Annotated in this window: 44 protein-coding genes and 2 pseudogenes (2 of these 46 cut by a window edge); 37 read left to right on the top strand and 9 right to left on the bottom strand. The window is 53.0% G+C overall.

The genetic code is table 11. The annotated features are described in order from the left end of the window. Window positions 1-3,657, top strand: the 3' portion of a protein-coding gene (locus tag PUZ33_RS14575; protein ID WP_274205340.1) for an Ig-like domain-containing protein. The gene continues 3,192 nt to the left of window position 1, outside the view; the window shows 3,657 of its 6,849 coding nt (coding positions 3,193-6,849); the start codon falls outside the window, past its left edge; its stop codon occupies window positions 3,655-3,657. Between the two features lie 99 nt (window positions 3,658-3,756). Further along, complete coding sequence (locus tag PUZ33_RS14570; RefSeq protein ID WP_023622340.1) at window positions 3,757-4,698, top strand: OmpA family protein; 942 nt, start codon at window positions 3,757-3,759, stop codon at window positions 4,696-4,698. A 109-nt stretch (window positions 4,699-4,807) separates the two neighbouring features. Here PUZ33_RS14570 and PUZ33_RS14565 read toward each other — a convergent pair whose 3' ends face one another. Next, window positions 4,808-5,503 (bottom strand): helix-turn-helix transcriptional regulator, encoded by a 696-nt coding sequence (locus tag PUZ33_RS14565; protein WP_047023432.1) that lies wholly within the window; start codon window positions 5,501-5,503, stop codon window positions 4,808-4,810. A gap of 364 nt (window positions 5,504-5,867) precedes the next feature. Here PUZ33_RS14565 and PUZ33_RS14560 point away from each other — a divergent pair, with 364 nt between their 5' ends. From PUZ33_RS14560 to PUZ33_RS14465, 20 genes and pseudogenes are all read left to right on the top strand, one after another. Beyond that, window positions 5,868-7,007, top strand: coding sequence for a polysaccharide export protein (locus tag PUZ33_RS14560; protein ID WP_013095696.1), 1,140 nt, complete (start codon window positions 5,868-5,870; stop codon window positions 7,005-7,007). 1 nt (window position 7,008) lies between these two features. Further along, window positions 7,009-7,458, top strand: coding sequence for an arsenate reductase/protein-tyrosine-phosphatase family protein (locus tag PUZ33_RS14555; protein ID WP_062676539.1), 450 nt, complete (start codon window positions 7,009-7,011; stop codon window positions 7,456-7,458). 17 nt (window positions 7,459-7,475) lie between these two features. Then, the gene (locus PUZ33_RS14550) at window positions 7,476-9,623 is read left to right on the top strand and encodes a polysaccharide biosynthesis tyrosine autokinase (protein ID WP_062676540.1); all 2,148 of its coding nucleotides are present in this window, start codon (window positions 7,476-7,478) and stop codon (window positions 9,621-9,623) included. A gap of 296 nt (window positions 9,624-9,919) precedes the next feature. Beyond that, a pseudogene (locus PUZ33_RS14545) lies at window positions 9,920-13,790 on the top strand (two-partner secretion domain-containing protein). Between the two features lie 87 nt (window positions 13,791-13,877). Then, the gene (locus tag PUZ33_RS14540; protein WP_062676541.1) at window positions 13,878-15,497 is read left to right on the top strand and encodes a ShlB/FhaC/HecB family hemolysin secretion/activation protein; all 1,620 of its coding nucleotides are present in this window, start codon (window positions 13,878-13,880) and stop codon (window positions 15,495-15,497) included. Window positions 15,498-15,513: 16 nt separating this feature from the next. Continuing rightward, window positions 15,514-15,882, top strand: coding sequence for a holo-ACP synthase (acpS, locus tag PUZ33_RS14535; protein ID WP_014830751.1), 369 nt, complete (start codon window positions 15,514-15,516; stop codon window positions 15,880-15,882). Window positions 15,883-15,902: 20 nt separating this feature from the next. After that, window positions 15,903-16,658: an SDR family oxidoreductase gene (locus tag PUZ33_RS14530; protein WP_047023436.1), complete on the top strand. Its 756-nt coding sequence runs from the start codon at window positions 15,903-15,905 to the stop codon at window positions 16,656-16,658. Window positions 16,659-16,661: 3 nt separating this feature from the next. Then, window positions 16,662-17,210, top strand: coding sequence for a 3-hydroxyacyl-ACP dehydratase FabZ family protein (locus PUZ33_RS14525; RefSeq protein WP_013095700.1), 549 nt, complete (start codon window positions 16,662-16,664; stop codon window positions 17,208-17,210). 21 nt (window positions 17,211-17,231) lie between these two features. Next, window positions 17,232-17,513 carry an acyl carrier protein gene (locus tag PUZ33_RS14520; protein ID WP_013095701.1) on the top strand — a complete coding sequence of 94 codons (282 nt, stop codon included), beginning with the start codon at window positions 17,232-17,234 and terminating at the stop codon, window positions 17,511-17,513. Between the two features lie 29 nt (window positions 17,514-17,542). Further along, window positions 17,543-18,703 (top strand): annotated as a pseudogene (locus tag PUZ33_RS14515) (aminomethyltransferase family protein). Between the two features lie 93 nt (window positions 18,704-18,796). Next, window positions 18,797-21,355 (top strand): beta-ketoacyl-[acyl-carrier-protein] synthase family protein, encoded by a 2,559-nt coding sequence (locus tag PUZ33_RS14510; RefSeq protein WP_062676558.1) that lies wholly within the window; start codon window positions 18,797-18,799, stop codon window positions 21,353-21,355. Window positions 21,356-21,359: 4 nt separating this feature from the next. Further along, on the top strand, window positions 21,360-22,577 hold the full coding sequence (locus PUZ33_RS14505; RefSeq protein ID WP_047023438.1) for a beta-ketoacyl synthase: 1,218 nt from the start codon (window positions 21,360-21,362) through the stop codon (window positions 22,575-22,577). A gap of 18 nt (window positions 22,578-22,595) precedes the next feature. Continuing rightward, window positions 22,596-23,546, top strand: coding sequence for an ATP-binding protein (locus PUZ33_RS14500; RefSeq protein WP_065189100.1), 951 nt, complete (start codon window positions 22,596-22,598; stop codon window positions 23,544-23,546). Window positions 23,547-23,556: 10 nt separating this feature from the next. Beyond that, window positions 23,557-24,264 (top strand): ABC transporter ATP-binding protein, encoded by a 708-nt coding sequence (locus PUZ33_RS14495; RefSeq protein ID WP_062676544.1) that lies wholly within the window; start codon window positions 23,557-23,559, stop codon window positions 24,262-24,264. Continuing rightward, the gene (locus tag PUZ33_RS14490) at window positions 24,248-24,895 is read left to right on the top strand and encodes a hypothetical protein (protein WP_013095707.1); all 648 of its coding nucleotides are present in this window, start codon (window positions 24,248-24,250) and stop codon (window positions 24,893-24,895) included. Before PUZ33_RS14495 ends, PUZ33_RS14490 begins: the two co-directional genes overlap by 17 nt. Then, entirely contained in the window at window positions 24,896-26,206 is a 1,311-nt protein-coding gene (locus PUZ33_RS14485) for an ABC transporter permease (protein WP_252107808.1), read from the top strand. It abuts the gene before it with no gap. Window positions 26,207-26,215: 9 nt separating this feature from the next. Further along, the gene (locus tag PUZ33_RS14480) at window positions 26,216-27,004 is read left to right on the top strand and encodes an outer membrane lipoprotein-sorting protein (RefSeq protein WP_062676546.1); all 789 of its coding nucleotides are present in this window, start codon (window positions 26,216-26,218) and stop codon (window positions 27,002-27,004) included. Continuing rightward, complete coding sequence (locus PUZ33_RS14475) at window positions 27,001-28,389, top strand: hypothetical protein (RefSeq protein ID WP_062676547.1); 1,389 nt, start codon at window positions 27,001-27,003, stop codon at window positions 28,387-28,389. The genes PUZ33_RS14480 and PUZ33_RS14475 overlap by 4 nt, the downstream gene beginning before the upstream one ends. A 10-nt stretch (window positions 28,390-28,399) precedes the next feature. Further along, window positions 28,400-29,332, top strand: a complete 933-nt coding sequence (locus PUZ33_RS14470; protein WP_062676548.1) for an ACP S-malonyltransferase — start codon at window positions 28,400-28,402, stop codon at window positions 29,330-29,332. 10 nt (window positions 29,333-29,342) lie between these two features. Continuing rightward, window positions 29,343-30,344 carry a hypothetical protein gene (locus tag PUZ33_RS14465; RefSeq protein WP_062676549.1) on the top strand — a complete coding sequence of 334 codons (1,002 nt, stop codon included), beginning with the start codon at window positions 29,343-29,345 and terminating at the stop codon, window positions 30,342-30,344. A gap of 73 nt (window positions 30,345-30,417) precedes the next feature. Here PUZ33_RS14465 and PUZ33_RS14460 read toward each other — a convergent pair whose 3' ends face one another. The 5 genes from PUZ33_RS14460 to PUZ33_RS14440 all read right to left on the bottom strand — a co-directional run bounded on the left by PUZ33_RS14460 (window position 30,418) and on the right by PUZ33_RS14440 (window position 37,455). Then, entirely contained in the window at window positions 30,418-32,139 is a 1,722-nt protein-coding gene (locus tag PUZ33_RS14460) for a TolC family protein (RefSeq protein ID WP_252107810.1), read from the bottom strand. Window positions 32,140-32,143: 4 nt separating this feature from the next. After that, window positions 32,144-33,496, bottom strand: coding sequence for an HlyD family type I secretion periplasmic adaptor subunit (locus PUZ33_RS14455; protein ID WP_013095714.1), 1,353 nt, complete (start codon window positions 33,494-33,496; stop codon window positions 32,144-32,146). Beyond that, complete coding sequence (locus PUZ33_RS14450; protein ID WP_062676551.1) at window positions 33,493-35,742, bottom strand: type I secretion system permease/ATPase; 2,250 nt, start codon at window positions 35,740-35,742, stop codon at window positions 33,493-33,495. The genes PUZ33_RS14455 and PUZ33_RS14450 overlap by 4 nt, the downstream gene beginning before the upstream one ends. Window positions 35,743-36,001: 259 nt before the next feature. After that, entirely contained in the window at window positions 36,002-36,637 is a 636-nt protein-coding gene (locus PUZ33_RS14445) for a hypothetical protein (RefSeq protein WP_058661593.1), read from the bottom strand. Window positions 36,638-36,792: 155 nt separating this feature from the next. Next, window positions 36,793-37,455 (bottom strand): helix-turn-helix transcriptional regulator, encoded by a 663-nt coding sequence (locus PUZ33_RS14440; RefSeq protein WP_072203694.1) that lies wholly within the window; start codon window positions 37,453-37,455, stop codon window positions 36,793-36,795. Window positions 37,456-38,266: 811 nt separating this feature from the next. Between PUZ33_RS14440 and PUZ33_RS14435 the strand changes: the two genes are divergently transcribed. The 7 genes from PUZ33_RS14435 to PUZ33_RS14405 are packed head-to-tail and all read left to right on the top strand — an operon-like array spanning window position 38,267 to window position 46,041. Next, window positions 38,267-38,986, top strand: coding sequence for a FadR/GntR family transcriptional regulator (locus tag PUZ33_RS14435; protein ID WP_013095718.1), 720 nt, complete (start codon window positions 38,267-38,269; stop codon window positions 38,984-38,986). Continuing rightward, the gene (locus PUZ33_RS14430) at window positions 38,983-39,996 is read left to right on the top strand and encodes an ABC transporter ATP-binding protein (protein ID WP_038982951.1); all 1,014 of its coding nucleotides are present in this window, start codon (window positions 38,983-38,985) and stop codon (window positions 39,994-39,996) included. The genes PUZ33_RS14435 and PUZ33_RS14430 overlap by 4 nt, the downstream gene beginning before the upstream one ends. Next, a complete protein-coding gene (locus PUZ33_RS14425) occupies window positions 39,993-41,075 on the top strand; it encodes an ABC transporter ATP-binding protein (RefSeq protein ID WP_057072649.1) in 1,083 nt (360 codons plus the stop codon). The genes PUZ33_RS14430 and PUZ33_RS14425 overlap by 4 nt, the downstream gene beginning before the upstream one ends. Before the next feature lie 2 nt (window positions 41,076-41,077). Continuing rightward, the gene (locus tag PUZ33_RS14420) at window positions 41,078-42,592 is read left to right on the top strand and encodes an ABC transporter substrate-binding protein (RefSeq protein ID WP_072203695.1); all 1,515 of its coding nucleotides are present in this window, start codon (window positions 41,078-41,080) and stop codon (window positions 42,590-42,592) included. Between the two features lie 18 nt (window positions 42,593-42,610). Then, window positions 42,611-43,552 (top strand): ABC transporter permease, encoded by a 942-nt coding sequence (locus PUZ33_RS14415; RefSeq protein WP_058681413.1) that lies wholly within the window; start codon window positions 42,611-42,613, stop codon window positions 43,550-43,552. Window positions 43,553-43,554: 2 nt separating this feature from the next. Continuing rightward, complete coding sequence (locus PUZ33_RS14410) at window positions 43,555-44,430, top strand: ABC transporter permease (protein WP_013095723.1); 876 nt, start codon at window positions 43,555-43,557, stop codon at window positions 44,428-44,430. A gap of 9 nt (window positions 44,431-44,439) precedes the next feature. Beyond that, window positions 44,440-46,041: a gamma-glutamyltransferase family protein gene (locus tag PUZ33_RS14405; RefSeq protein WP_058681414.1), complete on the top strand. Its 1,602-nt coding sequence runs from the start codon at window positions 44,440-44,442 to the stop codon at window positions 46,039-46,041. A gap of 84 nt (window positions 46,042-46,125) precedes the next feature. On the opposite strand, the gene PUZ33_RS14400 is transcribed toward PUZ33_RS14405, so the two are convergent. Both PUZ33_RS14400 and fadE read right to left on the bottom strand, forming a co-directional pair. Further along, the gene (locus tag PUZ33_RS14400; protein ID WP_029882429.1) at window positions 46,126-46,896 is read right to left on the bottom strand and encodes an amidohydrolase; all 771 of its coding nucleotides are present in this window, start codon (window positions 46,894-46,896) and stop codon (window positions 46,126-46,128) included. A 108-nt stretch (window positions 46,897-47,004) separates the two neighbouring features. Further along, entirely contained in the window at window positions 47,005-49,449 is a 2,445-nt protein-coding gene (gene fadE / locus PUZ33_RS14395) for an acyl-CoA dehydrogenase FadE (RefSeq protein ID WP_029882430.1), read from the bottom strand. A 239-nt stretch (window positions 49,450-49,688) separates the two neighbouring features. Between fadE and lpcA the strand changes: the two genes are divergently transcribed. Both lpcA and PUZ33_RS14385 read left to right on the top strand, forming a co-directional pair. Beyond that, entirely contained in the window at window positions 49,689-50,267 is a 579-nt protein-coding gene (gene lpcA / locus PUZ33_RS14390; RefSeq protein WP_013095727.1) for a D-sedoheptulose 7-phosphate isomerase, read from the top strand. Window positions 50,268-50,320: 53 nt separating this feature from the next. Beyond that, window positions 50,321-51,088, top strand: a complete 768-nt coding sequence (locus PUZ33_RS14385; protein WP_013095728.1) for a class II glutamine amidotransferase — start codon at window positions 50,321-50,323, stop codon at window positions 51,086-51,088. Here the strand turns inward: PUZ33_RS14385 and dpaA are convergent. Then, entirely contained in the window at window positions 51,059-51,799 is a 741-nt protein-coding gene (dpaA, locus tag PUZ33_RS14380; RefSeq protein WP_013095729.1) for a peptidoglycan meso-diaminopimelic acid protein amidase, read from the bottom strand. The genes PUZ33_RS14385 and dpaA overlap by 30 nt on opposite strands. A gap of 298 nt (window positions 51,800-52,097) precedes the next feature. Here dpaA and PUZ33_RS14375 point away from each other — a divergent pair, with 298 nt between their 5' ends. The 6 genes in view from PUZ33_RS14375 to nqrF are tightly spaced (at most 10 nt apart) and all read left to right on the top strand, a layout consistent with a single transcriptional unit that may run on beyond the window. Then, window positions 52,098-53,441 (top strand): Na(+)-translocating NADH-quinone reductase subunit A, encoded by a 1,344-nt coding sequence (locus PUZ33_RS14375; protein ID WP_013095730.1) that lies wholly within the window; start codon window positions 52,098-52,100, stop codon window positions 53,439-53,441. Between the two features lie 2 nt (window positions 53,442-53,443). Continuing rightward, window positions 53,444-54,679 (top strand): NADH:ubiquinone reductase (Na(+)-transporting) subunit B, encoded by a 1,236-nt coding sequence (locus PUZ33_RS14370; protein WP_013095731.1) that lies wholly within the window; start codon window positions 53,444-53,446, stop codon window positions 54,677-54,679. Further along, entirely contained in the window at window positions 54,672-55,466 is a 795-nt protein-coding gene (locus PUZ33_RS14365; protein WP_013095732.1) for a Na(+)-translocating NADH-quinone reductase subunit C, read from the top strand. The genes PUZ33_RS14370 and PUZ33_RS14365 overlap by 8 nt, the downstream gene beginning before the upstream one ends. After that, a complete protein-coding gene (locus PUZ33_RS14360) occupies window positions 55,459-56,097 on the top strand; it encodes an NADH:ubiquinone reductase (Na(+)-transporting) subunit D (RefSeq protein ID WP_013095733.1) in 639 nt (212 codons plus the stop codon). The genes PUZ33_RS14365 and PUZ33_RS14360 overlap by 8 nt, the downstream gene beginning before the upstream one ends. 6 nt (window positions 56,098-56,103) lie before the next feature. Continuing rightward, window positions 56,104-56,700, top strand: a complete 597-nt coding sequence (nqrE, locus tag PUZ33_RS14355) for an NADH:ubiquinone reductase (Na(+)-transporting) subunit E (RefSeq protein ID WP_013095734.1) — start codon at window positions 56,104-56,106, stop codon at window positions 56,698-56,700. 10 nt (window positions 56,701-56,710) lie between these two features. Then, a protein-coding gene (gene nqrF / locus PUZ33_RS14350) for an NADH:ubiquinone reductase (Na(+)-transporting) subunit F (protein ID WP_013095735.1) crosses the window boundary here: on the top strand, window positions 56,711-57,671 show its 5' portion. It continues 263 nt past the right edge of the window; only the first 961 of its 1,224 coding nucleotides appear in the window; its start codon is at window positions 56,711-56,713; its stop codon lies beyond the right edge, outside the window.

The raw sequence follows: 57,671 nt of genomic DNA, 5'->3' as shown, positions 1-57,671 counted from the left end.
AAGCCTACCAACGACACCACGCCGGAAATTACCGGTACGGCGGAGAAGGGCAGCACGGTGAATGTGTACCATCAGGTGGATGCGACAACGCGCATTCTGCTGGGTACCGCCGTGGCCGATAGCACGACGGGCCAGTGGACGCTGCAGATCACTGACGCGAACAAGCTGACTGAAGGCACCTGGAATCTGGTGGCAACCTCCACGGATGCGGCGGGCAACATCAGTACGCCGAGCAACACCTGGACGATTGTTGTCGATACCACCGTGTCTGACGCGGTTATCAATATCAGCTCTATTTCAGAAGACCGGGGGTCATCAGATACTGACTTCGTCACCAGCGATAACACGCTGTTGATTAACGGTCAGCTGACGAAAGCCCTGCAGGCGGACGAATGGGTTGAGATTAGCCTCGACAACGGTGCAACCTGGACGCGTGACTCAACGGTGACCAGTACATCCTGGACTGTGGATATGCAGAACACGCCGCTGAATGATGGTGCTTACACCATTCAGGCTCGCGTGGTGGATAACGCCGGTAACGTTGGCAGCACTGATTCTCAGGCGCTGCAGGTGGCAACAGGCGGCAGTGACATGAATGGTCTGTCTACGACCACCAAAGTCACCACCGATACCAGCCATGGTCTGACGACAGGTGATCACTTCAGCCATGCTGCGACAGCAACCAACAGCGACATGGTCACGCGTGACCGTACGGTGACCATCAGCGGTAACCTGAGCGCGGCGCTACAGGCGGGTGAGCATCTGCAGATCTCCCTGGATAACGGCAAAACCTGGCAAACGCTGGCACTTAACGGCCAGAGCTGGAGCTATGTACTGCCGGAAGCGACAGCAAGCACCACTCACAGCTTCAAGCTGCAGGTCATTGACGTTGCGGGCAACCCAGGTACGAACACGAAGTTTGCGGATAGCTACAACGTGGTTATCGATCTGGATTCTCCGAACGGTATTACCGGGGCGCCAGATGTGCCGCAGCACACCACCACAGGAGATTCGTTCACCTTCTCCAGTGGTCAATACGGTCGTGTTGAAGCGGGGGCGATTGTCTCGCTGGTGAGTGACGTCAACAACAACGGGACATATCAGGAAGGTCTGGATCAGGTCATTGGCTTCGTGAAGGCTAACGCTGACGGCTCCTGGAGTCTGAATACGTCACTGCCTTCTGGCGCACATAACCTGGCCTTTGTGGTCTGGGATGAAGCGGGTAACCGCTCAAGCATGAGCGCCAGCACCAGTACAGGTGTCACCGAAGGTGGCGGCAGTACGCTGATTGAACAAACCTGGGGGGGAACGACCGATGCGGACAGCCGCGGTCTGAACGCCGCTGCGGTGACCATCAGTCAGGATGGTCTGTGGTCATTCTTCCAGAGTGCTCGTGGCACTTCTGGCACATCGACCGCTAACGCCGGACGTGTCTATGACTCCGTCACGCGTGAAGACTACGATTCAACGTACCTTGCCCAACCGTCAACTGAAAACGGTGCGGGTTACGACGTAGATAGCACGTCATACAGCCGTTATGTTAACTCCGCAGCCTTTGCGGACATTAACCGCGATGGCTATGCCGACGTCATGTCTCAGATCAGTAGTTATAGTAACGCGGGTCGTACCGCCTACTGGCTGCAGAATGCGGACGGTAGTTACTCCGCGAAGGCGCTGGATCAGGGCACCCTGAACCACCTCGGCGGCGTGATTTCCTATGACCGTGAAGGTGATGGCTATCTGGACTTTGTGCTGGGTGACTCCGAAGCAGACTCCATTTCGTTCATCAAAAATACGCAGGGCACGCTGAGTTACGAGGACAATTCCGGCTTCTCTGACGGACATCCTGGCGGGGCATTGCCAACGTCGTTGAGTGTGCTGCACGAAGTCGGGGCTGTGGATATCGATAACAACGGTACCGTAGATATTACGGCACATATCGACTACAACGGCGCTGGCAACCTCGTCGGCAACAACTCCCGCGGTCTGGGTATCTTGTATAACCAGACTACCGGGACGTCGAAGACCAACTTCGGTGAAGTTGGCTACTACGCGAACGTGTTCCGTGACGATGGCCATGAAGACTACGGTAACTTGTCTATCTCCATGACCTATGCGGATTACAACAACGATGGTTGGCTGGATCTGTTCCTGAGCCGTGGTTCGAAGGGGGGCAGTAACAGCGACGAGAGCCGTATCTATCTGAACGATGGTACCGGCAAGCTCAATGCAACGGACAGCCAGGCGCAGTGGTTTGGCGATAACGTTGATGGCGGCACGTCGCTGGCAGTGGACTGGAACCACGACGGTAAGATGGACATCATCGAAGTGCCACGCTCTGGCGTGACTGGCTCGCCGATGTTGTATACCAATACCGGTAGTAACAATTGGGGCGCCAATAAAGTCAGCCTGACAGGTAGCACGACGTTCAACAACATGACGGGTGCCGTCGCACTCGACTATGACTGGGACGGTTCGATGGACCTGGTGCTGTACCGCTCTGGCGCAGATGCTGATGTCGTGGCAAGAGACGACGCGGGACGCACGATGCTGGTGAAAAACACCAATATCGCGGCGGACGGCACGAGCCTGCAGATCCGTATTGTTGACGGCAACGGCATCAATACCTTCTACAGCAACACCGTGAAGTTATACAACTCAGCGGGCGAGCTTGTGGCAACCCAGTTGATTAACCCGCAGTCCTCTGGTTCCAGCAACAGTATGGGTCTGGTGAGCTTCTTCGGGCTGGATCCGAATGAAGTTTACTCCGTGCAGATGCTGCGCATTACCGACGGTAAAGCGGATCACGTTGGCGCAACGGGCAGCATTGGTGGTTACACCAACGGTACGGTAAATGAGAACTGGGGTGGCCTGACAACAGGTAAAGCCCATGACTCCTACGTACTGACGGCGGAAAGCAGCAATGCGGCGAACAACACCTCCAGAAACAACGGGATCATCGGGACGGGCTATAACGACACCTTCTTCGGTTCTGCAGGCAATGACACCTACAACGGTGGCGGCGGCTGGAACCAGATTGTGAGCGGTAAGCCAGTCTGGAGCGAAACTGCCGGTATGGACGTTGTTGACTATAGCCGTTCAACCACTGCGATCAACGCGAACCTGTGGACAGGCACTGCAACCGGTAACGGCACCGATAAGCTCCTCAACATCGAGGGTCTCGTAGGTTCCAGCCAGCAAGATACGTTTACGGATAACTCCGCGAATAACGTGTTTGAGGGACGTGGTGGCAACGACGCCTTCTACCTGGTCAACGGCGGTAACGATACGCTGATGTACAAGGTGTTGGCAGGTCTGAGCAACGACAGCACCGGTGGCAATGGTCATGACACGATCCACGGCTTTAAGGTGGGTAATCTGGTGAAAGACAGTGATGCAGATCTGCTCGATATGAGTGAACTGCTTGACTACAAAGGTTCTATCTCCTTCTTCGAAGACGAAGGAAAACTGGAGCTGGATTACTCCTCCCGCGGCGTACTTGACTACGTCAAGGTGGAAGTTGTGGGTAGTGATACCGTGATCAGTATCGACCGTGACGGTCAGGGCGGACAGCATGGATTTACGCAGGTTGTCACGCTGGCTGACGTGCAAACGGATTTGGTGACGCTGCTACAGAATAACCAAATCATGATGTAACCCAGTAAATACCCGCCATCTTCGGATGGCGGGCTTTCTGCACGCATCTACCAATCGTTGTTACACAGTCATTCACTGGGTTAATCGGGAATTTGATAAATGAAAGTAACCCTTAATAAGTTTAAAAAAATAAACCTGGCGTGTGCGATTACTGCCGCGCTCAGCGTATTGATATCCAGCACTGCATATTCAGCAGAACGAGTGAAGCACGTCATCGATATACCGGCAGACGTCAAAACCGCTTCCGGGAAGACGGCACCACAGCCCTACCGTCCGGTCGCGGATGTGACACCGGAACAGGCACAAATTGTGGTTTATTACCCTGAGGGGAGCGTACCCGCGACGATCTACGTCGACCGCGAGCTGCAGTCGGTACTGCTGCCGGGGCAATTTACCGTCCTGTGCGCCGCGCCTGGCGCGCATGCGGTGGAGTCCTGGTTCAACGATCACCCTGCTTATCAGGGGAAACAAAATCCTCTGCAACAGCTCAATGCCGAGAGTGCGCAAACCTATTTTATTCAGGTTAATCCAGGTACGTCAGGAAATACGGCGGCCCTGGAAGAGCGTTCCCGGGCTGAAGCCCTGTTGAGTAAGATGCATAAACAGACCAAAATTATTAACCGTGCATCGCAGGTAAAAACCTGTGATTACGTTAATAACAGCGGTGTGGTGCTTATTCAGGAGCAAGTCCTGTTCCGCTTTGCGGCAAGTAATGCGGCAGGGATTTTTGCTGAATCCCGCAATAAGCTGGACGAGGTGGTGAAATTTACCAAAAAGGCGAATAACGTCAGTGAGATCCAGATTGTGGGTTATACCGATGCAATTGGTAGCCGTGAGGCTAACCAGCGCCTGTCTGAAGCACGTGCCGATACCGTTCGTTCATTGCTGATCGAGAAAGGGATTAAACCGGAGCTGATCAATAACACGACGGGCAAGGGAATAGCACAAAGCGCTGAAGGCTGCGGTACCTCTGCCAGCCAGCAAGCGGCAGGATGTAACGTCAATAGCCGTCGCGTAGAAATTTTAGTGAAAAGCCACTAAGTCAGCATCGATACAAAAATACGGATTGCGGAGACGCTTTCCGTATTTTTTTGTGAATAATTTGACGGTGTTATGGAGACACGGGTGACGTGTTAGAGGCGGTGAGGGATTAAGCAGTTTGTGGTTCGTACATCTTAATGTGGGCAATGCTGTAGTACTTTTTCTTTTCTCTGATTATGTCATGGTCAATCGAGGATTTAATGATTTCGCCGCAGGAATAGATTTTCTTTAAAGAGTTAAACCCCAACTGTTTCATTATGCTGTTGCTGTAGGTATAGGTGGTTTTTGGCTTGATGTTATATAAGGTACTGATGTCGTCAATCGTGTAGCCTGAGATCATCAACTTCAGGACACAGAACTCCATGTGCGTCAGTTCGATATGTTTTTTGACGATCCCGCTTTTGCTGGGGTGACGCTGGGTATGCATTTTCCTGACGATTTCATCGTTGGTCAAATTATTGATATTCACGAGACGATGTTTGTAATGCGAGCAGATGCAGGCGAAAAGCTCCGGAAAGATATCCGAGTGGTAAGCGATGATGATCTCTTCAATGGCGTGGAGGTTTGTTTTCTGTTTTAGTGAGATAAGCCACTGAAAGTAGATGATGTTGCTATAAATAGAGTCAGGAAGCACCAGGTACAAGGTAAAAAAACTATCTTTTTTCATACCTTTTACCCAGTCGTGTAAATGGTGCTGATTATAAAAAGAGAGAATCTCTTCTTTTTTGAACGTATTGGAAAGTAAATGGCGCAATCCGATGTTGCTGAAATGACATCTTGATAATATGACCCGCGACGTATCCATTTTTATCCCTTTGGTTAATGTATTCTGCACGCCTCTTTTTGGTGTAAGATTTGCATGCTAACGATCTTATGATACGGTATGTATATATTTTCATTTTACACGATGTCTCAGGGTTAATATGTGAGAATAGTCTTCGCATAAATGGGAATTGTTTACGTGCCTGATGATTGGACGGCTTTCTATATTAATGATAAGAAAGAGATGTCAGGGGTTAGGATTACTCCACGTCTACAGGACATGCATACTTTTAAGGTTTATCATTTAATCAATTGTGGAATGCCACGCTTCATTCTCTCTGCACCACCATGGGTGATTGATTAATTATAAGGAAATGTCATTTCACCGAAATGGCATAAAGAAAAGTATGAGAAAATTGCCAGCTCTGTTTATTTTTACCACGCTATTTTTACTGGCAGGGTGTCAGATAACCCCCGGAAGCCATATTGATACCGACGGAAAAACGGTTGTCGAAACGCCCGACCCCGATAATATCAATGACGTCAAGGTGAATGTTTACCCCGTTACGCCGGCGCTAATTGAGAAATTACGTGAAAACGTCGTGGTCGCCCACGCCAATGCGGAGCTGAATAAACGACTCGAAGCGTATGAGTACCGTATTGGGGTTGGTGACATCATTATGGTCACGGTGTGGGAACATCCTGAGCTTACCACCCCGTCTGGCCAGTATCGTAGCGCCAGCGATACGGGAAATTGGGTCCACTCAGACGGCACTATTTTTTATCCGTACATCGGGAAAATCCATGTTAAGGATAAAACGGTCACTGAAGTCAGAGAGCTGATTACCGAACATCTGGCGAAATACATTGAGTCCCCACAGGTCGATGTGGGGATTGCCGCGTTTCGCTCTCAGAAAGTGTATGTCTCTGGTGAAGTTAATCAGTCCGGGCAGCAGCCCATCACTAACGTTCCATTGACCATCATTGATGCGGTTAATCTGGCGGGTGGACTGACTGAAAACGCAGACTGGGGGAATGCTGTTTTAACCCAGGGGGGGAAAAAATCAATCATCTCGCTGCAAGCGCTTATGCAGTATGGCGACCTGCAGCAGAACAGGCTGCTCTATTCAGGCGATATTCTGTATATCCCGCGTAATGATGATCTAAAAGTCTTTGTTATGGGCGATGTGGTGAAGCAAACCACCATGAAAATGGATCGCTCAGGCATGACGCTGACCGAAGCGTTGGGTAATGCGGAGGGCATGAATCAATTAACCAGTGATGCCAGCGGTATTTTTGTGATCCGTTCGGAAAACAAACCGGATGCGTCAAAGGGAAAACAGGCAAATATTTATCAGCTTGATGCCAGGGATGCGACGGCGCTGGTGCTTGGCACCGAATTCAGGCTTAAGCCGTACGATATTGTGTATGTGACGACCGCACCGATTGCGCGCTGGAACAGAGTCATTAATCAATTAATGCCAACCATTAGTGGTGTCTACAGCCTGACTGAAACGACGCGCTTCATCAGAAACTGGAGTAATTGATATGAATGGCAGGTATCAGTCCATTCTTGTCGTCTGCACAGGCAATATTTGTCGTTCCCCGGTGGGGGAACGCATTTTGCGTTCACGCTTGCCCAATATGATCGTAGATTCCGCCGGGATTGCTGCGTTAACGGGGGAAGCGGCAGATCCCGTAATGGTTAACACTGCACGTGAGAATGGCCTTTCGTTAGAGGGTCATTGTGCCAAACAACTTACACCGCTGATGTGTCGTGAATATGATTTGATTCTGGCCATGGAGCAAAACCATATTGAAGCCGTGACCCGCCTGGCAATGGAAGCCCGGGGAAAGACATTTTTATTCGGATATTGGCTCCAGCAAATGGAAATTCATGATCCTTATCGTCGGGGTCGAGATATCTCAGGTGTTATTTTTCAACAACTTTTTTCCGCTGCCGAAGAATGGGTCAAGGTTTTCCAGCAGGTTAAATAATCAGGGCTGATTAGAGCATGTTTGACAAACAGATTAGCAATTCGCAAACCGATAATGTTCCGCGGCAGGAGGATATTGACATCGTTCAACTCCTCAAAGTCTTATATTACAGTAAGGTCTGGATAGCGGCTACGACATTACTGTTTATCGCTTTCGGTATCGTTATTGCTTACACCTTAGCGCCGGTCTATAAAAGCGATGCGTTAATTCAGGTTGAGAGAAATGCATCTACGGGGCTGTTGAATAAGCTCTCTACGATGCTGCCTGAAGGTTCCGGGGTCGCTTCAGAATCTGAAATTTCGTTAATTAAATCGCGGATGGTGATCGGTAAAACCGTGCGCGATCTGGGGCTGGATATCTCCGTGACTGAAAAACGCTATCCGTTTGCGAATGGCCTGCTCCTGCGCCTGCTTGGTAAACCTACGGGTAACATTGAGGTTTCAACCTTAACTGTGCCCGAGGAGTTCCTGAACGAAGCGTTGATCCTGACGATAACTGCTGCGGGTGAGTACACCCTGCAGGTCGGCGAGGCCGTTTTACACGGTAAAGTGGGGGTTCCTCTTCACGCGCACGGCATTGATTTTATGATTGAACGTGCCGAACTGACCCAGGACACCGTGTTCATTTTACGTAAGCACAATGAATATTCGGTAATTGATGAGATCAAAAACAATATCGTCGTGGATGGAAAATCCGGTGGCAATGGGATGCTGCATCTGAGCATGACCGGCACCGATCCGGTCATGATCAGCAAAATCCTTGAAACGATCAGCCACAATTATCTTGCCCAGGACGTTGAGCGTAAGTCAGAAGAGGCCAGCAAGAGTCTGGCCTTTGTGAACGAACAATTACTGCAAATCAAAAACAATCTGGTGACGGCAGAAACGAAACTCAATGATTTCAGAAAGAATAATGAGTCGGTGGATTTATCCCTTGAAGCGAAATTCATTTTAGACAATGTAGTGTCCATTGATACCCAACTGAATGAATTAACCTTTAAAGAAGCTGAAATATCAAAGCTCTATAAACGTTCGCATCCGGCTTATAAAGCGCTGTCAGAAAAACGTGCGGTACTGCAGGAAGAGAAAGAGAAGCTCAATCAACGTATCAGTACGATGCCGCGGACTCAGCAAGAAATTTTGAGCATGACCCGTGATGTGCAGATGGGAAATGATATCTATATGGTGCTGTTGAATAAGCAGCATGAACTCAATATCAATAAGGCCAGCACGCTGGGCAATGTTCGCATTATTGACAATGCCGTCACGCAGCATAAGCCGATTAAACCGAAAAAAACGTTGATTGTCATCCTGTCGGCGCTGTTGGGCTTCCTGTTCGCCTCCGGTGTGATTCTGCTACGCAACATGTTAATTAAAGGGATCAAACAACCCGCGGAGCTGGAAAAACGGGGCATCCCTGTCCACGCCGTCGTACCGCTGGCACCTGAACTGACAAAGAGCAGACGCTGCCGGGCGATTACCACCTATCAGTCTGATGAGCTGTTAGTGAAATCGTCGCCAACCTCGCTGGCGGTCGAAGCGATAAGAGGGCTGCGGACCAGCCTTCATTTCGCCATGCTGAAGTCAGAAAATAAAATATTAATGATTTCAGGCACCTCTCCGGGAGTGGGTAAATCCTTCGTCAGTTCAAACCTGGCGGTGCTGATGGCGCAGGCCGGTTCACGGGTGCTGCTGGTTGATTGCGATCTGAGAAGGGGATATTTGCACAGCATCTTCTCGCAGGCGGAAGGCCATGCCGGGCTTGCTGATTATCTCTCAGCGAATGTGGCGGTGTCCCAGGTAATAGAAGAGACAGAGTACCAGGGCGTCGATTTTATTGGCCGGGGAAGAATGGTCAATAACCCCGCCGAGCTGTTTATGACGGAGAAATTCCAGACACTCGTTGACGCCTGTTCAGCGCAATACGATGTCATTATTCTCGATACGCCGCCTATTCTGAGCGTTACGGATGCCGCGATTATTGGCCGATTTGCCTCAACGTCTCTGATGGTCGTCAGGTTCGAACAGAACTCGGTCCAGGAGGTGGAAGCGGGGCTGCGTCGATTCAATCAAAACGGGATTGCCATCCAGGGGGTCATATTCAACGGCGTTGAAAAACGCGCTTCGGCCACCTATAGCTATGGCGATTACTCATACCAGGAGTAATTCATCTCTCTTCTTTTAAGGAATAAGTCTTGACAGGCCGGGAATGTCTAATATTCCTAATGCCTGTGGACTTGTTCCTGGTTAAAAGTTCCCGTTATGTAATGCAGTCTGAATGCCAATTCCAGATAAAAATGCCAGAATTAATACCAAGGAATGCTCTTAAAATCTAAATTAATGAACCATCAGGGAACCACAAGGGGGGATAAACAGTAATCAACGGATGTGAAGTAGTTATTTAGAGTGGTGATGTTATATTTTGAAAAAATGTAATGATTCCGAAATAAAGAGTCGATTAAATGAATAGTAATAAAAATAAAGTCTTTCAACTAGAGTTGAAGTGGCATCCTGTTGCCGCTTCTGTGCTACTCGCTCTGCCAATTGTTGCGCACTCAGCAGAGATCAACATCAAGAACGGCGTGGTTTATACTGCCGGGAATGTGCCTGTCATTAACATTAATAAAGCCAACGATAAGGGGCTTTCTCATAATGTGTATGACAACTTAAACGTTGATAAGAATGGCCTTATCTTCAATAACAGCATGACTGAATCAAATACCGTTCTGGCGGGTAAGATTCAGGGGAACAGCAACCTGACGTCCGGGACGGCGAAAGTCATCCTGAACGAAGTCACGTCTAAAAATGCCTCTGCGATTAACGGCATGATGGAAGTGGCCGGCGATAAAGCCGATTTAATTATTGCTAACCCGAACGGTATTACCGTTAACGGTGGCGGCGCCATTAACACCAGTAAACTGACCCTGACAACCGGTACGCCGGATATTCAGAACGATCAGTTAGCCGGTTATTCTGTTAACGGTGGCACCATTACGCTGGGTAAACTGAATAATGCCAGCCCGACGGAAATTCTGTCTCGCAATGTTGTCGTGACCGATAAAGTCACAGCTAACGAGCTGAACGTTGTCGCCGGTAATAACTACGTTAACGCTGCAGGTCAGGTGACTGGTTCAGTAACCGCAGCCGGAACGCGTAATGCCAACAGCATTGACGTTGCTGCGCTGGGCGGTATGTATGCCAATAAGATTAACCTCGTCAGCACCGAAAGCGGTGTCGGCGTGCGTAACCAGGGCATAATTGCGGGTGGCATCAACGGCGTAAATATTGACGCTAACGGTCAGTTGCTGAACAACACTGCGCGCATTGAGTCCTCTGGTCAGATCAATATTAAAACCAACGGCGCACTGAGCAACGTCACCGGGGATATTACCTCTGTGGGTACCATCGCGCTGGACACCAATAAAAACAGCCTCAACAACAGCCGTTCAGGCAACATTTCGACAATGGGAGACCTCTATGTCAATAGCGGCGCCATTGATAACACCAACGGCAAAATGGCGGCGGCAGGCATGCTGGCTGCGGATACCAACGGCAACACCTTAACCAACTACGGTAAAGGAAATACTGTCGGTATTGAAGCCGGTATCGTGGCGTTAAAAACCGGTACCCTGAATAACAGCAACGGCCAGATCAAGGGCGGGTATGTGGGTCTTGAATCTGCTGCTGTGAACAACAACAGCGGTTTAGTCGACTCCCTTGGCGATGTGAACGTGGTGAGCGGCGGTAACGTCGATAACAACCGGGGCATGATCCGTTCTGCGGGCGGTTTCACCAAGATTGCCGCGAAAGGTACGATTAACAACGGCGCGACCAAAACCGCCGACACGGCCAGCAATGACTCGTTAGGCATTATCGCTGAGAAGGGCGTGCAGATTGCCGCGAACAGCATCAATAACAACGGTGGGCAGATGGCGTCAAATGGCGATATCTCCCTTGAAAGTGCCGGCGCGATTGATAACTACTCGGGCAAACTGAACTCAAACAGCAAGGTTATTGCCAAAGCGGTCTATGCGTAACGACAACGGCGGTGTTGCGGGTCGTACCGGTGTGAGTGCCGCAGTGGGTGGAAATATCACCAACTACATCGGCGTCTTCAGCTCTGAAGAAGGGGATGTTGCCCTGGCATCGAATGCCCTGAACAACCGCGGTGGCTTCATTATGGGACAAAACGTCACCATTAATGCCAACGCAGGGGTGAACAACAATACCGCGTTCATCGTTGCCAGTAAGGTATTGAGCGTCACTGCAGGCGATAACATCGAAAACCGTTACGGTACCGATTTCGGATCCGCATTTGGTACCTACTTCGGCATGCCGCAGCAGAACGGCGGTATGGTTGGTAAAGAAGGCGTCTCGCTGTCCGGGAACTATATCTATAACGGCGAAAGCCGCATCATTGCTGAAAAGGGCCCGCTTACAATGCAGGCACGAGGCAGCATTGATAACGCGCGTTCGTTGCTGGTCAGCGGCGGGGATGCCTCCATCAAAGCGGGAAGCACCCTGACGAACAACTACGCAACCATCTACAGCGTGGGCGACCTGCTGATTGATGCGAACAGCGTGAGCAACTACAGCAACGGTGCGCTGGAAGATAACAACGCGACTGGCGTTATCGCGGCAGATAAAAAACTGACCATGAATGTGAAGAACAGCTTCACCAACTATGGCTGGATCAGCAGCCTCGGTGATGCCATTCTCAATATTCTGAACGGTTCTTTAACTAACCGTAATACGCTCTCCGCTGAGAAGTCTCTGACCGTATCTGCACAGACCGGGGTTGAAAACCTGAAAGATATCGCCGGGGGCGAGCATCTGGTGGTGAACAGCCAGCGTGGTGTGACCAACAACTCCAACAGCAATATGGTGGGTGATAAGGTCACGATCTCTGCGGTCTATGATATTAACAACCGTGGCAATATCGTCGCTGACAGCAGCCTGGCGATGAGCGCTAAAGGCAATATCTATAACGATCTGAATATGATCAGCTATGGTGACATTGCCTTAAGTGCCAATAACATTGATAACGCCTCGCGTAAAATCAAAGCGGTGGGTGATGTCACGCTGACAGCGGCCGGGAATGTAAGCAACAGCCGCGGCGAAATCAGCTCTGAGACTGGCGATATCACTATCAATGCGGGTGGCACCGTAGATAACTATTACGGCCAGCTCCTGTCCGGTAGCGATATTGCGCTGAAAGCGAACCGTCTGAACAACGACTACGGTCGGACGGCTGCCTACGGCAATATCGATCTGGCGCTGACGGGGTATTACGACAGCAACCGTGGTTCCGTCCTTTCTCAGACGGGTGATATCACACTGGCTGCCAACACCGTTGATAACAACAACGGTCTGATTGCCGGTAAGAATGTCACCGTCGAGTCAAAAGGTGCGGTTTACAACAACACCGCAATGATCGTGGCGGACAAAAAGCTCTCCGTGAACGCGGCAGGGAATGTTGAAAACCGTGACGGTAACAACTTCGTACGTAATCATGGCGAAACCTTCGGTGTGACGGGCGATGTGGGTGGCATGATTGGCCGTGAAGGTGTCGCTGTTTCCGGTCAAAACGTCTACAACAACAACAGTAGCATCATCGCTGATAACGGTGCGCTGAGCGTGCTGTCTAAAGGGACGCTGGACAACACCCGCGCGATGCTGGTAAGCGGCGCTGACGCCATCATCAAAGCGGCCGGTACGTTCTATAACAACTATGCCACCACCTACAGTGCAGGCAACCTGGACATCACTGCAGGTACGCTGAACAACTACAGCGATGGCAGCATGGAGAGCAACACGGCGACCGGCGTTATCGCGTCAGATAAGAATCTCAATCTGACGGTTGATAACAACGTCACCAACTACGGTTGGATCAGCGGTAAAGGCGATCTGAACTTCACTATCCTGAAAGGTGCACTGACTAACCGCAATGCAATCTCTTCAGGTAACGCTCTGGCGATTAATGCCCTGAACGGTGTTGAGAACTTTAAAGACATCGTGGGTGTGGCCAGCGCGAAAATTGATACTCAGCGTCATGTTACCAATAATGCCAACGGCAATATCCTTGCACAGAATATCGTGATTAATGCCGGTGCCGACATTAACAACCGCGGTAATATTGTGAGCGATTATACGCTGTCTGTGAAAACAGCAGGGAATATCTATAACTACCTCAATATGCTGACGTATGGCGTTGCAGGTGTCACTGCGAATAACGTGACAAACAGCGGTCAGGATGCAGTATTTGGTGGCTTATACGGTATGGAACTGATTACCAATAAAGTGACCAATACCGGCACGATTGTTGGTATGTAATCTAAAGGTGTAACAAAAGGCAGCAGCTATTGTCTGATAGCGCAAAGTCAGCACGAGACCCTGCTGCCTTTTTTTCTGAGAAAGTGAATGGAACTGCGATTTAAATTTTTACTGTCATTGCTGGTAATGTCGTCTCAAGCGTTTGCAGTTGACGATATTAATGCCCTGATTAAACAGCAGCAAAGTGCAGATCTAAATACTTTCAAAGAACACAAGGTGTATCGGCAGGATGTTTTCTCCAGCACCGAACGTAAAGTATTTAGACTGGACAAATTACCTGAGGAGAAAAACTGTTTTACCCTTAAAGCACTTGTTCTTGATAATGATTTTTTGAAACGTAAAACCGAAAAGGCGATAAAAAAAGAGATCGTCGGGCGCTGCGTGGGCAGCATCGGTGTGGTGAAAATTGCCGCCGCGTTACAGGATTTTTATATCGATGCCGGTTACATCACGACCCGCATTACGATCCCTTCGCAGAATATTTCGTCTGGCACGCTGAAGCTTGACGTCAATGCGGGGAAAATAGAAAAAATTATTGTCGAGCATAATGATATTAATCCATGGATGCTGCCGTTTGCGAAAGAGGACATCCTTAATATTCGCGATATCGAGCAGGGTCTGGAAAACCTGCAGCAAGAACCCGGCGTGGATGTGAAGATCAATATCGAGCCGGGTACCAAGCACGGGTATAGCACCATTCGCATCAGCACCAACCGGGAAAAACAGTGGAGCGTGCGGGCGAGCTATAACAACTGGGGCGATAAAGCGACAGGAGAACACCTGACCTCTGTGGTGGGCTATCTCTATAACATCGCCCGGTTTAGCGATCTGTTTTATCTCGCCGGAACGAAGAGCACGACGGGTCAGTATCAGAGTGTAAGTGGTTACTATGCCCTGCCGGTAGGCTACTGGAACTATTCGCTGTTTTATAGCAGCAGCAAGTCGCGTCAGGCGATACCGCTCTATTACACCACGGTGGATTACGCCGGTAAGAGTGAGTACGGCAGCGTGAAGGCGACGCGCACGGTCTACCGGGATAAAAGCCGGAAGGTGACGGGGAATGCCGAGCTGATCCATCGAAAAGCCAGCTATACCCTTAATGGCGAGGAACTTGTCTTACAGAAGCGTGACATGGATAACGTCAGGTTTGGCGTGAATTACACGCAGCAGCTGGCAAATGCACACTGGGATTCAACGGTATCCTGGCAGCGTTTTGTCACCTGGTTCGGCGCCGAAAAAACGCCGGATATGGTTTATGGCAATGTCAGTCCCGTCAGTCAGCTGGTGAATGTGGAAAGTCGCTATACCCGACAATTTTCTCAAACCGCCTATAGCGCTTTTTTTTTGGCGCAATACGCACCGCGTGAGCTGACGCTGCAGGATCAAATGACGATGGGCGATCGCTGGAGCGTGCGCGGGTTTGAAAACAGCGTTGGCCTGACCGGGAACAGCGGGTACTACCTGCAAAATACATTTTATCGCCCGGTGCGAGGAATGAACGCAAATTATTATGTTGGCGTAGATGCCGGTCATATAAGACGGGACAGTGTCTATGGTGAAGAGATTATCGTCGGCAGCACCCTGGGTATTCAGGGGAATGTGAAAAGCCTGGCGTACGATTCATCAGTCTCCATGCCGGTTAAATATCCTGGCAGCATGGACGTGAATAAATTTAATTTTAATCTGAATCTTTCTTATCAGCTTTGAAAGGGAAGCACGATAAATGCGTATCGGCACGGACATTGTGGAAGTTTCGCGCATACAGCGAGCGATAACAAACTGGCAAAGCGATTTTTTACAGCGCGTCTTTACCCCGCAAGAAAATATAAAAATTAACCGGGAAGATCCTAACTATGAGCGCGCATCAGGTTTCTGGGCGGCAAAAGAGGCGGTCGTTAAGGCGCTTGGCTGTGGATATCGCGACGGCATCACCTTTAAGGATATTGAAATAAACCATGACGAACTGGGTTGTCCCCATCTGATTTTCTCTGGGCGAGTCAAAGAGCTGCTTATTGAAAAGCAGATGGCGAATGCCTCGCTCAGTATTTCGCATTGTCAGCACTATGCGACAGCCGTTGTCATACTTTATTAACCTAACTAATTGTGAATATTATGTATCAATATAATGATCTTAAGGAAAAGACGGTTCTGGTCACCGGCGCCAGTGGCGATATTGGCCTGGCGGTCTGCGCTAAATTTCTTGACCAGAATTGCGATGTTTATGCGCTGTATAAATCCAATGCCACGCAATTAACGGAACTGAAAGAAACGCATCCGGCAGGAAGCAAGCTCACCGTAATTCAGTGCGATCTCGCCGATGCGCAGAGTGTCACTGCACTCTGTTCACGCCTGACCGAGGAAGCGGGCAAGCTTGATGTGCTGGTTAACAACGCCGGGATTGTAAAAGACAGCCTGTTTGCCTCGATGAGCTTTGATGACTTCAGCCAGGTGGTAGACACCAACCTGTTCAGCATTTTCCGTCTGACGAAAGAAGCCTTAATGCTGCTGCGCTCCGCAGAACACCCGGCCATCATCAATGTGGCCTCCATTGCGGCCATTATCCCAAGCGTCGGGCAGGCGAACTACAGCGCGTCGAAGGGCGCAATCCTGGGATTCACCCGCACGCTGGCGGCTGAACTGGCGCCGTATGGCGTGCGCGTAAATGCCATCGCGCCGGGGATGATTGAATCCAAAATGGTGAAAAAAGTATCCCGCACGGTGGTGCGTGGCGTAACGGCATCTATTCCATTGCGACGTCTGGGTAAATGCGACGAGGTTGCCAATACCGTCGTTTATCTGGGCTCCACTGCCTCCAGCTACATTGTGGGTCAAACCATCGTTATCGATGGCGGCCTGGTGATGCGGTGATTTATGTCTAAATACGTTATCCCCTCGAAGATCTTTCTGGAAATGGGCGGCTGGCGTCAGCCGCTGCTGATGGTCGACAGAATTGATGACTTCAAATATGGCGAAAATGGCTTTGTGAAGGTGACGAAGCATATCACCTACAACGAGCCCTATTTGCTCGGGCATTTCCCGGACGATCCGATCATGCCTGGGGTTATTATTTCTGAGATTTTTGGTCAGGCCAGCGAGTATCTCTCGTTCCTCACCGATATTTGCGATATCTACAACCAGACATACGGCACGGAACTGAAATCGTTACGCGATATTCATGCGCTCATTCAGCGTGACGAGATGCGGGAGATCATTCGCACGCGCCGCGCGCAGGTTCGCGGTGTTCTGGCGGCCCAGAATTTGAAATTTAAAGATATTGCCTACCCAGGTGATTCGATTGAAGTGACCAGCAAGCTGGCATTTTCTGATGCCCATGGCTTTAAGCATTATTCCGTGACGGCTAACGTCGGTAAGCGGTTAATTAGCCATGGCACCATTATTAATTTCCGCGAAACAAAGTAAACCCCTGAGAGAGTTAAAACCATGTCTACAATGAAAAACGAAATTGACCAGCGCAAGGACGTGCTGATGACAATTAAAACTGAGATTATTCAGCGTTTAAATATTCAGCGCGATGAGTCTCAAATTGATGATGATACCGCCCTGTTTGGTAATGGTTTAAAACTGGACTCCGTTGATGCAACGGAAATCGTGGTCATGCTGGATAAAGTTTTCGATATCAAAGTGAGCGAAAGCGATGATCCTTCTTATATGAGAAGTATCAACAATCTGGCTACGTTTATCATCCAGAAGAAAAAAGCTTAATTTATCATTGCGAATAACAGGATCACGTTATGAAGTCTCTTTATGATTTTCATTTAAAAAACAATGCGAAAATGGGTATTTACAACAATGCCAACGTTCCTTCTGCCTATCACGATCCGATGGTGGAATATAAAGCCGTACGTGAAAATGCCCTGCTGGTGGACTATTCACACATGTCCATTGTCAGCGTGATGGGTGATGATGCCTGGGCACTGGTGAATTATTTTGTCTCTGCCGATGTCTCCATTATCCGTGACGAGCAGGGGATCTACTCGCTGGTATTGAATGAAGACGGTACGGTGCGCGGTGATGTGTATGTGCTCTGCTCATCCGACGGCTATTACATCATGTCCGAGAACATCCCGGCGGCGGAAATTATCGCTGGCCTGAACGCCCTTCTGGAAAAAGCCGACGAACTGGATATCCAGGAAACCCCTGAAATTGCTGATATGCGCGAGCAGAACTGGGGCGCGATCATGGTAGAAGGGCCGTACTCCTGGGAACTGATGTCTGAAATCCACGGTTTCGACGTGATTGGTCTGCCTTATTACGAGTACATGAATACCGACGACGAGCTGATGGTATTCCGTTGCGGTAAACACGGTGAATTCGCCTATATGGTTGTTGGCCAGCAGGAACAGCTGCTGGATCAGTGGCAGCAACTGCTGGAGCACGGCGGCAAATACCTGCTGCAGACCGGCGGGCTGGATTACCAGAAAATTGTGCGTATCGAAAACCCAGGCTGGGATGAGGCGCTGTGGGCTGAGTACAACCTCAATCCGGTAGAGCTGCAGCTGCAATGGGCTGTGCAGTACGACAAAGAGGGCTTTGTGGGTAAAGACGCGGCCGAAGAGCTCTCTCACCGCGAAGGCGCACGCAAGGTGATCGGCATGATTGTCGAGGGCGAATGTTCAGGCATTTAATCCGGCGATAACGTACTGGTTGAGGATCAGGTGGTAGGGAAAGTCGCTAAGGCTATCTATTCTCCAGCCCTGCAGTGCTTTATTGCCCTGGCGCTGATCGACAATGAATATGCATGGTCTGATATTAGCGGCTTTGCTATTCAAACGCGTTCTGAAACGGTAGCCGCGAAAACCAAAGGTATGCCATTTATTTATAACCTGAGCATGCTGGTTAATCCAACTGAACACAGTTTTGTGGATGCCTCTAAAGCGAAAAGCGCACTGTAATTATTAATCGAAACAGCGAGAAGCGAATCCGTGGGAATAACACCACGGATCCTTTTCGCTGCTCATTGCCTGTACATGGCGGTACATATATTTATGAAGACAAACAGAAAACGGGTTGTCATTACCGGGATCGGTATTCTCTCTTCGCTGGCTGAAAACCTGCAGGATTTCAGAAACGCCTTACTGAATAAAAAAAATGGCGTCACGGACAGCGTGCGTTTTTCAAAATGGTTTGAAAACGCCAGAGCCGCTGAAGTCTTGCATGACATTGACTATTCGGAATTACCGGACGACGTTATCGCCTCCCTGGATAATGCCGCACTCTGGGCCTACAAAGTGGGTAAAGATGCGCTGAATCAGGCGGGACTGGCTGAGAATAAAGCGCACCTCAAAGAAACCGGTTTAATCGTCGGCGTGTCGTCTGCCGGGACCGAGGCATTTCTGCCGCTGTTTGAGCAACGCATGGAAGACTTTTCCCTGCGTAAGGCGCTGTTCTCTGGCGGTTTCTCCTCCTGTTGTTCCAGCGTCTCCACGCTGCTTGGGTTACAGGGCGGTGTTGAACTGGTCGCGACCGCCTGTACGGCCAGCCCTAACGCGGTCGGCATGGCGTTTGACTACATCCAGAACGGCAAAAGCAAAACCATGCTGGCCGTCGGGACAGAACCTATCTACCTGCCCACCTTCGCGGGCTTTTATGCCCTGAACGTGATGCATCCGGACGCCTGCACGCCGTTCTCCGGCAATTCGGGTATGTCCATCGGTGAAGGGGCCGGGGCGATCGTGCTTGAAGAGTACGAACATGCTGTCGCACGTGGCGCCACCATTTACGGTGAAATTCTCTCTTATGCCACCTCCTGCGATGCGTTCCACGAAACCGGACCGGATCCACGCGCCAGCGGCGCGGTACAGGTGATGCATAAGGCGATGGAAAATGCCGGCGTCACCCCGGATCAGATCGAATACGTCAACGCCCACGGTACCGGAACAGAAGCCAACGATCGTATCGAAACGCTGGCGATGAAAAAGGTGTTTGCCAACAATGAGAAACTGTTGGTGAGCTCTACCAAGTCTTATTTTGGTCATAACATCGGCGCGGCGGGGATCGTCGAACTGATCGCCTGCCTGGTCACGCTGCCGGATAACCGCGTTCTGCCGACGCTGAACTTCACCAACGCGCGTCCAAACTGCGATCTGGATTACGTGCCAAACGACTTCCGTGACCAGAAAATCAACCTCTTCATGAAGAACAATTATGCCTTCGGCGGTAACAACTGCAGCATGATTATCAGCATGGAGCCTTGTTCGATCCCGGTCAGTGCCTACGACGAAAAGCGCGTGGCGATCACCGGCCTGGGTGCCGTTTCCGCGATTGGTCACACCGTTCACGAGATCCTCGACAACGTATGGCAACAGAACCATACCGTTGAGCTGGGCGGCGTCACCTTCCCGGAAGACACGCTGGGAGAGGCGAAAGAGTTACTGGATGTGCTGGAAACCACCCGTCAGTTCGAAGCGCTGTTTGGTGACGATTTCAACGCGCTGGCCGAAACGCTGCCGGAAGCGAATGAACACTTTAAGACCTTCCAGGTTTCCGGGCTGGAACCGCGTAAACATCTGCGCCGCTTTGACCCTCGCAAGGCCACGCGTGGCGGTACGTTCGCATTGATTGCCCTGTCCGAAGCGCTGGAGCAGGCGAAGCGTAAAATCAAGCGTGATGGCGATGAGCTTGGCATGGTCATGGGAATGTCCAGTGGCCCGCAGGAGACGACCTACAAATATCTGCAGAGCCTTAAGCCAGACCCACGTAAAGTCAGAACCTCTGAATTCCCGGGATCGTTGATGAACTCCATCCCGACGTTCTGCGGTATTTCGGAAGGGATCAAGGGCTACACCACTACGCTGGCGACCGGCGAGAATGCGGCATTAGGCGCATTAACCTACGGCTACGAAATCGTGCGTCAGGATCTGCAGCCGCAGGTGCTGGTGGGCGGCGCGGATGAGTATTTCCCGTCCATGTCACTCTATATGGACGCCGTTACCCGCAAGCTGCATATGACCTCCGACGCCAGGGAATATCAGATCTACGGTAACGATCCGAAGGGTTACATTCCTGGCGAAGGTGCCTGCATGTTGCTGCTGGAAGATCCGCAGCGTGCAGCCGCGCGTGGTGCAGAAGTGCTGGCGGAAGTGGCCGGTTACGGTAAAGCCTGTAGCAACAGCTATTTTGATGCCTCTCAGCGGGACGAGAAATCCTCCTCCATGGCGCTGGCTATCGACCGTGCGCTGGCGGATGCCGGTGTAACGGCGCAGGAGATCGACCTGGTCTGTGGTACCAGCAACGGTAGCGATGAGAGCTCACGCATTGAAATCGATGCGATTTACGCCACCTTCGCCCAGGCAAAACCGGACGTACCGGTCGTGAACTACAACGCCTGCTTTGGCTTTGTCGCGTCTGCTGCCGGACTGCTTAACCTGGCCGTCATTATTGACTGTTTTAAGACGCAGGCGGTTCCCGCTATTCCTCATACCGTCGAGTTTTTCGATAAGCGAATTAACTTCGTTCGTGAACCGTTAAAACTTGCCCTGAAGCACGTATTGCTGGTGGGTGCGACGGAAGGCGGTAACTACTACGCGTTTGTGATTAAAGGATAATATTGTGGATAATGCCGCTATCATTTCGGGGTTCAGTTCTTGTCTGCCGTTTGCCGAAGACAGTCTTCAGCTTATTCAAAATCTGAAGCTGGGCAAACGCGTTGAAAGAAAGCCCTGGTTTAAATCCGACGACGAGGCAATTAAATGTGGGTTCGATGGCAATAAACATATTGCCACGCTGGATCATACGGATGATAGCGCATTAGATCTGCTTTATCGTCTGATTGACGATGCACTCGACCAGGCCGACCTGGATGTTCAATGGCTGGCCGGGTGCAATGCCCGGGTTTATTTAACCGGTATTGGCCCGCGGGTCGATGGCATGGCCTTTAAGAGTTTCTATAACAAAAATGATGTGGAAGATATTTATCTTTCAAAATCATTAATGCAGCTGCATGTGGATAATATGTCGCAGGATCGTATTGCCGGTCACCTTGCGCGTAAATATAACCTGCAGTATTTACCCCCGAATATGAATTGCACCAGTAATTCATCATTGACAGCCGTGCATTTAGGTTGCCAGGCCATCGAGCATGGCGGCGTAGATATTGTCCTGGTGGTGAACTGCTCAAAAATTAAAACGCAGGATATCTGGTTTCTGGATACGCAATCCATGCTGGATAGCCATCTTGTTCAGCCCTTTGGTGAAAACAGCCAGGGGGTGCTTTTCGCGGAAGGCTATAGCGCCATTCTGCTGGAAAATTCCCGCCACCGTCGCGCCAGAAAGGCGAAGGGCGGCGTGCGGTTGCAAACAACCTATACCCAAATCAGCGCAGGCAGAAGCAACGACAGCTCATGGCTCAGCACCAATATTTTAAAAGTGATGCAGGCCACAATGAAAAAAGCCGAACTGGACGTTGAGGCACTGTGCGCGATTATCCCTCACGGTAACGGTTCATCCGTCAGCGATAAAGCGGAAGCCAAAGCAATAGCGATGTTGACGGAAGGACATCCGGTTCCGGTTCTGGCTTATAAAGGCCAGATTGGCTATACCGCAACCGGCTCTGGGATCGTCGATTTAATTATTGGTCATCATTCGCTCACCCAGCAGGAGCTTATTTCCCCCGTTGGTAATGACACCATTATTGATGCCGTTGCTCAGCATGTTTTGATTGACCGTGGCGTTATTGGTCATCACAAAAACCACCTGCTTAAAGTCGGGGTTGGCGTGGATGGATCCATTATTGGCGCCGTCATGTCTACGGGTCATCCAGGCTGTTGAACGATCATGGAGAGTAACATGTATTTATCCTCATTTTCGCTCATTGAGCCGGAAGATAAATTTTATTTCTATCAGCCCAGCTGGCTAAACGCGTGGGAGTCGCATTTATTTAATAAAGCGCTCAAATCAACCCATGCAAACGGCTGGGGTCTGAAACGTTTTGGTACGCAGCCGGAGTTATATGCCGGTGAGATGATCCGCAATCCTCAGTATCAAAAATACCTGGATGCGATGGAGCAAGCGGCGGATGACGCGCTCATGGCGCTGCCGGCGAAAGAGCGAATGAAGCTGCTAAAGCAGCGCACGGCATTTATTTATGTCGACTCTTGGGGCGAATCCGGGCCGTTTGAAAATATCTCCAGCGCATTACACATCTCAATGATTGATACGCTGCCAAAAAACCTGGTGAAGAAATTCTCTGTGAATTCACCGACGTGCAAAATCCGGGGTGAAAGGCAATCCTTCATCCAGGCCATGAGTCTGGCAAAGGATTATCTGAACTGGGATGTGTTTGATTACGTGGTGATCTGCGCCGCCTACCGTGCGATCCCGGTGCTGGTGTTTTCGGACGAAGATATCGCGCTGAAGTGGGGAGAGAAGCGCAGGGGGAAAGCCCAGGATGTCAATTTAACCGTTGAGCGTGCGGGCTGTTTCATCTTTAGTCAGTATGAAAGCGCAATCCGGGTGAACGGCGGTCAATACGTGATGGCCGATACCCTTGAGGACACGCAGGCAGCGGATCGCGTGGCGTTTGCCGGTCTGCGTAAAGAGATGCTGTCTCGCTCAACCGTTTCGCCGCAAAAGACGTTAGATCTGGTCGATACCTTTGGTGCCAGCGGCTGTCTGACGCCAGCATTAAGCTTTGCGTATCTCCAGCAGGCTCCTCATTTTGCGGGAAAATTAAGAACTGTCGTTCCCGATAAACAGTTCGGTTACAGCTATTTCGACATTGACTATTGCAAGGAATAACGACACCCCCATGAGCGGAATGATTAAAGAACTCCCAATGATATCGCTGAACAATATCTATAAGAGTTATGGCTCGGGCGAAGGCAAAGTCGATGCCCTGAAAAATATCAATCTTGAAATAGAGAAAGGCGAATTTCTGGCACTGTGCGGCCCCTCCGGCAGCGGTAAAAGTACGCTGTTAAATATCCTGTCGGGTATTGATAAGCCGGGATTTGGTTCGGTGATGTTTTTGCGAAAATTACTCAACAATTTACCGGAAGAACAATTATCAGAAATTCGTGGCAAGCATCTGGGGTTCATATTTCAGTTTTTTAACCTCATCCCCGTGCTGAGCGTATTTGATAACGTTTTTTACCCGCTGGTGCTGAATGGGCACGTTGGCAAAAAAGAGGCGAAAGAGCGGGCGCTGCATTTTATCGAGAGCGTAGGACTGGCGGGATATACCGAACGTAAGCCGGGCCAGCTTTCGGGTGGACAACAGCAGCGTGTGGCTATTGCCCGTGCACTGGCGCATGACCCTCAGGTCGTGATTGCCGATGAGCCAACCGGAAACCTCGACCTGGTCACCGGTGAGGCCATTCTCGATCTGCTGCTGAAAATTAACCGGGAGACGCGCACCACTTTCATTATTTCGACGCACTCAAGCCAGCTGAAAGAGCGCGCGCGGCGTGTGGTTGAAATTAAGGACGGAGTATTAGTTCATGATTCACAATCGTAATTTCTTCATTCTCTGCTGGCTGCTGATCTGCATGGCCTATGCCGGGAGCGTTAAAGCCGCCGCGGCCCCCGTGGCTGAGCAGGTGATAAAAAATGGCTTCCCGACGCAGGCCGATAAGCTAGCCGATATCACCCGTGCGTTGTTTACCGAATACAAGGCCAATGATAACGCGCTGTCGCTGGTTTTTTATGCCTACGGCATGCTGCGCCAGGCGGAACATGCCCTCAATACCAATGACGTCATTCGGGCGTCTGAGTATGGCAAAACGGGCTTTTTCTATCTCGATGAAGCGGTGGACCTCTACGAGGGCAATCAACGGGTGCGCTACATGCGTGCCCGTGTGGACGCGTACCTGCCAGCCGATATTGGCCGCTGTGTGGTGACGTTAAAAGATACGGAACAGATGGCGAAAAGCCCTGACGTATTCAATGCCGGGTTGATGAAGCACATTGACGAAATGCGTTATCGCGCGCTGTTGAGCTGTAACCGTACCGCCGAGGCAGACGCGCTGCTGGCGCAAACAGAACTGCGTCACGCCAACTCTGCATTACCACTGGCTTCTGGCGACGCGCCAGAGTGGGATATCAACGAAGTGACAGAGGTCTTGTTACCGCTGGTGAAAGGGAACTAAATGTCCGGGGTTATGGTGTTAGCGAATAGTGTTGTTGTACTGATTCTGATTTTTGTCCTCTGGTGCGTATTATTCCGTTCGCGGGATGTGAAGTTTGCTTTTTTAAACCTCTTTCGCCACAAGAGACGATCTTATTCAACCATTGCCGCCATTATGCTCGGTGGCGTGTCGATTTTTCTGTATGGCGGGTTTATCGATTACTCATTCTGGATTTTGAAAGAGCAAACGATTCGAACCAATATTGGTCACGTGCAAATTTATAATGAAAATTATTTCCAGACATCGAATAAAAACAAAAGTCTGATTGCAGATTATGCATCCCTGAAAAAGGCGATTCTCAACGATCCGGATCTTGCACCGCATATTTCGACGCTGTCCGGTCAGCTGGAATTTACCGGGGTGATTTCGCAATATGAAAGCGAAACGTCCAGCTATTTTTCCGCCCTGGGTGTGGAGCCGCTGCCTGCGTTAAAGCTGGGGTCGTTTGATAAATTAATTTCCGGCAGCGATCTCTCCCGGGTGCGTACCGACGAAATCACGCTGGGCAGTGGGCTGGCGAAAACGCTCAATGCCCACTACGACGACTGGCTGGATGTGCTGGTGGTGAATACTGAGGGCGGGCAGGGCGCGTTATCGATGAAGCTGCGCGGCATCTTTGAGTCCGGTATTAAGGATTACGATGATGTGGCGATGAAAATCCCGCTTGATACCGCACAGCGCATCATGGGAACCAACAGCGTCAGTAAGGTATTAATCCTGCTGAAGGACGACGCTATCGCCGTCTTTAGCGCCAAACTGCGTCAGTTTATTGCGAAGCATCATTTACCGCTGCTGGTCAAAGACTGGAAAGAGACCTCGATCTTTTATCAGCAAGTCGAAGGCTTATTATCCGGGATCTATTTCTTCATTAAGCTCATCGTCGGATTGATCGTGATCTTTATGATCGGCAATTCGATGACCATGAATATTATCGAACGTACCCGGGAAATAACCACCCTCAGGGCGATTGGCCTGAAACCCCTGCACGTCACCAGGCTGTTTTTACTGGAAGGGATTTTCATTGGTCTTATCGGCGCCCTTGGCAGTCTGGCGACAGGTTATGCCATTGCCTCTGCCATCAATCTTTACGGTATTGCGATGCCGCCGTCACCGGGGCAATCGCTGGGCTATACGGCCTTTATCAAAACCGACAGCGTAGCACTGATCTGGATAACCCTCGTATTACCGATCCTGGCCGCAACCGGCGCCTCTGTGCTGCCTGCATTACGTGCTTCACGGCTGAATATTTCAGATGCTTTTAAATTTTCGTAAGGAAGCGATATGAAACGCGTTGTCATCACAAAACTGCTCTTTTGTCTGTGCCTGTTTTCCTCGGCGGTATTATCAGCGCCGGTGGATAACAAAGCATCAGAGATTATTCGTCGTGCCGATGAGGTTCGTTCCCCGAATAAACCTTTTCGCTACACCCTGACCATTCATGAATATAAGTCGGGCGCATCTCAGCCTGACAATAAGCAGGTGCTGGATATATCCATGCGCTTTATGAAACCCGAAGGGGGAATGAAAGCCGATGCCCGTTCGCTGGCGCGTTTTATTTATCCCCCGCGGGACAAAGGCAAAGTGCTGCTCTCTGACTGGTACGATCTTTGGTTCTACACGCCGGAACTGCGTCGACCGGTTCCCGTTTCGCGCCAGCAGCGCCTGATTGGACAAATTTCCAATGGCGACGTCATTGTCACCAATTTTGAGTATGCCTACCACGCCACGCTGCTGGGCGAGGAAGCATGCGGCGATACGCAGTGCTATAAGCTGGAGTTGGTGCGCAAAACGGATGACGTCACGTGGCCAAAAGTCATCTATTACGTCGAAAAAGAGGGGGACAACCGTCCTTTTAAAGCGTCGTATTACTCTCTGGATAATAAATTGATTAAAGAAGTGCTGTACCAGGATTTTCAGATGGTATTAGGGAAGATGCGTCCGATGAAAATTATTGTGAAGGAGGCCCGTCACGGTAACAGCTACTCCGTGATGGAGTACAGCGATGTTCGCCTGGAATCCTTGCCTGAATCCCACTTTACTCGCGAGTCTATTCAGCGAGGTGCCAATTGAAACGCACATTACTGGGGTTAACCCTGGCACTCTCCGCTCTGCCGGTAAGCGCACTGGCGGACTGCCTGTCCGGTTCCGACTTTGCAAAAAACAGCACTGTCACGCTGTATGAGCAGGTGTCGCTGGTCAAAAAACAAATTTCAGACTGGCGAATTAACGGCCGAAATCCGTATACCAGACACAATATCTACAATGACGCGGGCGTGAATCTCACCAGCAAGTGCGCGATCGTTGATAATGCGCTGGATCTGGATTTGTCTCTCTACGGGCTCACCTGGTACTCACCGCGCAAGGTGGGGGCATTTGAAGAGGACGACAGCCGCTCTCAGCTGCTGATTGAGCGTCTGAGACTGGTTTACGCCGTTTCAGACAGCGTGCAGCTTGAAGTGGGAAAACTTCAGGCGAAGCAGGGTCTCTTTTTCCTACGCTCACCTTCCGATCTGACTCCGCATTACTACGCCGGGTTCAAACCGACGCGGCTTTACGATCCCGCGCTTCGCACTGCGTATCAGTCCTCGTCCTGGGCCGCGACGCTGTCAATGGACAACCGGGATGAGTCGCTCTCGCTGACCATGATTCCGAAGCTGGCGACGATCGATAAATACTATCTGACCTCCAGCAACTGGTCCGCGAACCAGCGTGGCAACAGCAGCGAGGCCTGGCTTCTGAGCTATACCTCACATACCTTCCGTCAACATACGCCGGGGATGCGCATTCTGCTGGGAGACTCGCAGTCGGTTGCCGTCTCTGACAGCTATCACTACACCCCACAGCTGACCCTGAATGCCGAGATGGCCTGGCACCGGGAGCAGCGCTGGCGTCATCTCTCTGAGGAGAAAAGTGCAGAAGTCCAGAACTATGCATTTCCTTCATCGCTGTATGAGACCGAGGACAAAAATGGCGTAGAGCTGGCGGTGGGCGGGCAGTATACCACTGATACCTTTAACGTTTTCGGCCTGGAATATTATTACCAGAGCGAAGGTTATTCCCGCACGGAATGGCGCAAACAGCGCGAGCTGATGACCTTTTTAAATACCCCGACAGGCTATGCGCCGCTCGACAGGGCGTTTGATTCCTATAAGTACCTGATGGCGTCTGAAATCAGCAATACGGGCAACAAAGGCATGTTGCAGGGGAAACACTATCTCAACGCCTGGTCCAGCGTGCAGCTCACGCATCAGATCGCCGTGCAGCCTTATTTCGTCGTCAATCTGATGGATAAAAGCACCCTGTCGGGGCTCCACATCAGCGCACCGCTGACCTTTATTGATGACCAGCTGGAAGCGTATACCGGCGTCTATTCAGCACTGGGTAGCGCAAATTCTGAGTTTGCTTTCTTCGGCGATGTTGCCGGTGGCTATGTTGGCTTTAAGTATTACTTATAAGGAAATGACTATGACGCTTGATAATCCATCGCAGCCTGTGGTGCTGCTGTTTTCCGGCCAGGGAAACCCGGTGATTGGTATGGGCAGCGATCTGTGGGATCTCAATGCAACGACGAAACAGATCTGGGATTGTGCCAGCGATGTGTCGGGCCTCGATCTGCGCCGACTCTGCCTTAAGGGGCCGATGAACAGGCTGATCCAGACCACGGTACAACAGCTGGCCGTTACGGCGATCAACGTATCGCTTTATAGCCTCTGCCGCGAGCGCTTCCCGGCGCTGCGCGTCGTGGGTGCCTGCGGCCATAGCGTTGGCGAATACAGTGCCCTGTACGCGGCAGGCGCGATCTCGCTGGAGACCCTGTTCCGTACGCTGCATTTTCGCGCCAGTACCATGGATGCGGTGAGTAAAAAGCAGAAAGGCGCGATGCTGGCGCTGAAGGGGGCCGATTTTGCCACGCTGAGTGACATCATCACCCGTTCCGGGATCGCGCTGGATATCAGCTGCGACAACACCCCGCGTCAGCAGGTGATTGGCGGGACCCCGCCTGCGCTGAGTGATTTTGCCAAAGTGCTGGCCGATGAAGGCTATGAGCCGATCAAGCTCGGCGTCAGCGGGGCCTGGCATACCCGTTTAATGGCTGAGGGCGTGCAATTGATGCGTGACTTCCTGGCGGGACAGCCCTTCACCTCGCCAGCCTATGACGTGCTGATGAATGTGACCGCCAGAGTCGAAACGGTGCCGGACAATATCAAAGAGAACCTCTCCCTGCATCTGACGCAGACGGTGAAATGGGCCGATTCCATGGCCAGATTCATCCATCATCCAGACCAGCCGCTGTTCCTGGAGATGAGCAACAAACCCTATCTGGGACAGATGCTAAATGATTTTTCCGGTTTTTCTGCCGGGCGTGTCCTGCACTGCAGAAAAGTGTTAGGGATGTAATGGCCGAGCTATGATTCCAGATTATTTAACCTTCATCCGTTTTCAGGATAAAAGAAACGTGCTTTTTATCTATATCGTGACGTTTATCCTGCTGGGCTTTTACTGGAAAAATGCCGGTTTCTCTTTTTCCCGGCAGGATGCCTGGGTCGCGAGCGGTATTTTCGCGCTGATCGGGTATAGCTTCATTGCCGACCTTAAGGCCTTCTGGGCCTATAAATGCGTCGTCAAGAATGTTGATTTGTCGGTATTTGTCGGCAAAGAGAGCCCGAAAATGAATTCGATCATCTTCGAACCGTTTATCGTGCTGGCCGTCTCGATCCTGATTTTCGCGGGCATCACGGGGTTCTTCCTTGCGCTGACCACACCAGGCATCACGCTGCTGTTCATGGTTTTCGTGGCGCCGCTGATTATCTGGGGGATCTTTGCCGCACTGCGCCATGTCTATATTCAGCAGGTCGTTGCCTCAGCCAGAGACAAGGCAAAATACACGCAGCTTTCACAGTATGTGGCCGTTGCTGTCGTGATGAGTGTGGTGATGAATCTCCTGACCATCAGCCCCTTACGCAACAGTGCGCAGTTTGATCTCTATGGGCGCTACTTCACCTTAACCGCCATCATTACCATGGTGGTGCTCTGCGTGGTGGTGCTGGCAATTAATCTGCTGTTCTTGCGCTTTACCCGACGCTATGTGTTTCTGGGGCATCTGTTCCTTAACGAGATTGATCTCTATTTTTCCCCGTCAATCCCGTGGAGGACGCTGTCAGAGAAACCATTATGGCTGCGGCTGGTGATGCTGGTGGGCGTGGAATGTGTCTGGTCGGCTGTTATCGGCGTGCTGCTTACGCTTTCGGGATGGCAGGTCTGGTTTGAGGTCTATTTCCTGCTTTGCTATCTGCCATGTCTGGTGTACTACACGCTGCACACCTGGTGGAAATGGCATACCGATTTTATGATGTCGAGCGATATGTATCTGCGCTGGGCGGAGATCAGCAGAGAGGACACCCCCTGGTAGTCGCCTTCTGAAAGACATAAAAAAGCCAGACCCTCATCACTGACGGTCTGGCTTTTTATTACGTCTGTTTCGCTTAGCTCATTTTCATCCATGACAGCAGCATGGAGGCGCTGGCAATGACGTTAATGTTGGAAATATAGCCGTCGTAGCGGTTGTTAATGGCAGAAAGCTGATTATTAAAATGATCGTTTTCTGCCGTCAGCACGTCGAGCAAGGTGCGTTTGCCAAGGTGATACCACTGTTCGTAGAACATACGACGCACCCGATCCGTTTCACTTGTCAGGCGATCGTAATCATCGGCGCGCAGGAAAGAGGAGTCACGTACCTGAATCTGATAGTTAATCTGATACTCCAGATCTTTGTAACTCACTTCATATTGCTGCTGCGCCATATTGGCTTTCGCCCGTGCCGACATCTCAGCGGCACGCTGAGAGCCGCCGCTAAACGCCTCCCACTCGACGTTTAAGCCCGTATACCAACCCGCTTCGTTGCCGTTGCTGTCTTTGGCGGTGCTTTTGGAGATGACCCAGTTCACCTGCGGCAGGGCCGACGATTTAATGCTTTCAGCCTCATACTCCGCCGCCCGGACTTTGGACTGCAGGTTCAGCATCATCGGGTTTTTATCCAGCCCAGAAAGCGCCACCGACGCCGGGATGACCGTGTCGTGCCAGCTTATGCCTTCCGGTAATTCAGGCTCGATCCCCAGCAGACGCACCAGTTTAATTTTGCTGGCACTCAGCTGATGCTCAATGTTGTCGAGACTTGCCTGGGCCGACATCAGTTTTGCTTTGGCCTGCACCAGTTCACTCTCTCTGCCGCGGTCTGCCTGGGTAATTTGCGATAGCATGGTGACCAGCTCTTTCATGCGGCCAACATACTGTTTCGCCACAACCTTACTGTGCTGGTAACGCCCCATGTTCATCAGCTCGGACACGGTGTTGTAGGCCAGCTGTTCGCGGGAATACTCTTTTGAATAACGGGCTGCTTTTGCCGTTTCCAGAGAGTTGTCCACCTGGTTACTGATCCTTCCCCAGTCAATAATCGGCGTATTAACGGAGATCGTGCCGCTTGAGTCGCTGATATGGCTATTGTTGGATGACGACTGGCGATCGCCGCCCACGGTCGACAGCGGCGAGGTTACGCCCAGACGTACCTGGGGCATGCGCTGGCCTTTTACCTGATCGACCATGTAGTCAGACGCCATCACCTCTGCTGAGGCGGCCCGCAGTTCCGGGCTATACGCCAGCGCTCTGGCCACCATGCTTCGCAGAAAAACAAGCGAATCCTGACTGCCGGCACGGTAGCCCTGCGACATGCCGCTGATGGCTTGACGCGCACCGCCGTCACGACGCACCCCGGCGTACGCCGGGTCCGGTTTGTAATACTCGGTGACGGGCGGGAAGAAGTCTGCGTTTTTCTTCAGCGCAGCCCGGCTTTCCGCCGGTTTTGACGGGGCGGGGGCAAACTCCCTGGCTGTCGGTGCAGAGGCGTAACGTTCAGGGCGCGCAGTGGCTTGCGTTGGCATCGCCTTTTGCGTACTGGCGTATTGCGACTGGGTACGCATGGCGGGCAGCGAACGCGGCGATGCCGCACTGTGCGACACCGTCCGCTGCACAGGCTGCACTTCGCGGTTGAGCTGTGACTGTGTGCGCATCGGCGGCAATGACGCCAGGCTGCTTTTAGCCTGAGCAATGTCAGCCGCGTGCAGCGGAATGACAAAAGAAGAGCAGGGCAAGCAGAGTGCAACTGCGGTTGCTACCCTTGCCCAACGACGCTCTTTACGTGCCTTAACCATATAATTATCTCTCCCTGAAGGCTTCGCGCGCTTTCAGTATCGGTTTGAGGATGTAAGACAAAATGGTCTTCTCCCCCGTTCTGATTTCTACGTTTGCCACCATTCCCGGCATGATCGGGAATGACTTGTCTTTTACCTGTAACGCGGCACGGTCGGTGCGGACGAACACCCGGTAATAGGTAGAATCTCCACGCCCCTGACGGGCTTTCTCTTCATCGATCAGGGTGTCTGAACTGAGGTGTTCAACGACACCGTTTAATCCGCCATAAATGGCATAGTCGTAGGCGGTAATTTTTACCGTGGCGGGCAGGCCCGGATGGATAAAGGCCACATCAGAGGGTTTGATTTTGGCTTCAACCAGCAGGTTATCTTCAAGCGGAATAAGGGTCATGATCTCCGCCCCCTGCTGAATGACGCCGCCACGGGTTGTCACCCGGATGTTGTTGACGGTGCCGCGCACGGGCGCCACCACCGTGGTACGGTTCATTACGTCCTGGCGTCCGCGCAGAATTTCTTCCGCCTGCGCCAGCTCGGATTCCAGTCGGTTCAGTTCGCTGTTGGCATCAGAGCGGAAGCGGTTGGTACGCTCGGTGATCTGCAGGCTGAATTCGTTCGCCTGGCGCTTGAGGCGCAGGATTTCGACATCCGACATTAACCCTCGGCGCGCCAGCGGCTCCGACAGACTGACCTCGTTTTGCGCCAGCGTCAGGCTCCGTTTTAAGGCCTCTACGCTTTCATTCAGGGTTTTCAGGCGGGCGTTATAGGCCTGGGTCTCATCACGCACGATTGACTCAATCCCGGCGATATCCGGCGGGAAGGTCAGTGGCGTGTCGTAGGCTTCCGCCCTCAGACGGGCAATGCTGCCTTTCAGCCCCTGCACTTTGGACAACGATTCGCCATAGCTGGCCCCGGCGCGAGTCGGGTCAATCTTCAGCAGAATCTGGCCTTTCTCGACGATGTCGCCTTCCTGCACATTCAGCTCTTCGAGAATGCCGCCTTCCAGGCTCTGAATGAGCTGCTCGCGGCTGGCGGGGATCACTTTCCCGTCGCCACGGGTAATCTCCTCAACCCGGGCGAAATGCGCCCAGACCAGCGCCACCACCACAACCAGGGTGATGGTGTAGAGCATGATCATGCTGAAAGGGGTCTTCTGTGCGATCAGCGCGCCCTGCAGGTCGTGCATGAATTTCAGATCGTCGGCTTTCACTTTCCCCGTTGGCTGTGCAGGGTGTAATGCCAGCCCGGTGCCTGCTCTCTGCGTAGCGTTCACGTTTTCCAGTGCCGTTGAGGGTACGCCTGCATCCGTTTCGGCCTCTCCCTTTGAGGCGTTATGATTCACTTCGTCCTCGTTCATCATTCATTCACACCTTGTTTCTGTTGCTTCTCTTCGACTGAATGCATTGCTTGCTTTTTCTTCATGACATTCTCATTCAGGCTGGCCATCACCTGATCTTTGGGACCGTCTTTCACTACGTGTCCGTCTTCCATGACGATCAGACGCTCTACCAGGCTCAGTACGGACATGCGGTGGGTCACAATGACCAGCGTTTGTCCTTGCGTCGCTTCTTTGAGCCGACGAAGGAACAGGGTTTCCGTCATCGCATCCATTGAGCTGGTGGGTTCATCCATCAGCAAAATCTTTGGTCGTAGCAACAGGCAGCGGGCGAGGGCGACGAGCTGTTTTTGTCCACCGGAAAGGCAATTGCCCATTTCGCCGATAGGCATGTCAAAACCCAGTGGATGTCTGGCCGCCACGTGATCAAGCCCGGTCAGGCGAACCACCCGCAGAAACTCTTCCGTGCTCACGCCCGGGTTGCCAATGATGATGTTATGGCGCAGGGTGCCGTAAAACAGGCGGCAGTCCTGCCCGACGTAGCCCACCGCAGCGCGCCAGTCGGCGGGATCAACCTGTGTCGCATCCACACCATCAATGAAAAGCTGTCCGCTGCTCTGCTGGTACAGGCGCGCCATCACGCGCAGCAGGGTCGACTTACCGCTGCCAATTTTGCCCAGCACGGCCACCTGCTCCCCGGCCTCGATGTTGATATTGATATTGTCCAGAATGCGTGGCGCGACCATCATTCCCGGTACCGGATAGGTGAATCCCACCTTTTTCAGACGCAGGCTGCCGGTGAAATTGGGCGTCGGCAGATAATTGATCAGCGCATCGCGCTCGGTCGGTGTTTCCATCAGCTGGTTAAGGGATTTCAGCGCGGTTTTAGCGTGCTGATAACGCAGCGCCAGACCGACCACGGAGGCCAGAGGCGCGAGCGAACGGCTGGAGAGGATCACCACCCCAATCATGGCCCCCATGGTCAGCTCTCCGGCATGGATTAAATAGACGCCGAGCACCACGATGCAGACGGTGGTGATTTGCTGCACAAAAGAGACAAAGTTGGTGGTCAGCATGGAGAGATAGCGGGTTTTCATCGAGGACGCCGCAGCCAGTGCGCTGAAATCATTCCAGCGCTTTTGCATCACCCCTTCGCCCTGAGCGGCTTTTAAGGCCTCAAGCCCTTCGATGCTCTCGATCAGCAGACCCTGCTTAAGCGAAATTTCCCGGACGTTTTCTTCCATGTAGCGACCCAGCGGCCACTGGATAATGACGCTAACAATCAAAATCAGTGGCATGGCGACCAGCGGTACAACGGCCAGTGGGCCGCCAATCATGTAAATGATGAACATGAACAGCAGACAGAACGGCAAATCGGACAGCGTGGCGAGGGTCGCAGAGGTGATAAAGTCGCGGACGGCCTCAAAATCGCGTAACTGGTTCGCAAAGGTTCCGGAGGATTGCGGCTTGTATTCCATGCGCATCGACATCACCTGGCGAAACAGCTTCGCCCCGAGGATCAGATCTGCTTTTTTACCGGCGATGTCGATCAAATAGGCGCGGATTTGTCGGCTGGCAAATTCAAAAATAATGGCAATCACCACGCCAATCGCCAGCGACCACAGGGTGACGTACGCCTGGGTGGGGATCACGCGGTCATAGACGTTCATGGTGAAGAAGGTACCGGCAAGCGTAAGAATGTTCGCCAGCAGCGCAGCCAGTGCCGCGCTGTAGAAGTAATGCCGGTAGCGCCACAGCGTGGAATAGAGCCAGTGACCTTCATCCTGGGCTTTTGGTAACAGTTGGTCTTCAGCACGCGCGTCCAGCGTGGGTTTTGGCGTCGTCACAAGGGCATAACCGCCATAAGCCTCGTGTAAATCCGCCTCTGCAACGAGGAGCGTTCCGTTGTTTTCAGGTACCACAATCTGATACGTATGTTGCCCGCGCTTTCCATTGCGCGCGGTAAGAATGCAGTATGTCCCGTCTTTGCGTGCAATAAGCAAAGGGAACAGCCAGGAGGAAAGCGAATTCAGATCGCGCTTAACCCAACCGGCGGATATGCCCATCTGCTCAAGCATACGTAATGCCATTTCAGGCTCCAGCTTGTCGCTTTTTGGCAGGCCTGCATACAGCACCTCTTTGCTGGCATACTTAGAATGATGCCCACAAAGCCATTCAACGCCCCACAGAAGAGAATCTTTTTCAGGGGCTTCTATATCATCAAGAGTATGCTCTGAATTAATTTTTACCGTGGAGAGATGCGTATTCATTTTCGAATTCAGACCTGTAGTTGCGTTCCTCACTTAGAATTAAAAAGTAAAGAATATGTTATTTAAAAACGACCAGGGGCATCCGTAAATACAACGGGTGACGCGGGTGGATTATGTAAAAATACAAGCGCTGGTAATATCGTAGTGTAGGGTTTTATCCCTCTTACACACAATAAGGAAAAGTAACTGTTCCTTTAAGAATACTCTACGTCATATTTGCTATGCTGATGTTTTAACGTCTCTTTCTTACGTGGACGTATTAGCTCGCCAGTCTTGAAATGGGAACGCCCAGCTTTGTTTCAATTCTTATTTTCATGGCGTAAATGTTTTTGACATTCGTGGCATTTTTCATGGCAATCTTTTTAGGCAGTTGGCCCTTATACAGTTCAGAAAAGAGTGCATATTCATTTGCGCTAAGTTTGGCTCTTTTTTCTGAAGGCCGTATTATTTTCCCCATAAAGGACTGACTGATCTTCATTTTGATATCCTCGGCCAGGTCATCATGAAAGATGACCGTACTGATGATCGTGTCTGCCGTATCGTTGTAGAACCAGTAGTGGGCAATGGCCGCCATTTTTTTATCGGTGATCAGAATCAGGCGCGAGTTTCTGAACTGAGATAACCAATTGTTTGATAAGAAGTAATTTATATTCTTGTAATTAAAGTCTATCACGACAATGGGTTGTGAAATTATTTTTGAATTAATATCAGCAAAGTATTGTAAAATGCCTTCTATCAGAAATGAGTTATTTTCTGGCCAAATATAAAACTCGGCTCCCGAACATTCATCGCACTTTGTACTGCGAATGGAGGCATAGGCGCATTTATGCACACATCCGTAACAACGCATAGTGTAGTTGTCATTCTCATTTTGTTTAATAGTAATAATGTTCATGTGATCAAACGCTACGCGTCCATATAATATATGTAAAATATTATGTAATATATCAACAATCAGCTTAATTATGCATTACGGAAAAACACGAGTGACAGTCAGAGTACGCTCTGCTCGTCCAGGAATTTTCGACAGAGCGTATTGTCAGTTTTACACTAACTTGCAAGCCGTGTGATGGACACGCCCAGCTTGCGTTCAATTCGGTTCTTCATCGCGTAAGTGTTTTTAACACTGGTGCCGTTCCGGTAGGCGATTTTCTTTGGCGACCATCCGTTAAAGAGGAATGAAAACAGGCTGAATTCATTCTGACTCAGTTTGGGTCTGTTACCTGTCGGTTTAATCGTTTTTGCCAGGAACGTTTTTTTCAGTTTCGTCGAGACTTCTTCTGCGCTATCGTCATAAAAGATAATTGAACTGATAGTGGTTTCTAACGTGTCGTTGTAAAACCAGTAGTGCGCAATTGCCGTCATCTTTTTATCAGTGACAAGAATTAGTCTCATGTTTTTGAACTGATCTAACCAGTTTTCAGATAAAAAATAATTGATGTTTTTATGACTGAAGTCGATGATGACAACCGGCTGCGAAATATATTTATCATTTACCTCGCCAAAGTGATGACGAATGCCTTCAACCAAAAAGGTATTATTATCAGGCCAGATATAATATTCAAGCGCGTGGCAATCACGGTTTTGGCCATCTTCAGACGTATTAAAGCGGCATTGCTTTTCGCAACCATAACAACGCATGTCAGGGGTATGACAAACGGGTTGTCCACCCGTATGAGATAAATAGCCAGGATTGTTAGTTGCACAGTACATATTATACCTCACACGCGATGTTTTCTTACGTTAATGATATTAAGCCGGAGTCTGACAAACGCCGTCGTTCTTTAGGAATAATCATATGCTGGGCCAGGTAATAATCTTAATTAAATAGTCTGAACTGACTATTATGAATGCAATTTAAGAACTAATTTTATATAAAACAAGCAGTTGTAAAAGTTCTTAAATGAGAGTGAGATTCATTTATTTTTATCTAAAATGCTGTAATTGTTGTTTTTTGGTTAATTTTTGGCAGAGTCGTTTACTTTCTGAAATACCGGGTGAGGGACACGGTTTAATAAGCCGAAAAAGCACGGACTTTATTAACTAAAGTAAGCGGCGTGAAGCAATAAAATACGTATTTAAATATAGCCGGGGAAAATAGTTGTCCTGTTTATAAAGCGTATTATTTACCTCTTTCTTGTGACTCGTCATCCGTTATATCAGTGCCCGGCGTTACCAACCGGCGGCATCTTTGCCTGTTTTATCGGTTACATAATCTTTAGTTAACAAAAAGTATACATATCTAGTGCATTTATTTAACATTTGATCGTTTTTGGTGCGTTTGTTGCACTCTTTTTGTGCAGTGAACGGGATGGCTAATGTACTGGCGCAACGTTTGACGGGCCAATTCGTTTTTGATGTTCTGCTTATAAATTAACTGGTTATCACCCTTTACACTGCGAAATTTTGAACCAATATAAAATTGGTTCGTTTATTGCTTAATCATTAGCACGATAAGTAGCGCCTCATATCAATAACTTATCGTTAATAACAATAAAGTCATGATGAAAGCGAGCGAACCAATATGGAAAAACCGTCACGGTTTCTGGCAAATTCCAGCACCGCGCTTGAACAATTGCGCGGTCTTATTCACCAGCACGAGTCAACACCAGGCCTTCCGCTGCCCACGGAACGTGAGCTGTCGGAAACTCTCGGCGTAGGACGACGTGAAGTACGTCGTGCGCTGGATGTGCTGGAAGAAGAGGGGCGGATCTGGCGTAAGCAGGGCAAAGGCACCTTTATTGGTCCTGCTGCGCCTGTGGAACCGCTGGCCCTTCAGGGATTGGTTCAGCAAACCAACCTTCTGGAAGTGATGGAAGCTCGTCTACAGCTCGAACCCGGCTTAGCCCGGCTTGCGGCACTGCGTGCCACCAGGGAAAACCTCGCGCTCATGCAGCGCATGCTGGAACGCATCGATAAGGTCAGCCCGGACGACCGCGATCTGAATGAACTGTGGGACAGCGCCTTTCACCGCGCCATTGCGGAGGCCGCAGGCAATCGCCTGATGCTCGGTCTTTTTGATGCCATTGATGCCGTCAGGCGTGAGCCAGGCTGGCAGCATTTGCGTGAGCTTGCCCGAACCCCCGAACGGGTCGATGTCTACAACGACCATCATCATAAAATCATGTCCGCGATTATCCATCGCCAGCCCAACGAAGCAGCGGCCGCCATGCGCGAACATCTGCTTAGCCTGCAAAATGCCCTGATACAGGCGATCCACCTTGAGGACGACATCACGCTATGACGACGATTCCGTTTAAGGAAGCCACTCCGGTACTGCGCCTGCAAAACCTCAACGTTAAGTTCGCCGGATCGCCGGTGAGCGTGCTTGACGGTATCTCGCTGACGGTCAAAGCGGGTGAAACGCTGGCGCTGGTGGGGGAGTCCGGCTGCGGGAAAAGTATCACCTCCTTAGCGCTGATGGGGCTACTGCCCGCCAGCGCGCAGATTGTCAGCGGCGATATGCAGTTTCGTCGCCACGATCTGCGAAAGCTCTCCCCGCGGGAATATGCCGATCTCCGCGGTAACGAGCTGGCGATGATTTTCCAGGAGCCGATGACGTCGCTTAACCCCGCCTTTACCCTTGGGGACCAGCTCAGCGAAGCGGTTATGCGCCATCAGAACGTTTCGCGTGCGCAGGCGATGAATACCGCGCTGCAAATCCTGGAGAAGGTGCAGATCCCGGCGGCAGAGATGCGCCTGAAAGCGTATCCGCACCAGCTTTCCGGCGGCATGCGCCAGCGCGTGATGATTGCGATGGCGCTCATTAACCATCCGCGTTTGTTGATTGCCGACGAGCCGACCACCGCACTGGACGTCACCATTCAGGCGCAAATCCTCGCACTGCTCAACACCTTAAAAGAGGAGACCGGTACGGCGGTGCTGATGATCACCCATGATTTAGGCGTGGTGGCGGAAGTGGCGCAGCAGGTGGCGGTGATGTATGCCGGGCAGGTGGTGGAGCAGGGGAGCGTCGAGGCCATCTTTGCCGATCCGCAGCACCCGTACACCATTGGTCTGATGGGCTCTATTCCGTCCGCGGGCGCGCGTAAAGGGCCGCTCGCCACCATTCCCGGCGCGGTTCCCCTGGCGGAATCCATGCCGAAAGGCTGCCGCTTTGCGACCCGCTGCCCCTTCGCGCAAACACGCTGCCATAACGAAAAACCGTCGCTCGCGGTGCAGGGGGCTGACCATCTGGTCGCCTGCTTCCGCGTGCCGCTGGAACAACACATTGCGCTGGGAGAGATCGCATGACCACGCCCATTCTTGAAGCCCTTGACCTGAGCAAGCGCTTCCCCGGCCCGAAGAAGCTTTTTACTCCAGCCCGCTTTGTGACGGCGGTGGATCGCGTCTCCCTCTCCGTGATGCCCGGCGAAACGCTGGCGATTGTCGGGGAGTCCGGGTCCGGCAAATCCACGCTCGGCCGTCTGCTGCTGCGTTTGCTGGCCGCCAGCGAAGGACGCGTGTTTTATCAGGGGGAAGAGATCACACACGCCTCAGGAGCTCGTCTCAACCAGCTGCGCCGGGAATTACAGATTATTTTTCAGGATCCTTTTGCGTCGCTAAACCCGCGCATGACGGTTGAGCAGATTGTGGGTGAGCCGCTGTGGCTGCATCAGGAGATGAAAAAAGCCGATCGTCACTATCGCGTTGCGGAACTGCTTAAAACCGTGGGTCTGCCTGCCGCCTGGGCGGCGCGTTTTCCGCACGAGTTTTCAGGTGGGCAACGCCAGCGCATTGGTATTGCGCGTGCGCTGGCCTCCGGGCCAAAACTGCTGCTGGGAGACGAGCCCGTCTCGGCGCTGGATGTTTCCGTGCAGGCGCAGGTGATCAATCTGCTGGAAAGCCTGAAGCATCAGCTGGGGCTAACGATGGTGATTGTTGCCCACGGCCTGGCGGTCATCCGCCATATGAGCGACCGCGTGGCAGTGATGTATCTCGGGCAGATCGTTGAGCTTGCCAGCGTCGACGAGATCTTTGACGCGCCTCTCCATCCTTACACCCAGGCGCTCATCGCCTCTGCACCGCAGATGCAGCCGGGCGCCCGACGCGCTGCCCCGTTGCTGCAAGGGGATTTACCGAACCCGGCCGATCCCCCGTCCGGGTGCCGATTCCATACCCGTTGTCCGTATGCCACGGATGAATGTCGCCTTGCCGAGCCCATTAACCAGGTGCTAGAAGGCGGACGCCAGATTGCCTGCCACCGCTGGCAGGAGATTAACCGCGATCGCAGTGTTATCCAGATAGCACCGCCGTCTGCCGCCTTTCTGCGCCGCCGCGCGCTGTTTGAACACGCGGCCTCTCACTCCTCCCTTCCTTCAAGGAACTCATGATAATGACAATGCGTAATTCTCTTTTGACCGTACTTGGAAGTGTTATGTTGCTCGGCGCGGCGCTGCCCGCCCATGCTGAAAGCGTGCTGCGAGTAGGGCTGGGTGCAGACCCGGACATGCTCGATCCGCATCTGGCGCGCACCTATTATGGCCGCTTCGTTTTTGCCTCCCTGTGCGACAGGCTGGTGGATGTGGACGAAAACCTGAAAGTGGTGCCGGGTCTGGCGAAAGAGTGGACCTGGAGCGAGGATGGCAAAACCCTGACCTTCAATTTGCGTGAAGGCGTCACCTTCCATGACGGCGAAAAATTCGATGCGGCAGCGGCAAAATACAACCTCGACCGGGCGCTGACCTTAAAAGGCTCTCTGCGTAAAAGTGAAATATCGTCCGTGGAGTCCGTTGAGGTCACCGGCCCGATGCAGATCGCCCTGCACCTGAAAACCCCCGATGCTGCCCTGTTAATGCAGCTCACCGACCGCGCCGGGGCGATGATGGCCCCCGAAGCGGCGAAAAAGCCGGACTTTGCCGCCCATCCCGTCTGCTCCGGTCCTTATAAGTTCGACAGCCGCGTCTCCCAGGATCGCATTGTTCTGACTCGTTTCGACAACTACTGGAATAAAGACGCTTACCACTTCGACAAGATCATCTATCTGCCGATCCCGGATGCCTCCGTGCGTCTGGCGAACCTGCGCGCGGGCGATCTCGATCTGACCGAGGGCATTGCTGCCAGCGACGTTAAAACCGTCGAAGCCGACAGCAAGCTGGCGCTGGCGAAGGTGACCGGCCTCGGGTATCAGGGCATCACCTTCAATATCAATAATGGCAAGGTGCCAGCGAACGATCCGTTCAAGGACGCCCGCGTGCGTGAAGCGTTCTCTCAGGCCATTGACCGTGATGCGCTCAATCAGGTGGTCTTTGAAGGACTCTATACGCCTGCCAACCAGCCGTTTTCGACGGTAAGCCCGTATCACGTCAACCTGCCGGTGCCCCCGCGTGACGTCGACAAGGCGAAAGCGCTGCTTAAAGCCGCAGGCGTCGCGACGCCGCTGAACGTGAATCTGCTGGTGCCGAACAACCCAACCTCGCAGCAGGTCGGCCAGGTATTGCAGGCGATGGTGGCTGAGGCGGGCTTTACCCTGAATCTGCAGATGACCGAGTTCGCCACGCTGCTCGATCGCCAGCAGAGCGGTGATTACCAGCTGAGCTTCTCCGGCTGGTCAGGACGCCCGGACCCGGATGGCAGCATCTACGGTTTTATCCACAGCAAAGGGACGCTTAACGACGGCCGTTACAGCAATGCGCAGGTCGATGAGTGGCTGACCCAGGCGCGTCTCAGCAACGATAAAGCCGTTCGCCAGCCGCTGTACGACAAGGTAGTGAAGCAGCTGCAAACCGATATGCCTGTTGCCTACCTCTACTTCGAGCCGCGCATTTTCGGCCTGAACAAAAGCGTGCAGGGCTTTAAGCCGTACCCGGACGGCATCGTTCGTCTGGCCGGTGTGACGCTGGCGAAATAACCGTCCCGAGGAGAGACCATGCTGGAACTGATTTGCAAACGTCTGCTGCTGGCCATTCCGACGCTATTGCTGGTGAGTATGATGGTGTTCGGGCTGCAGAAGCTGCTGCCCGGCGATCCGCTCATCGCCATGGCGGGCGAAGAGCGCGATCCGGCGGTGATCGCCCAGCTGCGCGCTGAGCTCAATCTGGATGTGCCCATCCCGGTGCAGTATTTCCACTGGCTGACGCGCGCGCTGCAGGGCGATCTTGGGGTCTCCTTACGCACGCACGAACCGGTAACCAAGCTTATTGCCAGCAAACTGCCGGTCACGCTGGAGCTGTCGCTGCTGGCGATGATCATCGCCCTGGTGTTCGGCATCAGCATGGGGATCCTCGCGGCGGTGAACAAAAACAGCTGGGTCGATCACGGGGCGAACTTTGTGGCGATCTCCGGGATCTCGATACCGCACTTCTGGCTCGGGATCCTGCTGATACTGGTCTTTTCGGTCAATCTGCAGTGGCTGCCAGCGTCCGGGTTTGTGCCGTTTAGTGAAGATCCGGTGCAGAACCTGCGGACGTTGCTGCTGCCTGCCGCCGTGCTCGGCACCGGGCTGGCGGCCACGCTGATGCGCCATACCCGCGCCTCCATGATCGCCGTGCTCAAAGCTGACTACATCCGCACCGCGCGGGCCAAAGGGTTGCTGCCAAAAGCCGTCATTATCAAGCATGCGTTTCGCAACGCGCTGGTACCGGTGATCACGCTTACCACGCTGCTGTTCGGCGAGCTGCTGGGCGGCGCGGTGCTGACCGAGCAGGTCTTCACCATTCCGGGATTTGGCAAAATGATCGTCGACTCGGTGTTTAACCGCGACTACGCGGTGGTGCAGGGCGTGGTACTGATCGTGGCGATTGGCTTCCTGTTGCTGAACCTGCTGGCCGATGTGCTGTACGTTCTCATCAATCCGAAAATGCGAGGTTAACCATGGCGGAACTGACAACTCAAACCGTTGCGCCGGTTCTGCCCCGCGCACAGAACCGGGTGCTGAAGAAATTTCTCGCCAATAAAAGCGCGGTGATCGGCGCGGTGATTGTGGGCTTCTTTGTGCTGGTGGCGCTGCTTGCACCGTGGATCGCGCCGTTCGATCCGGTGAAGGCGAATTTCCTCGCGGTGCGTAAAGCGCCCTCGGCGATGTACTGGTTCGGCACCGACGAGCTGGGGCGCGATATTTTATCCCGCATTATCTGGGGAGCCAGAACCTCGCTGATGGCGGGGTGTATGTCGGTAGTCATCGCCGTGGTCATCGGCGTGCCGCTGGGGCTGGTGGCTGGTTACTTTCAGAAGATGTGGGATGGGGTGATCTCACGCGTTATCGAAGCGCTGCTGGCCTGTCCGTTCCTGATCATGGCGATCGCCCTCGGGGCGTTTTTAGGGCCAAGCCTGACCAACGCCATGATCGCCATTGGCCTTTCCGCGATGCCGATCTTCGCCCGTCTCACGCGCGGCCAGGTGATCGCCATTCGCAACGAAGAGTACATCGACGGCGCGCGGGCAATTGGCCTGCCGGATCGCTGGATCATCATCAAATATGTCCTGCCGAACGTCATGTCACCCATTCTGGTGCAGGCCACGCTGGCCATTGCCTCGGCGATTATCGCCGAAGCCAGTCTCTCGTTTCTGGGTCTGGGGCAGCAGCCGCCAAACCCCTCCTGGGGCTCAATGCTTAACACCGCCAAAGGCTTCCTTGAGCAGGCGCCCTGGATGTCCGTCTTCCCCGGCGTGGCGATTTTCCTTGCCGTGCAGGGCTTTAATTTACTCGGCGACGGGCTGCGCGATGCGCTCGATCCGCGCCACGACTAAGGAGTCATGATGACCAAAGCGCTTGATTTTACGTCCGGTTACGCTTCACGACGCCCGCCGATGATGGGCCATAACGCGGTTGCCACCTCGCAGCCGTTGGCGGCGCAGGCGGGGATGAAGATGCTGCAGCTGGGCGGCAACGCCGTTGATGCGGCTGTCGCCACCGCGATGGCGCTGACGGTGGTTGAACCCACCGGTAACGGGATTGGCAGCGATGCCTTCGCCATCGTCTGGGATGGTGAAAAGCTCCACGGCCTGAACGCCTCTGGCCGTTCGCCTGCGAGCTGGCATGCAGATCTGTTCGCTGGCAAAATGGCGATGCCGGAAATCGGCTGGGATGCGGTAACCGTGCCCGGTGCGGTATCGGGCTGGGTGGCGCTGGCGGAACGTTTTGGCACGCTGCCGCTGACCACGCTGGCGCAGCCTGCCATTGAGTATGCGCGTAACGGTTTCCCCGTCTCACCGTTGATTGGCCATCTCTGGCAGCGCGGTTATAACAAACTCAAAGACCAGCCGGGCTTTAGCGCCTGCTTCGCACCGGAAGGCCGCGCCCCGCGCGTAGGGGAGATCTTCCGTAACCCGGCGCAGGCGAACTCGCTGGAGCTGATTGCAAAAACCAACGGCGAGGCGTTTTACCGGGGCGAGCTGGCGCAGAAAATTGCCGCCTTCGCCAAAGCGCACGGCGCACATCTGACGGCTGAGGATCTGGCGAACCATCGTGTGGACTGGGTGGATCTGTTGTCGCGCGACTTTGCCGGCGGTTCGGTGCAGGAGCTGCCGCCGAACGGGCAGGGGATCGCCACGTTGATTGCGCTCGGCATTCTGGAGCAGTGCGGCATTGAGCACCATCACCCGGACTCCGTGCAATCCCTGCATTTATCCATTGAGGCGATGAAGCTGGCGCTGGCGGATCTCGACCGCTACGTGGCGGATGAAGCGCACATGGAGTTTGCGGCTAAAGAGCTGCTGAGCGACCATTATCTGAAATCGCGCGCGGCGCTTATCGACCCTGATAAAGCCTCGGATTTTGAGTACGGTTCGCCGACGCAGAGCGGCACGGTCTACATCAGCACCGCAGATGCCAGCGGGATGATGGTTTCGTTTATCCAGTCCAACTATATGGGCTTTGGTTCAGGGATTGTGGTGCCGGATACCGGCATCAGCCTGCAAAACCGCGGCTGCGGATTTGTGCTGGATCCGAAGCACCCGAACGCGCTGGCGGGCAGCAAGCGTCCGTTCCACACCATCATTCCGGGTTTTGCGATGGACGGCAACGGCCAGCCGCTGATGTCTTTTGGTGTGATGGGTGGGCCAATGCAGGCGCAAGGGCATATGCAGATGGCGCTGCGCATCATGCTGCACGGGCAAAACCCGCAGGCGGCAATCGACGCCCCGCGCTGGCGCGTGGTGCAGGGCCGGGAGGTGATCGTCGAAGCGACGTTCGATCGCAACACCATTGCTGCCCTGCGTGAACGTGGCCACCACATCGTCGTGGAAGATCCGCTCCAGGAGTATAACTTTGGCGGTGCGCAGGTGATTTACCGGATGCCGGAAGGGCACTACGTGGCCGCGACGGAGAGCCGCAAAGACGGGCAGGCGCTGGTGAGTTGATTAACGCCCGGTGGCGCTGCGCTTACCGGGCCTACGCTGTGCTTTTTGTAGGCCGGGTAAGGCATAGCCGCCACCCGGCTTTTTTCAGCCAATACTAAACGGATCCGCATCCTGCCAGGCGGGGAACTTCTCGCGATACTCCTTCAGCGCCGTCAACGACAGCTCGGCATCAATACGCGTCGCCTGATGCGGTTCGGCGGTGGCGATGATCTCGCCCTGCGGATTCACCACCCGGCTATCGCCCCGGTAGTGATGTCCGTTGCCGTCTGTTCCCACGCGGTTACACCCCACCACGTACGCCTGGTTTTCAATTGCGCGTGCCACCAGCAGCGACTGCCAGTGCAGGGAGCGCGGCGCAGGCCAGTTGGCGACATACAGCGCCAGGTCGTAATCGTTGCGGTTGCGCGACCAGACCGGGAAGCGCAGGTCGTAGCAGACCAGCGGCAGAATACGCCAGCCGCGCCATTCAAACACCACGCGTTCGTTGCCGGCTTGATAATGATGATGCTCATCGGCCATGCGGAACAGGTGACGTTTATCGTAAAAATGGACCTTCCCCTCCGGCTCAACCAGCAGGAAGCGGTTCACCGGGCCGCGTTCCGTTTGCAGGGCGGCGCTCCCGGCGATCAGCGCGTTGGTCTGCTGCGCTTTGGCGTGCATCCAGGCGACCACCTCATCCTGCGGCATCGACTGTTGTGCGGCTTCCATCGCGAAACCCGTGGTGAACATCTCCGGCAGGACAATCACATCGCGCCCGGTAATGCCTTCCAGTTGACGATCAAAGTGGCGCAGGTTGGCAGGGCCATCCATCCACACTAAAGGTTGCTGCAAAATAGAAATCTTCAGACCAGGCACAATTCAGACTCCTCAAACGACCACTTTTTGACACTGTAGCACGACATAACGAGAAAATGTGGCAATAAAAAACCCCGCGCGGGGCGGGGTTTGTCAGGACGAAACGCGTTATGCGGCTTCCGGTTTACGGTGTTTCTCCGGCAGCTTTACCGGCTGTGTCGCCAGCTCATCCGGTTCGAAATCATCGACGTTAATGCTGCGCAGACGGCTCTCTTCGGCTTTCACCAGGAGTGCGGCTTCGCTGTTGTCAATGATGCCACCCGCCAGCGCCTGTTTCGCCAGTTCGTCCAGGCGGGTAAACGGCAGGTTTTTGCCCAGCTGTTTACAGATCTTCTGGTGAATCGGGTCGGCGGCCATCACGTCCAGCAGCGCCTCTTCCAGCAGACCCACCGGGTTATGTGGCGTTGGCGCCAGATACTGACCTCGGCCGATACGTGAGCGGGTTGCGCTCGGTACCTGCAGGATCTTCGCCACTTTATGATCCAGCTTGTCAGACGGCGCCAGATGATGACGACCGGTCGGGAAGATCGCCACGCGCAGGGCACCTGCCACCAGACGGTTAGGGAAGTTCACCAGCAGATCGTCAATCGCCTGCTCGGCCTGATACAGCGCATCCTGCACGCCCCAGTGCACCAGCGGCAGATCCGCTTCCTGACGGCCTTCGTCATCGTAGCGTTTCAGTACCGCAGAAGCCAGGTAGAGCTGGCTCAGCACATCACCCAGGCGGGCAGAGATGCGCTCGCGACGCTTCAGGCTACCGCCCAGCACCGCCATGGAGACGTCGGACAGCAGCGCCAGGTTGGCGCTCAGCCGGTTCAGATGCTGGTAATAACGTTTTGTCGCATCATGGGTTGGCGTGGCGCTGGTCAGCCCGCGGGTCAGACCCAGCCAGAAGCTGCGCACTTTATTGCTGCCTACATGACCGATATGTTTGAACAGCAGCTTGTCGAAGGCATCCACGTCGTTGTTCTGCGCGGCGGCCATCTCTTCCAGCACGTATGGATGGCAGCGAATCGCCCCCTGGCCGAAGATCATCATGCTGCGGGTCAGGATGTTTGCCCCTTCTACGGTGATGGCGATCGGTGCGCCCTGATAGCCACGCGCCAGGAAGTTGCCTTCGCCGAGCATAATGCCTTTACCACCTGCGATATCCATTGCATCAATGATCGACTGCTGTGCGCGGTGGGTGCAGTGGTACTTCACAATCGCGGACAGCACGGCCGGTTTTTCACCCAGCATAATGCCGTAGGTAATTAACGACGCGGCGGCATCCATCACGTAGGCGTTGCCTGCGATACGCGCCAGCGGCTCTTCGATCCCTTCCATCTTGCCGATGGAGATTTTGAACTGACGACGGATGTGCGCGTAGGCACCAATCCCCATCGCCACCGATTTCAGCCCGCCGGTTGAGTTCGACGGCAGGGTAATGCCGCGACCAACGGACAGACATTCCACCAGCATACGCCAGCCCTGACCGGCCATTTTCGGCCCACCGATGATGTAATCAATCGGGACAAAGATATCCTGACCGCGGGTCGGACCGTTCTGGAACGGTACGTTCAGCGGGAAGTGACGACGACCGATTTCAACGCCCGGGGTAGAGGTGGGGATCAGCGCACAGGTAATGCCCAGATCTTCTTCACCACCCAGCAGTTTTTCCGGGTCGGAGAGTTTAAACGCCAGGCCCAGCACGGTAGCAACAGGCGCGAGCGTAATGTAGCGTTTGTTCCAGGTCAGGCGCATACCCAGTACCTGCTCGCCCTGCCATTCGCCCATGCAGACCACACCGGTATCCGGGATGGCGCCTGCATCGGAACCCGCTTCCGGGCTGGTCAGTGCGAAGCATGGAATTTCCTGACCGCGTGCCAGACGCGGCAGATAGTGATCTTTCTGCTCTTTTGTACCGTAATGCTGCAGCAGTTCGCCCGGGCCTAAGGAGTTAGGTACGCCCACGGTGATCGCCAGGATCCCGGAGACGCCAGCCAGTTTTTGCAGCACGCGAGCCTGAGCGTACGCGGAGAATTCCAGACCGCCGTACTCTTTTTTGATGATCATCGCGAAGAAGCGATGCTCTTTCAGGTATGCCCACAGTTCCGGCGGCAGGTCGGCCATTTCATGGGTGATGGCAAAGTCATTGGCCATACGGCAGGCTTCTTCTACCGGGCCGTCAATAAAGGCTTGTTCTTCCGCCGTCAGCCGCGGCTGCGGGTAGTTATGCAGTTTTTTCCAGTCCGGGTTGCCCTGGAACAGATCGCCTTCCCACCAGGTGGTACCGGCGTCAATCGCTTCTTTCTCGGTGCGCGACATCGGTGGCATCACTTTGCGGAAACCTTTGAATACCGGCGCGGAGATCATCGACTTACGCATCGGGGCAAAGTTAAACGGCAGAAGGATGATGGCCAGCGGCACTAAAAGCCAGATATTCCAGAGACCTGCGACGCCAAGCGCAGCCGTCCAGGCCAGAAGAATCAGGCTGCTCAGGAATAAACTTACACGGTGATAGAACAGCACACCGAGCAGGACAACGGTTGCGAGAATGCTCAAAATCATCATAAAGAAAAGCTCCCTTGCTTGTAGGAGGTCTGACCACTTGTGATGATATGGTTGTAGTTGATGTTATTTCCTTTAGCAATGTGTTTACAAAATAATTACAACCTGGTTCACATTGTTCGTTTGTTTGCCGGCACGAAAACGCAAAACGTCAGACGATTCGCATCCCTTTAGCTTCTCGCTTTTATTGCTATCCGGTACACTCCACTGTGTTATCTCATCAATACTGAAGGATTATCCTCATGTACCAGGATCTTATTCGTAACGAACTGAACGAAGCGGCGGAAACGCTGGCTAACTTTCTGAAAGATGATGCCAATATTCACGCTATTCAGCGCGCGGCGGTCCTGCTGGCCGACAGTTTCAAAGCCGGTGGCAAAGTGCTCTCCTGCGGTAACGGGGGGTCCCATTGCGACGCTATGCACTTCGCAGAAGAGCTGACCGGGCGTTATCGTGAAAACCGTCCGGGCTACCCGGCGATTGCGATCTCCGACGTGAGCCACATCTCCTGCGTGGGCAACGATTTCGGTTACGACTACATCTTCTCCCGCTACGTTGAAGCGGTTGGTCGTGAAGGTGACGTGCTGCTGGGTATCTCCACTTCGGGCAACTCTGGTAATGTGATCAAAGCGATTGCGGCGGCGCGTGAAAAAGGGATGAAAGTCATCACCCTGACGGGCAAAGATGGCGGTAAGATGGACGGTACCGCGGACGTTGAAATCCGTGTTCCGCACTTCGGTTATGCTGACCGCATTCAGGAAATTCACATCAAAGTGATCCACATCCTGATCCAGCTGATCGAAAAAGAGATGGTTAAGTAAGACTTCGCTGGGGGGCTCCGGTGCCCCCCGCAGTTGTGGAGTGGAGGTAATCTATGTGCGAACTGCTCGGGATGAGCGCCAATGTGCCAACCGATATCTGCTTTAGTTTCACCGGGCTGGTACAGCGCGGTGGGGGAACCGGGCCGCATAAAGACGGCTGGGGTATCACCTTCTACGAAGGCAAAGGGTGTCGCACGTTCAAGGATCCACAACCCAGCTTTAACTCACCGATTGCCAAACTGGTGCAGGATTACCCCATTAAATCCTGTTCGGTAATCGCCCATATTCGTCAGGCAAACCGCGGCGAAGTGGCGCTCGAAAACACCCATCCGTTTACCCGTGAGCTGTGGGGCCGTAACTGGACCTACGCGCATAACGGGCAACTTACGGGCTATAAGTCGCTGGAGACCGGTAATTTTCGCCCGGTTGGCGAAACCGACAGCGAAAAAGCCTTTTGCTGGCTGTTGCATAAGCTGACAGAGCGTTATCCGCGCACCCCTGGCAACATGGCGGCGGTATTTAAATATATTGCGTCGCTGGCGTCTGAACTGCGCGAGAAGGGCGTGTTTAACATGCTGTTGTCTGACGGGCGCTATGTGATGGCGTTCTGCTCGACGAACCTGTTCTGGATCACCCGCCGTGCACCGTTTGGCGTGGCAAAACTGCTCGATCAGGATGTGGAAATTGATTTTCAGAAAGAGACCACACCAAATGATGTGGTCACTGTTATCGCCACGCAGCCGCTGACCGGCAACGAGACCTGGCAGAAGATTATGCCAGGCGAGTGGGTGTTATTTTGTCTCGGGGACCGTGTAATTTGATGCCAGCTGTGGGTGGACAACTTCGTGGCTCAGCGGTTTGCTGACCACATAACGGCCATCCACAACCGAGACGACAGGCGGCTTGTGCGTCTGCTCGAAATAGTCATAGCCCGGTTTTAGCTGTTTCCAGAAATCCGCGTAGTAAGAGTACTTGTGACGCGCCATGTTGGCATCGGTCATGCGGAACGGATAGATGCTGACCTGAACGTTTGGCTGACCAAAGACCAGTGCGCCCGTGACAAACTGGAAAATCTCATCAATGCCGGAATCGGTCATCGCGTAACAGCCGATGGACACACAGGCACCGTGGATCATCAGATATTTACCTTCGTAACCGTGCGCACGGTCAAAGGCATTCGGGAAGCCGATATTAATCGCTTTATAGAAACGGCTATCCGGTTTTAGCTGGTTACGCTGAACGTTGTAAAACCCTTCCGGGCTTTTGAAATCGCCCTGACGCTGTTTTGGCCCCAGACCACCGGAATAGTTACAAATCTTGTAGCTGTCGAGCAGCTGATATGTCTCACCCATTTTCACAAACAGGTCGAGTGTGCGTTCTTCCTTAAAGATTTGAATATAAACGGGGGATCCCATTAGCTGCTGTTTATATTCTTTGCTCACAGGCGTGGTTGAACTGTTGCTGCTGAGCAGCCCGGCAAACGACACGCACGGAATCAGGAGCATCGCAATGAACAATGCGATTTTACGCATACTACAAGTTCCTTGATAAAACTAAGACCAACTTGCCAGAACGGCAAAAGAGACCCGAAATCAGATTAATCTGTTAGGAGCGCTCACATTAGCACCGCTATAGATTTTCGCAAGAGCGGAGCTGTTAGTTTACAAATTAGTTTTACTTTATAACCCATCAAAATCGCGCTGGCTCCAGGAACTTTGCGTATCAGTTCGCAATTTGACACCTGCAGCTGAGTTTTATCTGCCCGGAAAACGCCGGAAATGGTACACTTCACGCCCTCAGAATAGTTGTTCACGGAAACTTGCTAACCACATGTTTAAAATAAGAAAAGGACTTGACCTGCCCATCGCAGGCGTGCCCGAACAGCACGTTTCGGCAGGCGCAAGCGTTCGCCATGTTGCCATTCTGGGCGACGATTACGTGGGGATGCGCCCCTCAATGCTGGTCCAGCAGGACGATCGCGTCATTAAAGGGCAGGCGCTCTTCGAAGATAAAAAAAATCCCGGCGTGATGTTTACCGCCCCTGCCAGCGGCACCGTTGTGGCGATCAACCGTGGCGAACGCCGCGTGTTGCAGTCGGTGGTTATCCGCATTGAAGGGGATGAACAGCGTGAGTTTGCCCATTATGAGGCCGCAGACCTCGCGGCGTTGAGCCGTGAAACCGTTCAGGCGCAACTGCTGGACGCCGGTTTGTGGACCGCATTTCGCACACGCCCTTTCAGCAAAACGCCTGTGCCTGGCACGGTTCCGGCCGCTATCTTCGTTACGGCAATCGACACCAACCCACTCAGTGCAGACCCGCAGCCGGTTATTCTGGCACAACGTCAGGCCTTTGATGCCGGGTTGACCGTTCTCACGCGGCTGACGTCCGGGAAAGTCCACGTGTGCCAGGCCAGTGCCGGTAAACTTGGCGGCCATCCGCAGGGACAGGTGACGTTCAATGAATTTGCAGGCCCGCATCCGGCGGGGCTGGCGGGAACGCATATTCACTTCCTTGAGCCGGTCAGCCTGACAAAACAGGTCTGGCACCTTAACTATCAGGACGTGATTGCCATCGGCAAACTCTTTACCACCGGTAAGCTCTGCACAGAGCGAGTGATCGCGATTGGCGGGCCGCAGGCGGCAAACCCGCGCCTGGTGACAACGCTGTTGGGTGCGGATATCAATGAACTGCTGGACGACGAAACCAAAGCGGGTGAAAACCGTCTGATTTCCGGTTCGGTACTCAGCGGCCGTCATGCCGTTGGGCCGCAGGCCTATCTGGGGCGCTTCCATCTGCAGGTGAGCATTGTACTGGAAGGGCGTGAGAAAGAGCTCTTTGGCTGGGTGCTGCCAGGTGCAGAAAAGTATTCCGTCACCCGCACCACGCTCGGCCACTTCCTGCGTCATAAGCTGTTCAACTTCTCCACCAGCACAAACGGCGGTGAGCGCGCCATGGTGCCGATTGGCAACTACGAGCGTGTTATGCCGCTTGATATTCTGCCCACCGTGCTGCTGCGCGATCTGCTTGCCGGGGACACCGACAGCGCCCAGGCGCTGGGTTGCCTGGAGCTGGACGAAGAAGATCTGGCGCTCTGTACCTATGTCTGTCCGGGAAAATACGAATATGGACCGGTATTGCGCGAGGTGTTAACCCGCATTGAGCAGGAAGGATAACCATGGGCTTAAAACACCTCTTTGAAAAAATAGAGCCGCATTTTACCGAGGGTAAACTGAAGAAGTACTACCCGCTGTATGAAGCGACGACGACCATTTTCTACACGCCAGGTCTGGTGACGAAAGGCGCGGCGCACGTTCGTGACGCCATCGACCTGAAGCGAATGATGATTCTGGTCTGGTTTGCCGTCTTCCCGGCAATGTTCTGGGGCATGTACAACGTGGGGCTGCAGACCATTCCGGCGCTGCATCATCTGTACGATGCTCAGCAACTGGCGCAGGTGATCCAGTCTGACTGGCATTACCGTCTGGCACAGTCGCTTGGCGTAAGTTTTGCCCCAGACGCGGGCTGGATCAGCATGATGACGCTGGGGGCGGTGTTCTTCCTGCCGATCTACATCACGGTATTTATCGTGGGTGGGTTCTGGGAGGTGCTGTTTGCCATTATTCGTAAACATGAGATCAACGAAGGCTTCTTTGTTACTTCCATTCTGTTTGCCCTGATTGTCCCGCCAACGTTACCGCTCTGGCAGGCCGCGCTGGGGATCAGCTTTGGTGTGGTCATCGCGAAAGAGATCTTCGGGGGAACCGGGCGTAACTTCCTCAACCCTGCGCTGGCAGGGCGTGCGTTCTTGTTCTTTGCCTATCCGGCACAAATTTCCGGCGATCTGGTCTGGACCGCTGCGGACGGCTTCTCTGGGGCGACACCGCTTTCACAATGGGCGGCGCACGGCGGTGAAACGCTGGTGAACAATGCGACAGGCCAACCCGTTACCTGGTTTGATGCGTTTATGGGCAACATCCCGGGCTCCATTGGGGAAGTCTCCACGCTGATGATTTTGATTGGCGGGGCGATCATCCTGTTTGGTCGCGTGGCCTCCTGGCGGATTGTCGCCGGTGTCATGATCGGCATGGTGCTGACTGCCACACTGTTCAACCTTATCGGTTCCGCCACCAACCCGATGTTCTCCATGCCCTGGTACTGGCATCTGGTGCTGGGCGGTTTCGCCTTCGGCATGATGTTTATGGCCACCGATCCGGTCTCTGCTTCCTTTACTGACAGAGGGAAATGGAGCTATGGCGTGCTCATCGGGGTGATGTGTGTCCTGATTCGTGTGGTCAACCCGGCCTATCCGGAAGGGATGATGTTGGCCATTCTGTTTGCCAACCTGTTTGCACCACTGTTCGATTATCTGGTCGTGCGCGCCAACATTAAGCGGAGGAAGGCACGTGGCTGAAATCAAAAATAACGACAGCATCGGCAAAACGCTGCTGGTGGTGCTGGTCCTGTGTCTGGTCTGTTCCATTGTGGTGGCTGGTTCTGCCGTGGGGTTAAAGCCGCGACAGCAGGAGCAGCGCGCGCTGGATAAACAGCGCAACATCCTGGCCGTCGCCGGGCTGATGCAGGAAGGGATGAGTGCAGACGATGTGTCGGCCGTCTTTGCTGAGCGCATCACCGCGCGTCTGGTGGATTTAAAAACGGGTCAGCTGCTGGATAAAGATCCGGCGAAATATAACCAGGCGCTGGCATTAAAAGACCCGCAGATGAGCATGACGCTGGACGCATCTCAGGATCCGGCGGGCATTAAGCGTCGCAGCAATCTGGCTGAAATCTACCTCGTACGTGATGAGCAAAAACAGGTGCAGGAAGTGGTGCTGCCCATCTACGGCAACGGCCTGTGGTCAATGATGTACGCCTTCGTGGCGCTTGATACGGATGGCCGCACCGTGAAAGGCATCACCTACTATGACCAGGGTGAAACGCCGGGGCTCGGTGGTGAAGTGGAGAACCCTAACTGGCGCGCGCAGTTTGTCGGGAAGAAAGTGCTCGACGACAGCGGAGCGCCTGCGCTGAAGGTGATGAAAGGGTCTGCGCGTCCTGACGATGTCTATGCCGTTGACGGCCTATCCGGGGCCACGCTCACCTCCAAAGGGGTGCAGCACAGTTTTGATTTCTGGATGGGCGAACTCGGTTTTGGTCCTTTCCTGAAAAATGTACGTGAAGGAGCGCTGAACCATGGCTGATACGGGTGAACTGAAAGAAGTTAAAAAGGTGCTGATTGGCCCACTTTTAGCCAATAACCCGATAACGCTGCAGGTGCTGGGTGTGTGTTCAGCCCTGGCGGTGACCACCAAGCTGGAAACGGCGGTGGTGATGACGCTGGCAGTAACGCTGGTAACCGCGTTTTCCAGCATGTTTATCTCGATGATCCGCCACCATATCCCCAACAGCGTGAGGATCATCGTGCAGATGGCGATCATCGCCTCGCTGGTGATCGTGGTCGATCAGCTGCTACGCGCCTTTGCATATGAAATATCGAAACAGCTTTCGGTATTTGTGGGCCTGATTATCACCAACTGTATCGTGATGGGACGTGCAGAAGGCTATGCCATGAAAATGCCTCCGCTGGCGAGCTTTATGGACGGCATCGGCAACGGCCTCGGCTACGGCGTGATCCTGCTGTCCGTAGGGTTCCTGCGTGAGTTGATTGGCAGCGGTAAGCTGTTTGGCATCACGGTGCTGGACACGGTACAGAACGGCGGCTGGTATCTGCCAAACGGCCTGTTCCTGCTGGCTCCAAGCGCATTTTTCATTATCGGTTTGCTAATCTGGCTGATTCGTACCCTGAAGCCAGAACAGCAGGAAAAGGAGTAACCGACAATGGCTCATTACCTGAGTTTATTTGTGCGCGCGGTGTTTGTTGAAAACATGGCGCTCGCGTTCTTCCTCGGCATGTGTACGTTCCTTGCCGTGTCCAAAAAGGTGTCAACGGCATTTGGCCTGGGCATAGCGGTTACCGTGGTGCTTGGCCTGTCGGTGCCGATCAACAACCTGGTGTACAACTTTGTCCTGCGCGACAGCGCGCTGGTGGAGGGGGTGGATCTCAGCTTCCTGAACTTCATCACCTTTATCGGTGTGATTGCGGCGCTGGTGCAAATCCTTGAGATGATCCTTGATAAGTATTTCCCGTCACTCTACAACGCGCTGGGGATCTTCCTGCCGTTGATCGCGGTGAACTGCGCCATCTTCGGTGGCGTCTCGTTTATGGTTCAGCGTGATTACAACTTCAGCGAATCAATTGTGTATGGTTTCGGCTCCGGGATCGGCTGGATGCTGGCTATCGTCACCATGGCGGGGATCCGCGAAAAAATGAAATATGCCAACGTGCCTGCAGGCCTGCGTGGCTTAGGGATCACCTTTATCACCACCGGTCTCATGGCGCTGGGCTTTATGTCCTTCTCCGGTGTGCAGCTATAAGGGCTAACTGATGGAAATTATGCTTGGCGTGGCGATGTTCACGCTGATTGTACTGGTGCTGTCGGGGTTGATTCTGGTGGCGCGCGCGAAGCTGGTGAATTCCGGCGATGTCATTATCGATATCAACGATGAACCGCAAAACCAGATCCGCACGCCAGCCGGCGATAAACTGCTGAATACGCTTGCCGGCAACGGCATCTTCGTCTCTTCGGCCTGCGGTGGCGGTGGCTCCTGTGGGCAGTGCCGCGTAAAGGTGAAAGAAGGTGGTGGCGATATTCTGCCCACTGAGCTGTCGCACATCACCAAGCGTGAGGCGAAAGAGGGCTGCCGTCTGGCCTGTCAGGTCGCGGTGCGCCAGAACATGAAAATTGAACTGCCGGAGGAGATTTTCGGCGTTAAAAAATGGGAATGCGAAGTTATCTCCAACGATAACAAAGCCACGTTTATCAAAGAGCTTAAACTGCGGGTGCCTGAAGGAGAGAGCGTTCCGTTCCGGGCGGGGGGCTATATCCAGATTGAATGTCCGGAGCACACCGTAGCCTATGCTGACTTCGACGTGCCTGATGAATACCGTGCCGACTGGGATAAATTCAACCTCTTCCGCTTTGTCTCTGAGGTTAAAGAGCCCGCGCTTCGTGCTTACTCCATGGCGAACTACCCGGAAGAGAAGGGTATCATCATGCTTAACGTGCGTATCGCCACGCCGCCGCCAGCGGTACCGCATGCGCCACCGGGCATCATGTCATCGTATATCTGGTCATTAAAACCGGGCGACAAGGTGACCATCTCCGGCCCGTTTGGCGAGTTCTTTGCGAAAGAAACAGATGCCGAAATGGTATTTATCGGCGGTGGTGCAGGTATGGCGCCGATGCGTTCGCACATTTTCGACCAGCTCAAGCGGCTTGGCAGTCAGCGTAAAATCAGCTTCTGGTACGGGGCGCGTTCGCTGCGTGAGATGTTCTATGACGATG

The sequence above is a fragment of the Enterobacter cloacae complex sp. 2022EL-00981 genome (assembly GCF_028737495.1).
Taxonomy (GTDB): Bacteria; Pseudomonadota; Gammaproteobacteria; order Enterobacterales; family Enterobacteriaceae; genus Enterobacter; species Enterobacter cloacae.
Note: the sequence above shows the minus strand (reverse complement) of the source record. Positions and strands in the feature narration are given on the sequence as shown.

Excerpts from the sequence above, each read along its gene's own strand:
- PUZ33_RS14570 (WP_023622340.1), top strand. The coding sequence starts at position 3,757 with ATGAAAGTAACCCTTAATAAGTTTAAAAAAATAAACCTGGCGTGTGCG.
- PUZ33_RS14565 (WP_047023432.1), bottom strand. The coding sequence starts at position 5,503 with ATGGATACGTCGCGGGTCATATTATCAAGATGTCATTTCAGCAACATC.
- PUZ33_RS14560 (WP_013095696.1), top strand. The coding sequence starts at position 5,868 with ATGAGAAAATTGCCAGCTCTGTTTATTTTTACCACGCTATTTTTACTG.
- PUZ33_RS14555 (WP_062676539.1), top strand. The coding sequence starts at position 7,009 with ATGAATGGCAGGTATCAGTCCATTCTTGTCGTCTGCACAGGCAATATT.
- PUZ33_RS14550 (WP_062676540.1), top strand. The coding sequence starts at position 7,476 with ATGTTTGACAAACAGATTAGCAATTCGCAAACCGATAATGTTCCGCGG.
- PUZ33_RS14540 (WP_062676541.1), top strand. The coding sequence starts at position 13,878 with ATGGAACTGCGATTTAAATTTTTACTGTCATTGCTGGTAATGTCGTCT.
- acpS (WP_014830751.1), top strand. The coding sequence starts at position 15,514 with ATGCGTATCGGCACGGACATTGTGGAAGTTTCGCGCATACAGCGAGCG.
- PUZ33_RS14530 (WP_047023436.1), top strand. The coding sequence starts at position 15,903 with ATGTATCAATATAATGATCTTAAGGAAAAGACGGTTCTGGTCACCGGC.
- PUZ33_RS14525 (WP_013095700.1), top strand. The coding sequence starts at position 16,662 with ATGTCTAAATACGTTATCCCCTCGAAGATCTTTCTGGAAATGGGCGGC.
- PUZ33_RS14520 (WP_013095701.1), top strand. The coding sequence starts at position 17,232 with ATGTCTACAATGAAAAACGAAATTGACCAGCGCAAGGACGTGCTGATG.
- PUZ33_RS14510 (WP_062676558.1), top strand. The coding sequence starts at position 18,797 with ATGAAGACAAACAGAAAACGGGTTGTCATTACCGGGATCGGTATTCTC.
- PUZ33_RS14500 (WP_065189100.1), top strand. The coding sequence starts at position 22,596 with ATGTATTTATCCTCATTTTCGCTCATTGAGCCGGAAGATAAATTTTAT.
- PUZ33_RS14495 (WP_062676544.1), top strand. The coding sequence starts at position 23,557 with ATGAGCGGAATGATTAAAGAACTCCCAATGATATCGCTGAACAATATC.
- PUZ33_RS14490 (WP_013095707.1), top strand. The coding sequence starts at position 24,248 with ATGATTCACAATCGTAATTTCTTCATTCTCTGCTGGCTGCTGATCTGC.
- PUZ33_RS14485 (WP_252107808.1), top strand. The coding sequence starts at position 24,896 with ATGTCCGGGGTTATGGTGTTAGCGAATAGTGTTGTTGTACTGATTCTG.
- PUZ33_RS14480 (WP_062676546.1), top strand. The coding sequence starts at position 26,216 with ATGAAACGCGTTGTCATCACAAAACTGCTCTTTTGTCTGTGCCTGTTT.
- PUZ33_RS14470 (WP_062676548.1), top strand. The coding sequence starts at position 28,400 with ATGACGCTTGATAATCCATCGCAGCCTGTGGTGCTGCTGTTTTCCGGC.
- PUZ33_RS14465 (WP_062676549.1), top strand. The coding sequence starts at position 29,343 with ATGATTCCAGATTATTTAACCTTCATCCGTTTTCAGGATAAAAGAAAC.
- PUZ33_RS14460 (WP_252107810.1), bottom strand. The coding sequence starts at position 32,139 with ATGGTTAAGGCACGTAAAGAGCGTCGTTGGGCAAGGGTAGCAACCGCA.
- PUZ33_RS14455 (WP_013095714.1), bottom strand. The coding sequence starts at position 33,496 with ATGATGAACGAGGACGAAGTGAATCATAACGCCTCAAAGGGAGAGGCC.
- PUZ33_RS14450 (WP_062676551.1), bottom strand. The coding sequence starts at position 35,742 with ATGAATACGCATCTCTCCACGGTAAAAATTAATTCAGAGCATACTCTT.
- PUZ33_RS14445 (WP_058661593.1), bottom strand. The coding sequence starts at position 36,637 with ATGAACATTATTACTATTAAACAAAATGAGAATGACAACTACACTATG.
- PUZ33_RS14440 (WP_072203694.1), bottom strand. The coding sequence starts at position 37,455 with ATGTACTGTGCAACTAACAATCCTGGCTATTTATCTCATACGGGTGGA.
- PUZ33_RS14435 (WP_013095718.1), top strand. The coding sequence starts at position 38,267 with ATGGAAAAACCGTCACGGTTTCTGGCAAATTCCAGCACCGCGCTTGAA.
- PUZ33_RS14430 (WP_038982951.1), top strand. The coding sequence starts at position 38,983 with ATGACGACGATTCCGTTTAAGGAAGCCACTCCGGTACTGCGCCTGCAA.
- PUZ33_RS14425 (WP_057072649.1), top strand. The coding sequence starts at position 39,993 with ATGACCACGCCCATTCTTGAAGCCCTTGACCTGAGCAAGCGCTTCCCC.
- PUZ33_RS14420 (WP_072203695.1), top strand. The coding sequence starts at position 41,078 with ATGACAATGCGTAATTCTCTTTTGACCGTACTTGGAAGTGTTATGTTG.
- PUZ33_RS14415 (WP_058681413.1), top strand. The coding sequence starts at position 42,611 with ATGCTGGAACTGATTTGCAAACGTCTGCTGCTGGCCATTCCGACGCTA.
- PUZ33_RS14410 (WP_013095723.1), top strand. The coding sequence starts at position 43,555 with ATGGCGGAACTGACAACTCAAACCGTTGCGCCGGTTCTGCCCCGCGCA.
- PUZ33_RS14405 (WP_058681414.1), top strand. The coding sequence starts at position 44,440 with ATGACCAAAGCGCTTGATTTTACGTCCGGTTACGCTTCACGACGCCCG.
- fadE (WP_029882430.1), bottom strand. The coding sequence starts at position 49,449 with ATGATGATTTTGAGCATTCTCGCAACCGTTGTCCTGCTCGGTGTGCTG.
- lpcA (WP_013095727.1), top strand. The coding sequence starts at position 49,689 with ATGTACCAGGATCTTATTCGTAACGAACTGAACGAAGCGGCGGAAACG.
- PUZ33_RS14385 (WP_013095728.1), top strand. The coding sequence starts at position 50,321 with ATGTGCGAACTGCTCGGGATGAGCGCCAATGTGCCAACCGATATCTGC.
- dpaA (WP_013095729.1), bottom strand. The coding sequence starts at position 51,799 with ATGCGTAAAATCGCATTGTTCATTGCGATGCTCCTGATTCCGTGCGTG.
- PUZ33_RS14375 (WP_013095730.1), top strand. The coding sequence starts at position 52,098 with ATGTTTAAAATAAGAAAAGGACTTGACCTGCCCATCGCAGGCGTGCCC.
- PUZ33_RS14370 (WP_013095731.1), top strand. The coding sequence starts at position 53,444 with ATGGGCTTAAAACACCTCTTTGAAAAAATAGAGCCGCATTTTACCGAG.
- PUZ33_RS14360 (WP_013095733.1), top strand. The coding sequence starts at position 55,459 with ATGGCTGATACGGGTGAACTGAAAGAAGTTAAAAAGGTGCTGATTGGC.
- nqrE (WP_013095734.1), top strand. The coding sequence starts at position 56,104 with ATGGCTCATTACCTGAGTTTATTTGTGCGCGCGGTGTTTGTTGAAAAC.